The organism is Pseudocolwellia sp. G5-9 (assembly GCF_055808995.1).
On sequence record NZ_CM147893.1, the window covers coordinates 1095757 to 1153427 of the forward strand.

Annotated in this window: 48 protein-coding genes (2 of these 48 only partly in view); 5 read left to right on the top strand and 43 right to left on the bottom strand. The window is 35.3% G+C overall.

All coding sequences use genetic code 11. The annotated features are described in order from the left end of the window. The 13 genes from pepN to AC0L5Q_RS04790 form a co-directional block, all read right to left on the bottom strand. Window positions 1–2366, bottom strand: the 5' portion of a protein-coding gene (gene pepN, locus AC0L5Q_RS04730) for an aminopeptidase N (RefSeq protein WP_473614845.1). Its footprint begins 217 nt before the window's first position; 2366 of the gene's 2583 nt are visible here — the first part of the coding sequence; the start codon lies at window positions 2364–2366; its stop codon lies off the left edge, out of view. A gap of 169 nt (window positions 2367–2535) precedes the next feature. Further along, entirely contained in the window at window positions 2536–3975 is a 1440-nt protein-coding gene (nhaC, locus tag AC0L5Q_RS04735) for a Na+/H+ antiporter NhaC (protein ID WP_473618257.1), read from the bottom strand. Window positions 3976–4198: 223 nt separating this feature from the next. Next, on the bottom strand, window positions 4199–6235 hold the full coding sequence (prc, locus tag AC0L5Q_RS04740; protein ID WP_473614848.1) for a carboxy terminal-processing peptidase: 2037 nt from the start codon (window positions 6233–6235) through the stop codon (window positions 4199–4201). Window positions 6236–6248: 13 nt separating this feature from the next. Next, window positions 6249–6890, bottom strand: a complete 642-nt coding sequence (gene proQ / locus AC0L5Q_RS04745; protein ID WP_473614852.1) for an RNA chaperone ProQ — start codon at window positions 6888–6890, stop codon at window positions 6249–6251. A gap of 23 nt (window positions 6891–6913) precedes the next feature. Next, complete coding sequence (locus AC0L5Q_RS04750; protein ID WP_473614855.1) at window positions 6914–7195, bottom strand: hypothetical protein; 282 nt, start codon at window positions 7193–7195, stop codon at window positions 6914–6916. Next, window positions 7195–7671: a GAF domain-containing protein gene (locus tag AC0L5Q_RS04755; RefSeq protein WP_473618258.1), complete on the bottom strand. Its 477-nt coding sequence runs from the start codon at window positions 7669–7671 to the stop codon at window positions 7195–7197. The genes AC0L5Q_RS04750 and AC0L5Q_RS04755 overlap by 1 nt, the downstream gene beginning before the upstream one ends. A 624-nt stretch (window positions 7672–8295) precedes the next feature. After that, complete coding sequence (locus tag AC0L5Q_RS04760; RefSeq protein WP_473614859.1) at window positions 8296–9915, bottom strand: methyl-accepting chemotaxis protein; 1620 nt, start codon at window positions 9913–9915, stop codon at window positions 8296–8298. Between the two features lie 226 nt (window positions 9916–10141). Further along, window positions 10142–11320: a 2-methylaconitate cis-trans isomerase PrpF gene (gene prpF / locus AC0L5Q_RS04765; RefSeq protein ID WP_473614862.1), complete on the bottom strand. Its 1179-nt coding sequence runs from the start codon at window positions 11318–11320 to the stop codon at window positions 10142–10144. 351 nt (window positions 11321–11671) lie between these two features. Then, complete coding sequence (gene acnD, locus AC0L5Q_RS04770; RefSeq protein ID WP_473614867.1) at window positions 11672–14290, bottom strand: Fe/S-dependent 2-methylisocitrate dehydratase AcnD; 2619 nt, start codon at window positions 14288–14290, stop codon at window positions 11672–11674. A 196-nt stretch (window positions 14291–14486) separates the two neighbouring features. Then, the gene (gene prpC, locus AC0L5Q_RS04775; RefSeq protein WP_473614870.1) at window positions 14487–15611 is read right to left on the bottom strand and encodes a bifunctional 2-methylcitrate synthase/citrate synthase; all 1125 of its coding nucleotides are present in this window, start codon (window positions 15609–15611) and stop codon (window positions 14487–14489) included. An 80-nt stretch (window positions 15612–15691) separates the two neighbouring features. Further along, complete coding sequence (prpB, locus tag AC0L5Q_RS04780) at window positions 15692–16582, bottom strand: methylisocitrate lyase (protein WP_077342816.1); 891 nt, start codon at window positions 16580–16582, stop codon at window positions 15692–15694. Window positions 16583–16620: 38 nt separating this feature from the next. After that, the gene (locus tag AC0L5Q_RS04785; protein ID WP_473614875.1) at window positions 16621–17322 is read right to left on the bottom strand and encodes a GntR family transcriptional regulator; all 702 of its coding nucleotides are present in this window, start codon (window positions 17320–17322) and stop codon (window positions 16621–16623) included. A gap of 186 nt (window positions 17323–17508) precedes the next feature. Further along, window positions 17509–18738, bottom strand: a complete 1230-nt coding sequence (locus AC0L5Q_RS04790; RefSeq protein ID WP_473614878.1) for a nucleoside recognition domain-containing protein — start codon at window positions 18736–18738, stop codon at window positions 17509–17511. Between the two features lie 1006 nt (window positions 18739–19744). Here AC0L5Q_RS04790 and AC0L5Q_RS04795 point away from each other — a divergent pair. After that, a complete protein-coding gene (locus AC0L5Q_RS04795) occupies window positions 19745–21073 on the top strand; it encodes an RICIN domain-containing protein (RefSeq protein WP_473614882.1) in 1329 nt (442 codons plus the stop codon). A gap of 304 nt (window positions 21074–21377) precedes the next feature. On the opposite strand, the gene AC0L5Q_RS04800 is transcribed toward AC0L5Q_RS04795, so the two are convergent. The 14 genes from AC0L5Q_RS04800 to yceD all read right to left on the bottom strand — a co-directional run bounded on the left by AC0L5Q_RS04800 (window position 21378) and on the right by yceD (window position 33708). Further along, entirely contained in the window at window positions 21378–22829 is a 1452-nt protein-coding gene (locus tag AC0L5Q_RS04800; protein WP_473614886.1) for a hypothetical protein, read from the bottom strand. A gap of 201 nt (window positions 22830–23030) precedes the next feature. Beyond that, window positions 23031–23798, bottom strand: a complete 768-nt coding sequence (locus AC0L5Q_RS04805) for a TatD family hydrolase (protein ID WP_473614890.1) — start codon at window positions 23796–23798, stop codon at window positions 23031–23033. 77 nt (window positions 23799–23875) lie between these two features. Then, window positions 23876–24202: a PilZ domain-containing protein gene (locus tag AC0L5Q_RS04810; RefSeq protein WP_473614893.1), complete on the bottom strand. Its 327-nt coding sequence runs from the start codon at window positions 24200–24202 to the stop codon at window positions 23876–23878. Beyond that, window positions 24199–25146 (bottom strand): AAA family ATPase, encoded by a 948-nt coding sequence (locus AC0L5Q_RS04815; RefSeq protein ID WP_473614897.1) that lies wholly within the window; start codon window positions 25144–25146, stop codon window positions 24199–24201. Before AC0L5Q_RS04815 ends, AC0L5Q_RS04810 begins: the two co-directional genes overlap by 4 nt. A 50-nt stretch (window positions 25147–25196) precedes the next feature. After that, window positions 25197–25838 (bottom strand): dTMP kinase, encoded by a 642-nt coding sequence (tmk, locus tag AC0L5Q_RS04820; RefSeq protein WP_473614900.1) that lies wholly within the window; start codon window positions 25836–25838, stop codon window positions 25197–25199. A 464-nt stretch (window positions 25839–26302) separates the two neighbouring features. After that, window positions 26303–27307: an endolytic transglycosylase MltG gene (gene mltG / locus AC0L5Q_RS04825; protein WP_473614903.1), complete on the bottom strand. Its 1005-nt coding sequence runs from the start codon at window positions 27305–27307 to the stop codon at window positions 26303–26305. Continuing rightward, the gene (gene pabC, locus AC0L5Q_RS04830; protein WP_473614907.1) at window positions 27301–28107 is read right to left on the bottom strand and encodes an aminodeoxychorismate lyase; all 807 of its coding nucleotides are present in this window, start codon (window positions 28105–28107) and stop codon (window positions 27301–27303) included. Before pabC ends, mltG begins: the two co-directional genes overlap by 7 nt. A 212-nt stretch (window positions 28108–28319) precedes the next feature. Beyond that, window positions 28320–29552 (bottom strand): beta-ketoacyl-ACP synthase II, encoded by a 1233-nt coding sequence (gene fabF / locus AC0L5Q_RS04835; RefSeq protein ID WP_473614910.1) that lies wholly within the window; start codon window positions 29550–29552, stop codon window positions 28320–28322. Window positions 29553–29682: 130 nt separating this feature from the next. Further along, window positions 29683–29916 (bottom strand): acyl carrier protein, encoded by a 234-nt coding sequence (gene acpP, locus AC0L5Q_RS04840; RefSeq protein ID WP_076417854.1) that lies wholly within the window; start codon window positions 29914–29916, stop codon window positions 29683–29685. A 152-nt stretch (window positions 29917–30068) separates the two neighbouring features. After that, window positions 30069–30803 (bottom strand): 3-oxoacyl-ACP reductase FabG, encoded by a 735-nt coding sequence (fabG, locus tag AC0L5Q_RS04845; RefSeq protein ID WP_077342834.1) that lies wholly within the window; start codon window positions 30801–30803, stop codon window positions 30069–30071. Window positions 30804–30811: 8 nt separating this feature from the next. Beyond that, window positions 30812–31747 carry an ACP S-malonyltransferase gene (fabD, locus tag AC0L5Q_RS04850; protein WP_473614917.1) on the bottom strand — a complete coding sequence of 312 codons (936 nt, stop codon included), beginning with the start codon at window positions 31745–31747 and terminating at the stop codon, window positions 30812–30814. A gap of 72 nt (window positions 31748–31819) precedes the next feature. Further along, a complete protein-coding gene (gene plsX, locus AC0L5Q_RS04855; RefSeq protein WP_473614921.1) occupies window positions 31820–32851 on the bottom strand; it encodes a phosphate acyltransferase PlsX in 1032 nt (343 codons plus the stop codon). Between the two features lie 132 nt (window positions 32852–32983). Then, complete coding sequence (gene rpmF / locus AC0L5Q_RS04860; RefSeq protein ID WP_473614924.1) at window positions 32984–33154, bottom strand: 50S ribosomal protein L32; 171 nt, start codon at window positions 33152–33154, stop codon at window positions 32984–32986. A 41-nt stretch (window positions 33155–33195) separates the two neighbouring features. Further along, complete coding sequence (gene yceD / locus AC0L5Q_RS04865) at window positions 33196–33708, bottom strand: 23S rRNA accumulation protein YceD (protein ID WP_473614927.1); 513 nt, start codon at window positions 33706–33708, stop codon at window positions 33196–33198. 118 nt (window positions 33709–33826) lie between these two features. Between yceD and AC0L5Q_RS04870 the strand changes: the two genes are divergently transcribed. Further along, window positions 33827–34417, top strand: a complete 591-nt coding sequence (locus tag AC0L5Q_RS04870; RefSeq protein WP_473614931.1) for a Maf family protein — start codon at window positions 33827–33829, stop codon at window positions 34415–34417. Window positions 34418–34497: 80 nt separating this feature from the next. Here AC0L5Q_RS04870 and AC0L5Q_RS04875 read toward each other — a convergent pair whose 3' ends face one another. After that, window positions 34498–35163 carry an HAD-IA family hydrolase gene (locus AC0L5Q_RS04875; RefSeq protein ID WP_473614934.1) on the bottom strand — a complete coding sequence of 222 codons (666 nt, stop codon included), beginning with the start codon at window positions 35161–35163 and terminating at the stop codon, window positions 34498–34500. Window positions 35164–35171: 8 nt separating this feature from the next. Continuing rightward, complete coding sequence (rluC, locus tag AC0L5Q_RS04880; RefSeq protein WP_473614938.1) at window positions 35172–36164, bottom strand: 23S rRNA pseudouridine(955/2504/2580) synthase RluC; 993 nt, start codon at window positions 36162–36164, stop codon at window positions 35172–35174. Between the two features lie 628 nt (window positions 36165–36792). Here rluC and rne point away from each other — a divergent pair. Continuing rightward, entirely contained in the window at window positions 36793–39858 is a 3066-nt protein-coding gene (rne, locus tag AC0L5Q_RS04885) for a ribonuclease E (protein ID WP_473614943.1), read from the top strand. 687 nt (window positions 39859–40545) lie between these two features. Here rne and gnd read toward each other — a convergent pair. From gnd to AC0L5Q_RS04905, 4 genes are all read right to left on the bottom strand, one after another. Continuing rightward, window positions 40546–42012, bottom strand: coding sequence for a decarboxylating NADP(+)-dependent phosphogluconate dehydrogenase (gene gnd, locus AC0L5Q_RS04890; protein ID WP_473614945.1), 1467 nt, complete (start codon window positions 42010–42012; stop codon window positions 40546–40548). 221 nt (window positions 42013–42233) lie between these two features. Next, window positions 42234–43307 (bottom strand): GDSL-type esterase/lipase family protein, encoded by a 1074-nt coding sequence (locus tag AC0L5Q_RS04895; protein ID WP_473614948.1) that lies wholly within the window; start codon window positions 43305–43307, stop codon window positions 42234–42236. A 935-nt stretch (window positions 43308–44242) separates the two neighbouring features. Further along, window positions 44243–44950 (bottom strand): ZIP family metal transporter, encoded by a 708-nt coding sequence (locus AC0L5Q_RS04900; protein WP_473614952.1) that lies wholly within the window; start codon window positions 44948–44950, stop codon window positions 44243–44245. A 69-nt stretch (window positions 44951–45019) separates the two neighbouring features. Further along, a complete protein-coding gene (locus AC0L5Q_RS04905; protein WP_473614955.1) occupies window positions 45020–45553 on the bottom strand; it encodes a DUF1569 domain-containing protein in 534 nt (177 codons plus the stop codon). 273 nt (window positions 45554–45826) lie between these two features. Between AC0L5Q_RS04905 and AC0L5Q_RS04910 the strand changes: the two genes are divergently transcribed. Together AC0L5Q_RS04910 and AC0L5Q_RS04915 are read left to right on the top strand one after the other, a co-directional pair. Then, window positions 45827–46258, top strand: coding sequence for a hypothetical protein (locus AC0L5Q_RS04910; RefSeq protein ID WP_473614958.1), 432 nt, complete (start codon window positions 45827–45829; stop codon window positions 46256–46258). A 45-nt stretch (window positions 46259–46303) separates the two neighbouring features. Further along, complete coding sequence (locus tag AC0L5Q_RS04915; RefSeq protein ID WP_473614960.1) at window positions 46304–46807, top strand: YchJ family protein; 504 nt, start codon at window positions 46304–46306, stop codon at window positions 46805–46807. A gap of 80 nt (window positions 46808–46887) precedes the next feature. On the opposite strand, the gene AC0L5Q_RS04920 is transcribed toward AC0L5Q_RS04915, so the two are convergent. The 10 genes from AC0L5Q_RS04920 to AC0L5Q_RS04965 form a co-directional block, all read right to left on the bottom strand. After that, window positions 46888–48165 (bottom strand): diguanylate cyclase, encoded by a 1278-nt coding sequence (locus AC0L5Q_RS04920; RefSeq protein WP_473614963.1) that lies wholly within the window; start codon window positions 48163–48165, stop codon window positions 46888–46890. A 14-nt stretch (window positions 48166–48179) separates the two neighbouring features. Further along, entirely contained in the window at window positions 48180–49181 is a 1002-nt protein-coding gene (locus tag AC0L5Q_RS04925) for an ABC transporter substrate-binding protein (protein WP_473614965.1), read from the bottom strand. 180 nt (window positions 49182–49361) lie between these two features. Beyond that, window positions 49362–49688 (bottom strand): YbaB/EbfC family nucleoid-associated protein, encoded by a 327-nt coding sequence (locus tag AC0L5Q_RS04930; protein WP_473614969.1) that lies wholly within the window; start codon window positions 49686–49688, stop codon window positions 49362–49364. 87 nt (window positions 49689–49775) lie between these two features. Continuing rightward, window positions 49776–51935, bottom strand: a complete 2160-nt coding sequence (gene dnaX / locus AC0L5Q_RS04935; protein ID WP_473614971.1) for a DNA polymerase III subunit gamma/tau — start codon at window positions 51933–51935, stop codon at window positions 49776–49778. Window positions 51936–51942: 7 nt separating this feature from the next. Further along, the gene (gene apt, locus AC0L5Q_RS04940; protein ID WP_473614974.1) at window positions 51943–52488 is read right to left on the bottom strand and encodes an adenine phosphoribosyltransferase; all 546 of its coding nucleotides are present in this window, start codon (window positions 52486–52488) and stop codon (window positions 51943–51945) included. Between the two features lie 223 nt (window positions 52489–52711). Beyond that, window positions 52712–52834: a hypothetical protein gene (locus tag AC0L5Q_RS04945; protein WP_281252986.1), complete on the bottom strand. Its 123-nt coding sequence runs from the start codon at window positions 52832–52834 to the stop codon at window positions 52712–52714. Window positions 52835–53032: 198 nt separating this feature from the next. Next, window positions 53033–54856, bottom strand: a complete 1824-nt coding sequence (locus AC0L5Q_RS04950) for a protein kinase domain-containing protein (RefSeq protein WP_473614980.1) — start codon at window positions 54854–54856, stop codon at window positions 53033–53035. A 227-nt stretch (window positions 54857–55083) separates the two neighbouring features. Further along, window positions 55084–56646 (bottom strand): dihydrolipoyllysine-residue acetyltransferase, encoded by a 1563-nt coding sequence (locus AC0L5Q_RS04955; protein WP_473614982.1) that lies wholly within the window; start codon window positions 56644–56646, stop codon window positions 55084–55086. Between the two features lie 9 nt (window positions 56647–56655). Next, entirely contained in the window at window positions 56656–57633 is a 978-nt protein-coding gene (locus tag AC0L5Q_RS04960; RefSeq protein ID WP_473614986.1) for an alpha-ketoacid dehydrogenase subunit beta, read from the bottom strand. Continuing rightward, window positions 57633–57671 carry the final stretch of a thiamine pyrophosphate-dependent dehydrogenase E1 component subunit alpha gene (locus tag AC0L5Q_RS04965; RefSeq protein ID WP_473614988.1) on the bottom strand. The gene runs 1146 nt beyond the window's last position, so the window shows 39 of its 1185 coding nt (coding positions 1147–1185); its start codon lies off the right edge, out of view; it ends in the stop codon at window positions 57633–57635. The genes AC0L5Q_RS04960 and AC0L5Q_RS04965 overlap by 1 nt, the downstream gene beginning before the upstream one ends.

Sequence of the window (57671 nt, forward strand, 5' to 3'; positions counted from 1 at the left end):
CAATGAAAATATTTAGGGTTTTTAGCTGAAAATGCTCCTATTAAAGAACGTGCTCTATTTGGGTTAGTTAAGCTAAATAATGGATGTTTTAAAAGATCATTTAAACGTTCAAAAATATCATCACTTTTCAATGATGCTGCTAATACAAACCATTTATCCATAACTAATACAGTATCTTGCCATTTGTTTTCAAAAATCTTCATCTGTTCATCAAAGGCAATAGTATTATTGTCTGCGCCACATGAAAGTGCGGCAAGCGTATCTGTCATATTATCAGAAGCTAAAAATTGACTATTAACGATTTCTGATTCATCACCAATTAAAGCAATATAAGACAAACAAACGTTTTTCAATGAGCGATTAGCAACACCTACACTATCTATTGAAAATTCGTCACTATTTAATAAGTGGTATGTGGCTTTTAATGATTCAGCTAAACCATTTGCTAATTGTTTTCTTATGTTGTCAATCGCTTCCACTAAAGCGACAGGATCAACTCCTTCAATTGAGTCAGCTATTTCATCAAAAGTAGGCATGGTTAATTGCTCAGCTTTTAGCGCTGGATCAATTGAGCTGTTCAAAATATGCTTAAATGAGTTAAGTAAACTTACAGGTAAGGTTTCCGCTGGGTTGTTTAATAATTTATTTATATGGCCTTTCAATAATTGTTGTCCCGCATCCCAACGACAAAATTCATCTTGAGCATTTACCATGATATTTTCTAAATCAATATCAGCTTGTTCAAAATTAACTTTAACTGGGGCGCTAAAATTACCTAAAAAGGCGAGTACAGGTTTTTCATCAAAGCCATTAAAAGTGAAAGTTTGTTCAAGCTCAGTTAATGCTAGCAAATAACTCTGTGAATGATTATTGGTGTTTGATTGAAGCTTATTGGTGATGAGTTCAATATTCAAAGGAATATGCAAAGCATGCGTTGGATGATCTGCCCTGCTATTTTTTTGCTCAACATGAATGCTATATGTTTTATCTTGCTCATTAAAGCTTTCTGTAACCGTTAAAACAGGTGTTCCTACTTGTACATACCATAATTTAAACTGCTCTAAAGATATGCCTGATGCATCAGCCATAGCATTAACAAAATCATCACAAGTTACAGCCATACCATCAAAACGTTTAAAGTAAAGATCCATTCCCTTTCTAAAGTTTTCTTTACCTAGTATGGTATGAAGCATTCGAATAACCTCAGCCCCTTTCTCATATACAGTTAACGTATAAAAGTTATTCATCTCCATGACTTTTTCAGGACGAATAGGGTGTGCCATAGGACCAGCATCTTCAGCAAATTGAAGTGATCTTAAAACTCTTACGTTTTGAATACGGGTAACACTTGGCGAGGTCATATCAGCACTAAACTGTTGATCTCTAAAAACAGTTAAACCTTCTTTAAGGCTTAACTGAAACCAATCTCGACAAGTTACACGGTTTCCTGTCCAATTATGAAAATATTCATGAGCAATAACCGCTTCAATATTAAAATAATCAACGTCTGTCGCCGACTTTTCATCCGCTAAAACAAACTTACTATTAAAAACATTAAGCCCTTTGTTTTCCATAGCACCCATGTTGAAAAAGTCGACCGCAACTATCATGTAAATATCAAGATCGTATTCTAATCCAAACGTATCTTCATCCCATTTCATTGAATGCTTTAAAGAAGCCATCGCGTGATGTGCTTTAGATAAGTTACCTTGATCAACAAATATTTCTAAAGCAACCTCTCGACCAGAACATGTGATAAAAGTATCACTCAATAAATCAAAGTTACCAGCAACAAGGGCAAATAAATAACATGGCTTTGGAAATGGGTCTTGCCATTTAGCGAAGTGATAGCCATTCGCTAAATCACCAGCTTCTACTTTATTGCCATTTGATAATAAAAACGGGTATAAGCTTTTATCTGCGATAATTTTTGTAGAAAATACCGCCATTACATCAGGACGATCTAAATAGTAAGTCATACGTCTGAAGCCTTCTGCTTCACATTGCGTGCAAAACGCGCCGCCTGACTTAAACAAGCCTTCTAAAGAGGTATTTTTTACAGGGTTTATTTGAGTAACAATGGTTAATTCGAATTCATCATCAGGAACATTGATTTCTAATTGAGTGGCCGTTTCAATATAAGAGTCACTCGATAACAATTCCCCATTAATTGAAATAGAAATAAGCGCTAATTCTTCACCCTGTAATATAAGAGGCTCTTTAACATTACTATGCGCTTTGGCTACAGTCATCTTGTTAGTAACAAGCGTTTTTGTATCTTCCAATTCGAAAGTTAAATCGACTGTAGAGATAGTAAAGGCTGTTTGTTTATAATCGGATAAATAACGTGCGGTAAATTCTGTCATTGTTTTTCCTACAAGGTGATAAAAATGAAATACATTGATTTATTATTTTTCAAATAGCTATTTATTCAATAGTAAGCAGTAAATTAATATTCAATAAAGTTTAACAGATAATATTAAAAAAGCCTGTAAAAACAGGCTTTAATGTACATATTTTTTTGATAATTGTTGTTTAATTTGTAACTAATTTTTTAATTTTATATCCTGTAAAACCATAAATAATTGCAAGTACAGGATTAATAAAGTTAAAGAAACAGTAAAAAATGTATTCATAATTGGTTAATGCTAAAACACCAAACATGAATGCGCCACATGTGTTCCAAGGAATAAGCGGTGAAGACAAAGTACCTGAATCTTCAAGTGTTCGACTAAGTACAAGTGGGTCTAAGTTTCGTCTTTTATATTCTTCTTTATACATACGCCCTGGCATTACAATCGATATATACTGGTCTGCAGTAACTAAATTAGTACCTATACATGTTGCGACAGTACTTGCAATTAAACCACCTACTGACTTCACCGAACCTAAAATAGCTTGTACAAACTTTTTTAACATACCAAAGTATTCTAAAACAGCACCAAACATTAATGCACACATAATTAACCATACAATGTTTAGCATGCTCTTCATGCCACCACCACTAAGTAAACTATCTAAATCAGCATCTCCTGAATTGATAACAACACCGTCAAACAAAGCAGCCCAAACAACCGTTATGTTTGCTGTTATCGTATCTAACCCGTTTGCGGCTAAAGTACTTATAAGTTCTGGTTGAAACATAATAGCCCATATAGCACCAAATAAAGCTCCTATTGATACTGCAGGAAATGCGGGCACTTTTTTCATTGCCATAGCGAGTAGTAATGCAACAGGAACAAGATTGAGAGGTGTTATATTGAAGTTGGCTTCTAATTGCTGATTAATTCCCTCAACAGCCTCAAGGGTAACACTGGTTTCAACCGATAGACCCAAGAAGGTAAATATAAGTAAACTAATAACGATTGACGGTATTGTGGTCCACATCATATATCTAATATGCGCAAACAATTCTGAACCAGCAACAACCGGAGCTAAGTTTGTTGTTTCAGAAAGAGGAGAAATTTTATCACCACAATAAGCACCTGAAATAATGGCGCCTGCAGTAATTGAAGGATCAAGTCCTAATCCCGAAGAAATCCCCATAAGTGCAACACCTATGGTTGCAGCTGTTGTCCACGAGCTTCCGATACTTAACGCTACAATACAACAAATAATACAGGTAGCCGGATAAAACCAGCTAGGGTCTAATATTTTCAACCCATAATAAATCATACTTGGTACAGTACCCGATAGCATCCAAGTACCAATTAATGAACCTACAGCTAATAAAATAAAAATGGCCCCCATAGAAATAGAAATGCCATTAACCATAGCTTTTTCTATATCAGCCCACTTATAATTATTTTTGAGTCCAATAACTACCGCAATACCTGTTGCGATTAATAAAGCAATTTGATTAGGGCCGCCAGTGGAATTATCACCAAAATAGTAAACTGCGCCCGATAGCATAAAGATAAGTGCTATTAATGGTATTAATGCATCGAGCATACTAGGAGCTTTATGTTCTGACATATCTGTCATATAAAATTAGCCTTTATTGTCATTATATTTTTTTATTCGGGTAACATGCCCTCTATTAAAAAAGAGTGCAAGTTATTTTTCCAAACAATCTGCTTGTAACGCTTTAAAAACAAGACATTACGAAATAACTATTCACTTATTCTGATTAAATATTTATTTTTAAATAAGCATAAAAAAACCGCTGTATTAGCGGTTTTTTAAAGGTTACTAAAATTTATTTTTTCGCCATACGACCAAGCGATACTAAATCAAATGTAATTTTAGCAGCCTCATCTAAAAATGGATCTAACTCATCCAACTCATCAGGTAAATCATCATCTAAACTTTTAACTTTCTCTTTACCTAATTTCACCAATCTCTCATTAACTCTGATTAATTGTTTCGCTTTATTTTTTTCGCGTTTTTCTTTACGAATAGCAAGATTCAAAGAAACCGTTTTATCGTCTTTTTCAGCTTTATACGTTTTGATATCATCAAGTAAATAATTAAATTCTGTGTTTTCTTTAATCCGCTCGTCATGTAAAGATTGTAGATAAGCAAAATCACTCGTTAATTCATTTAATTTAGTATATTCAGCTTTTGGTATTTTATCCCACGGAAGTGCATTTTCTTCTTTGCTTTCACCCCATTCTTCTGGGTCAATTGCCGAAGGAAAAGAAATATCAGGTAAAACACCTCTATGCTGTGTGCTACCGCCGTTAATTCGGTAGAACTTAGCAATAGTAAACTGAATGCTACCAAAAGGTTTTTCGTATAAATCGTAAACTCGACCTAAACCTCTGTGTTGCTGAACAGTACCTTTACCAAAAGTATGTTCTCCAATAATGACACCACGACCATAATCCTGAATAGCTGCTGAAAATATTTCAGATGCTGAAGCACTATAACGATCAACCATAACCGTTAATGGGCCTTTATAATAACTAATACCGTCTCTATCACTATTCACTTCAATACGATTTGCGCCATTACGTACTTGAACTACAGGACCTTTATCAATAAATAGACCTGTTAATAGTGTTGCTTCTGTTAATGAACCACCGCCATTACCACGTAAATCAACTATAATACCTTCTACGTTTTCATCGTTAAGTTTTTTTAATTCAACTTTAACGTCGCGAGACAAATTATTATAAAAACTAGGAACATTGATAACACCTAATTTTTTACTGGTTTTATCACCCGGAATTTCATAATAAACTTCAGATTTAGCCGCTCTATCTTCAAGTTTAATCGTGTCTCGTATAATTGATACAGTTTTTATGTTGGCTTCATCATCAGATTCACCGCTTAAAATCTGTAAGCGAACTTGAGTCCCTTTTGGGCCTTTTATTAATTCAACTACGTCATCTAAACGCCAGCCAATTACATCTACAAATTCTTCTTTCGCTTGAGCAACACCAACAATTCTATCTTTTGGTTTAAGCTCTTTAGATTTATCAGCAGGCCCACCTGAAACAACACTTTGAATAACGGTATAGTCTTCTTCAGCACGCAAAACAGCACCAATGCCTTCTAAGGAAAGGTTCATTTCCATTTGAAAACGTTCTGCATTTCTTGGTGATAAGTAGGATGTATGAGGTTCAACAACACGAGCAAAGCTGTTCATCACTATTTGAAAAACATCTTCACTTTCACTTTGTTTTAAACGTTTTATCGCGTATCTATATCTTTTACCCAAGACCTCTGCAACTTTTGCCCACTCTTTACCTGCAAGTGTTAAATTAAGCGCGTCATATTTAACCTTTAAACGCCATAATTCATCTAACTCAGCCTTGTCTTTAGGCCAAGCAGCATCTTCACGATCAAAGTTATATGATTCATCTAAGGTAAAATCGAAAGGTTTTTCTAATAAACTTAGTGCATATTCATAGCGTTCTAAACGTCGATTAAGATTTACGTTATAAATTTCGTAGGCTTCATCTAGTTTCCCACGAGAAATTACAGTATCGAAATCTAATCTATATTTAGTAAATTTATCTATATCGGCTTGAGTAAAAATGTTTCGAGCATAATCTAATTGTTTGATATATCTATCAAAAATTTGCATTGATAGAGAATCATCCATTTTCACTTGCTTATAATGTGCACGCGTAAATTGCGCCGTTATTCGCTTACTTGATGTTGCATGTTGCTCTTCAGGAGCCAAAATAGGGATAGGAATATCTTCTACTTTTTTTTCGTTTGCGTTTACAAGAGTACTTGATAACGCAATGGATACGGCAATAGCGAGACGACAAAATTTTTGCATGAATAAACTCCGATTATTCAGTAAATATGTTTTTAACTTGAGTCTTAACAACCATTCCAGAATCTAATTGAACAGTAATATCTTTACCTGAAACTTCGGTAATTGTTGCGTTCATTGGAGAGTTACTGAGTTGTACTTTAACTTTCTTACCTACAATTATAGCATCAGCTGTAACAGGTTGAAGTTTAACTTCCGTCTTAACATTTGATCGTTTAGTAGACTTTACAGTCTTAAACTTAGCTTTTTGATCAGGTTTTTCACCTTGATCTTTAGCTGACTTATGATCTTTATACTGTTTTTTGGGTTTATTATCTTTCTGTTTATTGTTACCAAATTTTTCTTGGCTTTCTTTTAACGTTTTACTGGCGTAATCAGCTTGTACTTGATCGATTTCAGCAGCATCGTTACCGTCGATATCAACTCGAACGCTACCAACTTTTACCGACTTTAAGTAACGCCAACTGCTAGTGTAATGTCTAAGCGCTTGTCTTAAACGTGTTTTACTAACAGTTTCATCATCCGTTAATCTTTCGGCTAAATCTTGAAAAATGCCTATTTTTAAGGGTTTAGCTGGTCCTTCAAGAGAAAAACAAGCAGGAAATTTTTCAGCTAAATAAGCAATAATTTCTTTAGTACTAGTACGTTTAGTTTCCATAAATCAACTTTTCACAAATAATCTTAATTTTCGAGATACTGATCACGGTTTTCCAACAAATGTCGGCACCAATCATAAATATCTTCACTTTCTAATTCAGGCAAAGTATCTTGCCCTATCCAAGTATCCCACACCAGAGCTAAAAGTTTTTCTAGCTCTTCTGTCGCAATATCTTCTTCTGCTAAATCGTAAATCAAATGATAAATTTCATTGATACGTTCAGCCACTATTTCTTCATCACCGTCCCAGTCGCCTACAACAGCTTCTGAAACTAAATAATCATGAATAACAACAAATTCTTTCACTAGTTTATCACGCCATGCTTAATGATGATATTTTCAAATACATTTATTATGTTTTCTAACCCTGTTTGATCATCTTCATCAAAACGTTCGTATATAGGGCTATCAACATCTAATACAGCAACCACTTTACCATTAATAATTAAAGGAATAACTATTTCAGAGTTACTATTTGCATCGCACGCTATATGACCAGAAAAGTCATGAACATTAGCAACACATATTGTTTTAGCTTCACCGGCAGCTGTACCACAAACACCTTTATTTAAAGGAATTCGAATACAAGCAACTTTACCTTGAAAAGGACCTAAAACAAGTTCATCTGATACCACACGATAAAATCCGACCCAATTTACATCGCTTAAACTATCAAATAATAAAGCACTAATATTTGCCATGTTAGCAATAACATCAGACTCGTCACTGATAACAGCATCGACTTGTTTTAGAATAAGTTCATATTCTGCAAGTTTGTTCATCATAAACATTCAGTATGTAAAAAACGCATAACATACAGGTATAGCGCTTCAATTTAAAGGAATATCGACTCAATTAAGTTAATTTTATTGATATAATTAAAAAGCCGACATAACGCCGGCTTTGAAAGTAACAAATCGCCCCATGCCATCTCAAGATTCAACAGAAATCATAAACGTTTTCAGGCAAAGTTAAGATAATAAAAAATATTATCTATAAATAACAATAACTCTATTAATAAATAAATCTAGAGCAAGTTGACCTTTTAAGTATAAATTTTATTTAAACGAACCTGTACGTTTGTCATTTCTACAGCCTTATCGTTTTCTTAAGTGGAATAATGACATATCAAAAACGAAGCCTTGCATAATGACCACACTAGCTTTTACAGAAACATACCGCAAAGCTCTACGCTCTACTATAAATCACTAAAAATCCTTGACTAATTATTAGGGTCTGTTGAACTTTTGTGATTGTTTCTATAGCAGCTTATTGATATTCCATGGCTGATTTTTATTCCATTAAGGTGACAATGAGTCAATTCGTTCAAAAGGCCATACTAACTTTAAAGTAATCTTAAAAGTTAACAGAGCCTACTTTTAAACCTGAAAAACTATGATTTTTAACTAAACTTTAAATCCTTTGGTCAAAACTTGAAGATTATTAGCTAAATCAGCTAAGTTACTACTCACCTCTGCTAACTCTTCTGATGCTTGATGAGTCACTTTGGTTGTAACACTAATATTATCTACATGCGATACAATTTCGCTTGCTACTGTCGACTGGTCATTTGTCGCTTGCGCGATATCACTTGTCATAGCATTAATTTGTTCAACAGATGATGTTATTGCAGCGAGAGATTCTCCAGCTAAGCTTACTTCCGATACACCTTTTTCAGCTAAACTTCTTCCATTACTCATAGCTTCTACTGCTGAACGTGCTGCTATTTGAAGCTGTTCTATAGTTTTTTGAATTTCCGTCGTAGAATCTTGTGTTCTCGATGCTAAGGTTCTTACTTCATCAGCAACAACGGCAAAACCACGCCCTTGTTCACCAGCTCGTGCCGCTTCAATTGCTGCATTTAACGCTAATAAATTAGTTTGATCAGCAATCCCTTTAATTACATCCAAAACAGCACCGACTTGCTTACTATCATCATCTAACTTATCGATAACTGTTGATGAGTTTTCCACAGTTTTAGCTAATGAGTGAATTGTTTGTACTGTTTGTTCTACAACTATTGCCCCCTCTTTAGAAAGACTAGAAGCTTCAGTTGAAGCTGTTGAAGCTAGAGAAGCGCTATGAGCAACTGTTTTAACACTCATGTTCATATTCTCTACAGCATCTTTTGTTTGCACAGCACCTTTTTGCTGCTCTAAAGTAATTTGATTGGTTTCCGCTGCAGTAGTACTCACTGATATGGCCATTTCAGATAATGGCAAAGCAATTTCAACAACTTGCTTAATTGTTGTTTGTAACTTATCCATAAATAAATTGAAGCAATGAACAAGTTGACCAACTTCATCTTCGGTTTTGGCTGTTAAGCGTACCGTTAAATCACCTTCTCCTTCAGCAATATCCTTCAAAGATGTAACAACTTCAGCAATTGATGATTTAATACCTGAAATAATAGGAATTGCAGTACCAAATAGTAAGACTATGGTAACAATTCCCATAATAAATCCAATCGTAACCATGGACTGTGCTGATTCATTTGCGCGCAATATTGTTTCTTCAAATTCAATAACTTGGTTTGAGTTAAAGTCATTAACCGTCGCTAATATAAGTTCAAAGGCTTGATTCATTCTCTTACCTAGCTCTGGCAATTTTTCGAAATCAGCTGTTTCATTTACCATACTTAAAGAAAGTGATTTAGCTTTAGAATAGTAATCATCAAATTCTGCTTGCATTTTTTCTTGTGTACTCAAAAAACGCTTATCTATAGAACCTATTTTTTCAAATAAACCTTTAATTTCTACAGTTTTTTCATCAGCAGCACTGATACTATCTTCATCTCCGGTTGTAACCGCAGTATTTAAAAGCTCTGAAACTTTTACAATAGCTACTGACACTTCTTTAGAATAGTGAACAACAGGAAATTGAACATCTTTCGCGTCTGAAAGAATATCTACATTATTATTCGCATTAAATGTTGATAAAGTTAAGTAAATGACAAATGAAATAGTGCCTATTATGGGGATTAAATAAATTTTTGCCGATACTGATAACGTTTTGAATAGATTCATACTTATACTTCCAAATAAACAATTAATTTAAATGTAGTTGAATTTGCAAGATTAACAATAAAATTAAGAAATAAATATGAAAAAACATAAGAATTTTGAGGGGGAAATAATAATTCATTCTCTTTTTAAAATTTATCGCATATCCCCCTCAAGATACTGGATTTATTGAAAACAAAAACTGTAGTTTATTCTTAACTACAGTCTTTTTAGTTGAGTTAAATCAGTCTTAATAACTATCACCGGGTACTCTAACGTAACCTTCCATTAGAATACGAGCACTTCGACTCATTATAGCCTTGTTAACAATCCAACGTTCATTAACTAAACTCGCTTCGGCACCTACCTTTAAAGTACCCGATGGATGGCCGAAAGTTACTGATGAACAATGACCACCACCGGCGGCTATATTCACTAACGTTCCAGGAATAGCGGCAGCTGCACCAATAGCGACTGCGGCAGTCCCCATCATGGCATGATGCAGTTTACCCATTGATAATGCTCTTACATTTAAATCAATATCGGTTGTATTAATTTGTTTACCACTTGATGCTTGATAGCTTTTAGCGGGTGAAACAATAGCAACTTTAGGAGTATGCTGTCGGGCTTGAGCATCTGAAACATCAGTAATAAGCCTCATTTTTAAAGCGCCGTAAGCTCTAATTTTTTCAAAACGCGCTAATGTTTTTTCATCATTATTTATATCGTCTTGTAGCTCAGTGCCTGTAAAACCAAGATCTTCAGCATTTAAAAATATAGTTGGAATACCAGCGGTGATCATAGTTACTTTAAAAGTTCCTATATCAGGGACTTCAAGTTCATCAACAACATTTCCGGTAGGAAACATAGCTTCACTAGGATCAACAGGTTCAATAAACTCTACAGGCACTTCCGCTGCAGGAAACGTTACTCCATCTAATTCAAAATCACCGGTTTCTTGCACTTCACTATTTGTAATAGGTACTTGGGCGATAATGGTTTTCTTTATATTGGCTTGCCAAATACGCACAGTACAAATACCATTTTCAGGTATTCTATCGCCATCAATTAATCCGGAATAAATAGCAAAAGAACCTACTGCTGCAGTTAAATTACCGCAGTTACCGCTCCAGTCAACAAAGGCTTTGTCGATAGCAACTTGGCCAAATAAATAATCGACATCGTGATCAGTAACATTGCTTTTAGCTACAATAACGGTTTTACTCGTACTTGAAGTTGCACCGCCCATACCATCTGTTTGTTTACCGTAAGGATCTGGACTACCTATAACCCGTAGAAGCATATTATCTCGTGCTTCACCCGCGACCTGACAGCGTTCAGGTAAATCAGTTAAATTAAAAAACACACCCTTCGATGTACCGCCACGAATATAGGTAGCAGGAATTTTTACTTGAGGAACATTGGACATACTTATCTCCATACTTATTTTCCGCTTGCTAAAATGTGTTTTAACTTCGTTGAATAACGTCACATAGAAATCTATGCTCCTTTTATTCGCCTTGTTAACTACACATTTAACCTTCGCGGCTTTCTATGATCTAATAAATCATTGCTAAACTAAAAAGCAGCAATTAGTTTACCCATTTGCTGCTTTGTATTATCAAATGATCAGAAGTCGATTTTCATAAGAAAATTAACACTTTAAGAGTCAATTAAATATACGTAGAACGTAGGGATTTTATTAGAGAGCATAGAGGTGGCGCGGAGCTTGGTTTACCAAGTGAGCACCTCCAACGAAGCTATCTAATAAAATAACAAGTTATACGTTTGATTTAAGGAAGTCTGTAGCAAACTTTTGCAATACCCCACCGCCATTGTAAACGGAGACTTCTTCAGCTGTATCTAAACGACATTTAACTGGAATTTCAATGACTTCACCATTAGCTCTAGTCATGACAACAGTCATAGCTCCACTTGGTGCTGTCGTACCTTCAACATCATAAGTTTCAGTACCGTCAATGCTATAAGTATTACGTGTATCACCATTAATAAATTCAAGCGGTAAAACCCCCATACCAATTAAATTAGTACGGTGAATACGTTCAAAACCTTCTGATACAATCACTTCAACACCTGCTAAACGAACACCTTTAGCTGCCCAATCACGTGATGAGCCTTGTCCATAATCAGCGCCAGCAATAATAATTAAAGGCTGTTTACGTTCCATATAGGTTTCTATTGCTTCCCACATACGAGATTCAACACCTTCCGGCTCTATACGTGCTAATGAACCTTGTTTAACTTTGCCGCTTTCGTCCCGGCACATTTCGTTGAACAGTTTAGGGTTAGCAAACGTTGCGCGTTGCGTTGTTTCATGATCACCACGGTGTGTTGCGTACGAGTTAAAATCTTCTACCGGTAATCCCATTTTATGAAGATAAGCCCCTGAAGCACTATTTAACTGAATAGCATTTGACGGTGATAAATGGTCTGTTGTGATATTGTCACCTAGCACAGCTAAAGGACGCATACCTTTCATGGTACGTTCGCCCGCTAATGCACCTTCCCAATAAGGAGGTCGACGAATATAAGTACTTTTAAGATCCCAATCGTATAACGGACTTTCAGCGGGCTCAAAAGCACCTAAGTCAAACATTGGGGTATAAATTTTCTTGAATTGTTCAGGTTTTACAGCAGATTTAACAATGGCATCTATTTCTTCGTCAGATGGCCAAATGTCTTTTAAGGTAATGTCATTACCCTTTTGGTCTTGACCTAATACATCTTTTTCAATATCAAAACGTATCGTTCCAGCTAATGCATAAGCAACAACTAATGGTGGCGATGCTAAAAAAGCTTGTTTAGCGTGGGGATGAATACGCCCATCAAAATTACGATTACCTGATAATACCGCAGTTGAGTATAAGTCGCGGTCAATAATCTCTTGTTGAATTTTAGGATCTAATGCTCCCGACATACCGTTACACGTAGTACAAGCGTAACCTACAATACCAAAGCCTAGTTTTTCCATTTCTGATAATAAACCAGCTTCTTCTAAGTAAAGTTTTGCTACTTTTGAACCAGGTGCAAATGAAGACTTAACCCAAGGCTTACGAACCAAACCTAATTCGTTAGCACGCTTTGCAATTAAACCAGCAGCCACAACATTACGTGGATTAGAGGTATTTGTACAAGACGTTATAGCCGCAATAATTACCGCGCCGTCTGGCATTTCGCCATTGGCTTCTTGCGCTTTACAGGCATCTAAGTTTTTAGCAATATCTTTAGATACAAGATCTGCCGTTGCTAAACGACGATGTGGATTAGATGGACCAGCTAAATTACGACATACAGTAGATAAATCAAATTCAATAACACGTGGATATTGAGCTTCAACTAAATCGTCGGCCCATAGTCCTGTATGTTTTGCGTATGTTTCAACTAATTCGACTTGTTCAGGCTCACGACCTGTTAATTTTAAGTAATCAATAGTTTGTTGATCTATGTAGAACATACCTGCTGATGCACCGTATTCAGGTGTCATGTTTGAGATAGTTGCACGGTCACCAATGGTTAAATCTGTTGTCCCTTCTCCAAAAAACTCTAAGTAACTAGAAACCACTTTTTGATTACGTAAAAACTCAGTGATAGCAAGTACCATATCTGTTGCCGTAATGCCTGGCGCACGTTTACCTACTAGTTTTACACCAATAATATCAGGTAAGCGCATCATAGATGGACGACCCAACATAACGGTTTCAGCTTCTAAACCACCAACACCAATAGCAATAACACCTAAAGCATCAACATGTGGCGTATGTGAATCAGTTCCCACACAAGTATCAGGAAAAGCAACACCGTCACGTAATTGAATAACAGGCGACATTTTTTCTAAATTAATTTGATGCATAATGCCGTTACCCGCAGGAATAACATCAACATTTTTGAAAGCGGTTTTGCTCCACTCAATAAATTTAAAACGGTCTTTGTTACGGCGATCTTCAATATCACGGTTTTTTTGAAAGGCATCAGAGTCAAAACCCGGAGCTTCCACGGCGAGTGAATGATCTACAATGAGCTGAGTGGGTACAACAGGATTAACCTTAGACGGATCACCACCTTGTTCAGCAATCGCATCACGCAAACCAGCAAGATCAACCAATGCTGTTTGACCTAGAATGTCATGACAAACAACTCGTGCAGGATACCAAGGAAAATCAAGTTCTTGTTTGCTTTCAATAAGCTGCTTTAACGAATCAGTTAGTGTGGCAGGGTCACATCTACGTACTAACTGCTCAGCTAATACACGAGAGGTGTAAGGTAGCTTGGCGTAGCTACCTGGAGTAATTGCTTCAACCGCTTCACGCGTATCAAAAAAATCAATGTTAACGCCGTTTACTTTATAGCCAGGCAACGGCTTGCGATAATCATAATTCATAGTTTATTCCACTTTTATAAGGGAAAAGAAGTGAGGTAAACTATTCACTTAATACACTCCCCCTATTAATATATTCGAGTTATTTACACAGGATTTTTATTCGTTCAGGCAGAATGTTAGACGCATAGCTTTCCTATGCGAGCTTCACTTATTAAAATAAGCCTAACGAAAACGTTATGAAAAATAACCAGTCAAATTACCTTTCAGAGATAGCAACAACCTTACGTGGCTCTGCTCCTGTATAATCAGCACTCGGACGAATAATACGATTATTAACACGTTGCTCCATTACATGAGCTGCCCAGCCAGTTAAGCGTGAACATACAAAAATTGGCGTAAATAACTTAGTTGGAATGCCCATATAGTTATAAGTTGACGCATGGAAAAAATCAGCATTACAAAATAGCTTTTTGGTGTCCCACATAAACTCTTCACACGCTACTGAAATATCGTATAAAGAAGTATCACCATTTTCAGCGGCTAGCTTTTCAGACCATGCTTTGATCACAACATTACGAGGATCAGAAGTACGGTAGATAGCGTGACCAAAGCCCATTATTTTTTCTTTACGCTCTAACATGCCAGCCATTTGTTCTTTAGCATCGGCTGGAGATTTGAACTTAAGGATCATATCCATAGCAGCTTCGTTAGCCCCACCGTGAAGTGGGCCACGTAAAGTACCAATAGCACCTGTGATACATGAAAACATGTCTGATAATGTTGATGCACATACGCGTGCGGTAAAAGTAGAAGCGTTAAATTCGTGTTCTGCGTATAAAATTAATGAGACATCCATTACACGTTTATGCTGCTCTGAAGGTTCTTTTTGGTTTAATAAACGTAAGAAATGACCACCTAATGAATCTTCATCAGTCATACAATCAATTTCTACACCATCGTGGGAGTATTTATACCAGTAACACATAATCGCAGGGAAAGCCGCGAGTAAACGGTTTGCAGCACGACGTGCTTCAGAAAAGTCACTTTCTGGCTCAATATTACCTAAAATAGAACAACCCGTACGCATAACATCCATAGGATGAGTTTCTTTAGGGATAAGCTTTAATACTGATTTTACCGCTTCAGGTAAATCACGCATGGTTTTTAATTCAGTTTTATATGCATCTAACTGTGTTTGATTAGGTAATTCGCCATTAAAAAGTAAATAGGCTACCTCTTCAAACGTTGATTTTTCAGCAAGATCAGCAACATCATAGCCACAATAAGTTAAACCACTTCCTGATTTGCCCACTGTACATAATTTTGTTTCGCCAGCACTCTGACCACGTAAACCTGCACCACTTAATTTCTTATCTACCATAATATGTTCCTTAACTAACTTGTTGTATCAGTAATTTTTAATCGTTATTTTCAAATTGTAATTTGAATTATTTATTGTTTTTATTTGTTTTTGCCTTCAGCAAATAGGCTATCTAGCTTTTGTTCGTAATCGTGATAGCCAAGGTAATCGTATAAATCCATACGCGTTTGCATATTGTCGATTTCAGCTTTTTGGTCACCATCAGCTAACAATGTTTTATAAACCGATTCTGCAGCTTTATTCATTGCTCTAAAAGCTGATAAAGGATAAAGCACCATGGCACAGCCCCACTCACCTAGTTGTTCTTTATTCCAAAGCTCTGTTTGCCCAAACTCTGTAATATTAGCAAGAAGTGGAACATCTAATGCTTCTGAAAAGGCACGATAATGCTCTTCTGTTTTTATTGCTTCAGCAAAAATACCATCAGCACCTGCCGCTACATATGCTTTAGCTCTTTCTATTGCAGACTCTAAGCCTTCTTGTGCGAATGCATCTGTACGCGCCATGATAAAAAAGTCAGGGTCAGTTCGTGCATCAACAGCCGCTTTGATACGGTCTACCATTTCTTCAATTGAAACAATTTCTTTATTTGGACGATGGCCACAACGCTTTTGAGCCACTTGATCTTCAAGATGAACCGCCGCTGCTCCTGCTTTTTCCATATCACGTACAGTTTTAGCAATATTAAAAGCGCCACCCCAGCCTGTATCAATATCAACAAGTAAAGGTAAGCTTGATGCCGACGTTATACGTTGTACATCTGCAATAACATCATTTAACGATGTCATGCCTAAATCGGGTAATCCGTAAGAAGCATTAGCAACACCGCCACCAGAAAGGTAAATAGCTTGATGCCCTAATTTCTCTGCCATCATGGCGCAATAGGCATTAATTGTTCCCACCACTTGTAATGGTTTATTGTTTTGTAATGCTTGTCTAAATTTTTTACCTGGTGATTGTATTAAAGTCATGTGTATCCCCATTTAAATGAATATTTATTACTTGTTGATTAATTTTCTACTTGTTCGGCTATTTTTCTCTCGATATTTTTACGAGAAGCTGCAATGTGTCGACGCATTAAAAATTCGGCTAGTTCACCGTCTCTGTCTGCGATTGCTTGAATAATTTGAGAGTGTTCTTGAAAAGCACGTGTTGCTCTTGAGCTTTTCATACCAAATTGAATACGGTACATACGAACCAGATGGTATAGCTGGCCGCAAAGAAGATTAATAAGCTGTTGGTTATGACTACCTAGAATTATTTTGTAATGGAAATCCACATCTCCTTCTTCTTGGTAATAAGAAATACCATCTTTTAGATCTTGCTGCTTGCCGTGCTCTTCTAACATTTCTCGCATGCTAACAATTTCGTCATCAGTCATATTCATTGCAGCTTGTCTACACGCCATGCCTTCTAGCGCTTCACGTGTAATATAGAGCTCTAATAATCCTTCAATTGAACAATCTACAACACGTGAACCTACATTGGCTTTGCGTTCAATTAAGTGACATTTTTCTAATCGATTCAATGCTTCGCGCAAAGTAGATCGACTAATTTCAAATTTCTTAGCGAGTTCAGGCTCACTTATTTTACTGCCTGCTCGTATCTTCCCACTTACAATTTGATGAAGAAGCTGTTCGTAAACTTTATCAGCAGTAGTTACTGGAGCTAAGTGTGTTGGATTTTTTAAAGGTACAAAATCTAAAGACATAAAATTGTCGACATATTTTATTGGATGGTAGGATTATAGGCGATAAATAAAATAGATCAACCATAAGCGACAAATATTGTCGACAATTACACAAAGATAATAAAACTAAAGTTCTATAAGCCATATTGGCTACCAAAAGAAAGGATAATAAATAAGAAGATAAAACATTAAAATAAAGAAGATAAATTAGCCAAAAAACCAATAACAAACACTTATGGCGGCAATAATACCCGCTGCATCAGCAATTAAACCACAGCTTACGGCATGCCTACTGTACTTAATACCGACAGAGCCAAAATACACAGCAAGTACATAAAAAGTGGTTTCTGTTGAACCTTGAATGATAGAAGCTAATCTACCTGCGAAAGAATCTGCACCATGAGTATTCATGGTTTCAATCATCATAGCTCTTGCGCCTGAACCACTTAAAGGTTTCATCATAGCGGTAGGTAACGCATCAATAAAACGTGTATCCATGCCTAAAAACATTGCAAGACTTCTAAATATGTCGACAATTACATCTAAAGCACCACTAGCTCGAAATACACCAATAGCGCATAACATGGCCAGTAAATAAGGAATAAGCTTAATGCTTGTTTCAAATCCTTCCTTAGCGCCTTCAATAAAACTATTATATACATCAATTTTTTTACGAACCGCTGCGGCTATAAAAAGAATGAGCGTGCTAAATATTAATATATTACCAAATAAGGATGACTGTGTTGATAATGCTTGAGACGATAACGCAGCAAAATAGACCGTAATACCACCAATAAGGGCGATAGCAGCAGATAAGTAAAGCAACACCACTGGGTGATACAATTTTATTTTTTGAACAGTGGCTACAGCCAGTAATCCTGCAAATGTTGAAGCAAACGTAGCTAAAATAATAGGAATAAAAACATCGGTGGGATTTACAGCGCCCTGCTGTGCCCTATAAACAAAAACAGCAACAGGAAACAGAGTAACAGAAGAAGTATTTAATACTAAAAATAAAATTTGAGCATTGGTAGCTGTATCTTTTTTCGGATTTAACGTTTGTAAATCTTGCATCGCCTTTAACCCTAATGGCGTTGCTGCGTTATCTATGCCTAAAAAATTAGCTGACAAATTCATTGTTATTGAGCCAATAGCAGGATGCCCTTTGGGTACTTCAGGCATTAATTTAGAAAACAATGGCGAAATAGCAATGGCGAGCTTATTAATTAGACCTGCATTCTCTGCTATTTTCATCATACCTAGCCAAAAAGCTAATATACCAATTAATCCAATAGCAATGTCTACAGTAACTGAAGACATATCAAAAATAGACTTAATTATTTTTTCAAAGATAAGAGCATCACCCATGACTCCCCATTGATACAAGGCTGAAATAAAGGCAATAAAAAAGAAGCTGATCCAGAGACGATTTAACACAAAAGACTTTTATACAAAAAATATTGAAAAGATAATGACATATTTAACCATACAATAATAGTTCAGCCATATAGGCGTTACATTTAAGATATAGTTTTTAAAAGCACTAAAATCTGAATTTGGGTTAGGAGCTGTTAATTTTATATAAAAATAACGTAAGCTCACAAATTCAGGCGTCCAATTAATCATATTATCAATGCTAAATAAATACGTTAAGTACTAGCACAAAAAACAATCAACGGATAAAATTTAAATTTTATATATAAATATCAATGTGTAATAAATATTAAAAATAAATTAGCATTAATAAAATATTACACTACACTTAATAATTACTAAGTTAATTAACTTAACAAAAAATAATTGCTCGCTGCATTATTATTTTTTACAGATAGGCTTTTTAGCATGGGTTCTTTATTTGAACCTTCCCCCTCAACCCTAAACTAGCGATAGTTTGGGGTTATTTTTATACTCTCTTTTAAGGCCTGTTACTCTTTCTGCTTATTTTTCAGTAGTTCATTAGCCTTTTATACAAGGCAGCCATAGTTCGTCCTTATTCTACTCTAATAAGCGATAACGTAGTAGAAATAACTAATAAACGCTGTCCTAAGGATCCGTTTAAATGCTTCTTGCTCATTGTTGCAAGGAGTTTACATAGAACAACTAGGCTACACTCCTTACGCAGCGCTCAACAAGCATTTAATTCGAATAAAATGTAAACATGAAGATCCCCCTCCCTAATATATCAATATCATAATCGAAACTAATTTTTAAATATTATCCGTATTAATTATTGCATTTTTGTTAAAGGTAATTTGTTTACAATTAGCAATTAGCTGCTACATTTATTGTACATCTGAAAATATATTGATTAAAAATATAATTTAAATATTCTCGGATGTACGTACTAACACATTTCTGTAGCAAGAATAATTATACTAAATCTTGCTAGTTACAGAATGGTGTTTTTAAGTTATGCAACATTCAAAATACAAGGAAATTTACAATGATTAAAAAACTATCATTATGCACTGGAGCAATATTAGTGTGTAGTTCGATCCAAGCAGCTGACTGGGATGGTATTTCAATTCCAGCTCCTGCGGGCTCAGGTAACACATGGGAATTACAGTCTGTATCCGATGACTTTAATTACAATGCGACTCCAACAAGTAAACCAGCCGATTTTAATAATCGCTGGAATGCTAGTTATATCAATGCATGGACAGGACCTGGTGATACTGAGTTTAATTCAGGGCACTCTTACACGACTGGTGGTTCATTGGCTTTACAATCAAGCGCTAAAGCCGGCACAGATAAAATTTATACGGGTATCATTTCATCTAAAGCTACTTTTACTTACCCTCTATATTTAGAGGTACGAGCCAAACCGAGTAATAACACATTAGCTAACGCAGCCTGGATGTTAAGCCCTGATTCTACTCAAGAAATTGATGCTATGGAGTCTTACGGTAGTGATCGTTCTACTCAAACATGGTTCGATCAACGTATGCACGTTAGTCATCATGTTTTTATTCGTGAACCCTTCCAAGATTATCAACCAAAGGATGGTGGTGAGTGGATTTATAATGGTGGTGAATCGTATCGCTCAGGTATGAAAAGATACGGCGTACATTGGAAAGATCCATGGAACCTAGACTATTATATTGATGGAGTTTTAGTTCGTTCAACATCAGGTGTCAACATGATTGACCCTAATAATTTTACTAATGGTACTGGCTTAAATAAAGCTATGCATATTATTCTTGATGTAGAACATCAAGATTGGCGAGATGTTAAGCCTACAGCCGCAGAATTAGCCGATGCCAATAAGAGTATTTTCTTTATCGACTGGATCCGTGTTTATAAACCTGTAAATAACGGTGGTGGTACAAGTAGTGGTAGTACAACAACTCCCCCTGCAGGAACCACGTCTTTGAAAGCTCGTAATAGCAGCCGCTGTATTGATTTATCGGCTGGTAGTAATGCCAATGGAGCAAATATCCAACAATGGGGCTGTAATGCGAACAATGCCAACCAAGATATTACTTTTGTTTCTAAAGGTGATGGTTATTACCTAATGAAAACTAAACACAACAAGTGTGTCGATATCAGTGGCAAGCTAACCACTAACGGTGCAACTGCCGTACAGTGGGACTGTTATGACGGAGACAATCAACAATTTAAGTTGGTTGACAAAGGTAATGGTTGGTTTCAACTTGAGGCTAAACATAGCAATAAATGTTTAGAAGTCGCAAATAACTCAACCACTAACGGTGCTGATATTCGTCAGTGGGCATGTGGTAACGGTAACAACCAACAGTTTACATTTCAATAATTAGCTTACCTCCTCTTATTATCTTGATTAATAAGAGGAGGTATAATAAACGGCTTATTAGACTGTAAAAACTAGGTAATATTTAACCTATGTCGAGTTAATGAATTTAATAAAACTAATTCATAATGTTAACTTTGTGCTATGTTTGAATAACGACCTGAATACAATCTAAATATATTTTTAATGATGATATTTATGTCATTATCAGGTACTTTATAAACCAATAGCTCGCTATTGCGCATAAAAATGCAGATAAACGCTTAAGCATTATTGAGTAAAATTACTTAATCTGAACTGAGGTTGTTTACTGTATATTATCTAGCTCTTGGCTTAATTTTTCTCTTTCCTCTTCACTAATTCCTTCAAGTTGTTCTAATTCAAACCTTGCTAGTTGAGGATTTTGTGTAACTAGATAAGCAAATGATGATTTTAAAATCATTAAACGTTGTTCTGGGTTACTAATTGAAGTGGCAATACCAAATGCACGAGTAGGTTCTTTTTCCAGAATTTTTTGTACAATGACTTTCTTTGCATTAATCTCAACATCACCTTCTGGAACAATTTGCAACCAATCTATAACTTGTTCTTGATCTTTTTCTAGCCAAGATAAAATAATTGAATCAATGACCTTAGCTTGCGCTGATTCAGGTAAATTTGGTAGATAATCTATCATTTTTTCCAGATTTAACGCTGAAATCTGAACACTTACATTAGCTAATAATGCATCACGAAAAACGGGATCTGACTGTTCACTGGCAAGAGTTAACACTTCAAATTGGTAATCTTCTGAATGAGAGCCCACTTCAAGTACTGCTTGAATGGCTGCTTGGTAAACATGATATTCATCTAAATTTTTTGCCCAAGTCAGCGCATTATAAAAATCGATATTAGCGAGATAATCTGCATAATAACTAGATAATATAACCTTATCATCACCAAGTTCTTTATTCTGAATATATTCAGCTGCAGACATTGGATTTTGCTTCATAAACTGCCACTCGATACTTCTTTTTAACTGCCTATAAAATTCATTATTGCTAAATTCGTCGCTTTTAAAAATATCTGAATCGATTTGATTTTCTAACCAAGAAAGTGCCTCTCGGGCATTATTCTCCCCCCAAAACTCAATAATACTAGCGAGCACTGTATTCTTCAGTTGAAGGTCATAAAAAGAATCTAGCTCAAGAATAGCGATCTCAGGATCATCTTCAGCTAACTGTAAAAAAAGTGCGGTAAGATAATCTCTTTGCTGTACTGGTGATAGATTTTGCTCAAATACCCAAGCGATTCCTTGGGTAATATGATCTATAGCAATCAGTCTAATCGCCCACTCCATTACGTAATCACGATAATGATCTTTCATCGACAATATATAGTTAAGAGCAGACCTCCAATCAATCATCATCCATGGAGCTATAATTTTTTTTACTCTAACTATAACCTTTTCATCATCGGTATAAAGTATAATGCTATTAATGCAATCTAAAAATTCATGACTTACAGTAAATTCATTCACTCGTTCGATGCAGAGTAGTTCATCCTTTTCTATATGAGGAAATAATACGTTTGATGTTGTTTCATTGGTTACGTCATTAGCTTTAGTGGGTACAATGTTATTTACAAAGTCCCCTTTCTTTTCTATCCCTAATGTATCGTTTGATTGTTGAAAATAAATACTCTTAATATAATAAAATATTGCAAATACAAAAAAAACGAGTGTAATACTTAAAATTAATTTTATACGTTTTATTTTCATTTTTTTCCAAACAAAGATAACTACACATTAAAGTTTATGTTTACAAAGAGAATCGACTATTAATTATACATTGTATATACCTGTAACATATCAAATGAAAGTTTTAGGCAACCTACACGCAACATGATCAAGGCACATCTTTTGTTTTATATAGTTGTTTTTTCAAAACAAATGTAACGATATATAATAATATCTATGCTTCTAGAGATTAAATAGCGTATTAAAGTTCTGTGTTGAAATTTTTGCTATGTGCTCCACTGATTGACCACGAATACTCGCAAGATGTTTTGCAACCTCAACCACGTAAGCTGGCTGGTTTTGTTTACCACGATGAGGAACTGGCGCTAAATAGGGGGAGTCGGTTTCAATCAGTATTCTATCGTCTGGTATTTTTTGAGCCACTTCTCTTAGTTCTGTTGCATTTTTAAAAGTAACAATACCAGAAAAAGAAATATAAAAGCCTAAATCAATAGCTTGTTTAGCCATTTCCCAGCTTTCAGTAAAACAATGTAAAATACCACCTACGTTTTGTGCATTTTCGTCACGCAGTACTTTCAAAGTGTCTTCTTGTGCATCACGTGTATGAATAATTAGAGGTTTATTTACTTTATTGGCAACCCTTACATGCTTAATGAAAGAGTCTAACTGTACTTCTTTGGTTTCAGGTGCATAAAAATAATCAAGCCCTGTTTCACCCACAGCAATAACACGTTCGTTTTGTGACAATGTAAGTAGTTCATCTTCATCAACTTTATCTTCTTGATTTAAAGGATGCATGCCACATGATAGAGATACATTTTCATATTTCTCCGTAATGTCTGCCATAGCAGGGAAATCTTTTAAAGTAACACTTACACAAAGGATATGTTCAACATTTGCCTGTGCTGCGGACTCAATAACCTTATCTAAATTATTGTCAAATTCTTCAAGTTTTAAACGGTCTAAATGACAATGTGAATCTATAAACAAACTACACTCCAATAATAGTGAATTAACAAAGGGTAAAAGAAAGGTATTAGGTTATTAATTTAACAACCTAATAATAACTACATAGTTAAGGTAGGATCAGACGAATTTAAAAAACGCGCTATATATTTTTCAATTTGATTTCTTATATTTTCAGGATCATCAGTAAAACTAACGCCAACTCCTGCAGGTGTTCCGCTTTGTGAACTTATAGGTGTTAACCAGCAAACTTCACCTTTAACTTCTGAATGTTCTAAAGCATCAGGTAAACAAACTTCAAGTATCACTTCTGTGCCTAATTCAAACTTGGCGTTCGTTTTATAAAAAAGCCCACCGTTTTTTAAAAATGGCATGTAAGATTGATATAGCTCTCGCTCTGAAATAAATTCTAAATATATACTTTTCAATGCTTACTCCCAGTGTTTACATTAGATAAACTATTATCAATATCTATAATCAGTTTTTCAATCATAAATTGATCATTTACCTGACTTAGCTCTTTACTCTGACTTATTGTAGCGACTATTTGATTGTAAATATGCCATAAAATATTATTATTTAGTAAATTAGACTGATTTTCGACCTGTATACTACTTTCCCAACCACAAAGTCCCCTCATTGCATTTGTAATAACCTTTTCTAACCAACGTAAACCATGGGGTGAATTTGCAACCATTTTAATGACTGCTGTTACTCCCTCTTTATTTGTCAGAAAATTTAAAAAAGTCTGTTCAAAGAGTAAATATTCATTGGCTATTTCATCACTGCTTAATTCGGGTAAGTGACTTAAATTAATAAAAGCACTATGATTTTTGTTATTAACATTTATATGCTGAGCTAATAGTTCACCTGAAGGCGGTCTTATTTCAAATAAACGGCACCGGCTAATAATGGTTGGTAATAAAGTATCATGTTCGTCTGATAATAAAACGATAATACTATTATTTGTCGGCTCTTCTAAAGTTTTCAGTAATGCATTGGCGGCTGCGACAGTCATTTTATCAGCTTCAGGAATAAGTACCGTTTTGATCTTACCTATTTGCGCTGTTTTTTCAAAAAATGTGCTGACCTTTCTTACACTATCAATTCCTAGCAAGCTTTTTTCAGGTATTACTGTAGAGTGATCCGGATAGTTATTTTTGAGTAATAGATTACAATGTTTACATTGACGACAAGGTTGTAAAATAGCGCCTTGAATAACGTTTTTACATTGAATTACTTGAATTAACCAATTTGCTAAGTCTTCTTTACCACTCCCTTTCACTCCACTTATTAAGATGGCATGAGGTAAGTTTCCTGCTGTAATATGCTGTGAGAATAAAGTTTGTTCTTTAGCTAGCCAGCTTTTCATATATAACCTATATGCAATAATTTATGCGTGTAAAAACGTTGTATTCTACGTTATAAAAGTGCTTTTTTTTCAATAATCTTATCTACAACATCAATAACAAGCTTAGCCACTTCTTCTTGCTTTTTTGATGCGTCTATCACGGTAAATTTATCAGGGGCTTGTTTAGCTTGCGTTAAATAACCATTACGTGCTTTTTCTAAAAATTCCATTCTTTCATCTTCTAAACGGTCAAGCCCTTCCCCACGTTGTTTTACTCGTTCAAGACCTAATATAGGATCAAGATCTAAAATAATGTTCATATCTGGAGAAAAACCATTTAACGCCATGTTATTAATTTTACGAATAATATCTAAATCAATACCTCTGGCGTAATGTTGAAAACTAAAGGTTGCAGCATCAAAACGATCTGAAATAACCACTTTACCTGCTGTTAATGCAGGGATTATTTTTTCAGTTATATGTTGCGCTCTAGCTGCTCCAAATAACATTAACTCGGTCATATTACACATTTCAGGCGTTGAAGGATCAAGTATCACTTCCCTGATTTTTTCACCTATAGGAGTTCCACCTGGCTCTCGTGTTACAACAACATCTAATCCTTTATTTTTCAGATACTGTTCAATTGTTTTAATTACTGTTGTTTTACCTGCGCCATTACTACCGTCGCAAACAAGCATAAAGCCTTTATTCATTAAATTATCTCGCAGTACATTGTTTTATTTATCATTAGGGTCTGTTGATCTTTCGAGTATGATTTTTGTTCAATTTAAAAGCGTTTTAGTCACAGGTTTTACGTTCCAAACAAAACCTAAGTACCTGCATCCGTGCAGGCAAGGTAAACGTTTTGTCACATAGTCATCTATGTAAACAAGGTTTACAGATTTTATGTTCCTGCATAATCTAAGTACCTACAACCATGTAGGCAACGAAGAATAAATCGCTTTTAAATGACCCCTTGGGCAGCGCCTGTTTGATATTTCTAGATCGTTATAGTGATTTTATGTGGAACGACCACACATGAATCACTATATCTCGTATAAAAATCAAACAGACTGCTGCAAAAACATATCTTAAAGGTCAACAGCCCCTAGTATTTTACTATTAAAACCAAGTATATAATAACTAAGCCAGCTAGTGATCACTAGATATTACTTGGCTATTTACTTTTAGTCGCTAACAAATATTCAGCTACTGCTTTGTTATGTTCTTTCAATGTTTTTGAAAATACATGTTTTCCATAACCATCACTAACAAAATATAAATAATCGGTTGTATCTGGATGCATTGCTGCTTTTAGTGCTAGCTTTCCAGGCATAGCAATGGGTGTAGGTGGGAGACCGTGAATACGGTAGGTGTTATACGCTGTTTTTTCTCGAAGATGAACGCGTTTTATATCCCCTTTATACCGATCACCTAAGCCATAAATAACCGTGGGATCAGTTTGCAAACGCATCTTTTTATTTAACCGATTAATAAAAACAGAGCTAATAACAGGGTGCTCACTTTGTAAGGCGCTTTCTTTTTCAATAATGGAAGCCATAATTAACGCTTCGTACGCGTTTTCATAAGGTAAATCAGGATCCCTTTCATTCCATAGAGATTCTAATTCTTTAGTCATTCTTTTATTCGCCCTACGAAGTATTTCTAATGTTGAAGTCCCCGAAGTAAAAAAATAGGTATCAGGGAAAAATAAACCTTCTGCATTTTGATGCTCTACACCTAAATATTCAGCCACATTATTCACAGAAAGATCGCTTGTTTTCTGTGTTAAGTTTTTATCGTTTGCCAAAGCTATTAGCCAGTCTTTTAATGTACTGCCTTCGATAAAGGTTATAGCGAATTGATGTTCTTTGCCTTTAACGAGAAGTGTGATTAGATCAACGTAGTTAATGCCTGTTGGAATAAGAAATGAGCCTTGCTTTAAAGCACTTAATTCTGGGGTTAACTTAATATAAGCTTTAAGCCAAAAGTTAGTCTCTATCCAACCTTTCTTTACAAGTTCTCTAGAAAAAGAGCTAATCGTTGTGCCTTTATTAATCGTAATAAGTTCAGGCTCAAGCAGAGGTATTTTCTTATGTACTTCGTGGTTTATGTAACTATATAAAGCTACAGGAAGTAATATGAGAATTAAAATGGCAGAAAAAACTAACTTTTTTAGCATGAATTAATGTTCGCTATAAGTGCTTTAAATTGATGAACTTGGTCAATATTAAGTTTATTACCCGCATAATTTATTATCGGAACTATTCCCATAATAGAGTTAGTAATAAACATTGATTGCGCTCTTTGGATATCAGCAGCCTTTGCTTTAATCACTTGAGTAGCAGGGTATTTTCTCAAGACCTCAGACCGTTGAAGACCTGCTACGCCACTATTTTTAATTTCAGGTGTAAAAAGCTCTCCATTATCAAACCAAAAAACATTTGCGCAAGTTGTTTCTATAACTTCATCGAATATATTAAATACGAGTAAATCATCGTAATTCGTTTGATCTAACTCATCTCTGATCAAAACTTGCTCTAACCTATTTAAATGCTTAACCCCAGAAAATAAAGGATTAATACCTAACTTAATAGTGGCATCGGCTACTGTAATACCTGATTGTGACCAGTGAAGGTATTTAGTCGGAAACTCCGATACTTTAATGATAATATTTGGACGACTAACACCAACCCGAGAGTAACCTCTCCCACCTTCACCTGACGTTATAACGACTTTAAGCACAGCCAAATCATAAGTTTTACAACATTCAATGAGTTCATTCTCTAAAGCAATAAAATCAACATCTAAGATTTTAAATAAACAACAGCCCATTTTTAAACGATTTATATGCTGATGTATAAGTTCTATTTGACCATTGCTCACTTTAGCCGTAGTAAATATACCGTCACCATAAGCTAAACCTCTATCATTTACAGATATATGGTTAACTTGTTGTCCATTAACTGATTGGAAATACATAGTTATTTAAACACTTAGATTAATCGTACAAACATAGAAGATGTAGTTTATTATTTATTAGAAGTGAATAACACAAAAAATAGAATTTGTGAGGATATGTTCATCAATTAAATAGCATAAAATAAAAAACCTGAATAATTGTAAACAAGTATTCAGGTTTCATTACTTTGATTCAAGTGTTAAATAACACTCAATGCTGTACTGACATCTATTTACATTTTTTTGAAAATTAATGAACCGTTTGTACCACCAAAACCAAACGAGTTACACAATACGTAATCTAAAGAAACATCTCTAGCCGTATGCGCAATATAATCTAAATCACACCCTTCATCAGGGTTATCTAAATTAATCGTAGGTGGAACTGCATTATTTGTTAATGCTTGAATACTAAATATTGCTTCTACTGCTCCAGCTGCACCTAATAAATGCCCTGTCATAGATTTAGTAGAACCCATCATAACTTTAGAAGCATGTTGACCAAATATTGACTTAACGGCATTGGTTTCTGCAATATCACCAGCTGGGGTCGATGTACCATGAGCATTAATATATCCAATTTTTGCTACATCAACTTTTGCATCATTAATAGCGTTCGCCATTGCTAAAGCGGCACCAGCACCATCAGCAGGAGGTGATGTCATATGATAAGCATCGCCGCTCATACCAAAACCTACAAGTTCAGCATAAATCTTAGCGCCACGAGCTTTAGCTTGTTCATACTCTTCAAGCATAAGAACACCAGCACCATCACCTAAAACAAAGCCATCTCTGTCTTTGTCCCAAGGTCTTGAAGCGGCTTGAGGATCATCATTTCTTGTAGATAAAGCCCTTGCTGCACCGAATCCACCCATTCCCATTTTGGTTGAAGCTTTTTCAGCACCGCCAGCAAGCATTGCATCAGCATCACCATAAGCAATCATTCTGGCTGCATGTCCAATATTATGAACACCACTTGTACAAGCAGTAACAATTGATATATTAGGACCTTTAAGGCCGTGCATGATAGATAAGTGCCCTGCAATCATATTTATAATGGTTGAGGGAACGAAAAATGGTGAAAGCTTTCGAGGGCTTGTTTTAAGCATTTTCTCGAAATTTTCTTCAATTAATCCTAAACCACCAATACCAGCACCAACAGCAACACCAACGCGCATAGCATTTTCATCAGTTATTTCTAAACCTGAATCTTGAATTGCTTGCACACCAGCCGCTACACCATATTGGATAAATAGATCCATTTTTTTGGCTTCTTTACGAGCCATATAGTCTTCAGCATTAAAATCTTTGATTAAACCTGCAAATTTTGTAGGGTACTCAGTTGTATCAAAATGCTGAATATCACTAATACCACTTTTACCAAGTAGTAAGTTTTGCCAAGTTGTTTCAGGATTGTTGCCCAAAGGGCTTAACATACCTAGACCGGTAACTACAACACGCCGCATAGGATGAGTTGCCTCCGATAGAAAAGAATATTTGAAAGGATTTTATTCGTAAATAAATGTTCTATATAACTACGAATAGTAATTTTAAAATATTTAAGGCGGTGTAATAACCGCCTTAAATATATAACAATTATTGATTAGCGTTTACGTAATCAATAGCTGCTTGAACTGTAGTAATTTTTTCAGCTTCTTCGTCAGGAATTTCAGTATCAAATTCTTCTTCTAACGCCATAACTAATTCTACTGTATCTAATGAATCAGCACCTAAATCGTCAACAAATGAAGATTCAGTTTTAACTTCTGCTTCACTTACACCTAATTGCTCAATAGTAATTTTTTTTACGCGTTCTTCGATAGTACTCATTTTTTTTCCTTTACTAGAAAATGCTATTTTTCAAATTGCATGTAGTGTATTCGCCAAAAGCTTAGCTTGCAAGTAACTAATTTTATTTTTATCACTGGTCCAATCAGATGGCATTTAAAATATATAATAGATTTTATAAATGATAAAATCAACTATAACATGTACATACCGCCATTAACGTGCAATGTTTCGCCCGTAATATAAGCTGCTGTGTCTGAAGCTAAAAAAGCAACTGCGTTAGCAATTTCTTCTGGCTTACCTAAACGATTCGCTGGTACTTGCGAAAATATACCTTCTTTTTGCTCATCTGTTAATGTTTGAGTCATGTCTGTATCAATAAAACCTGGTGCAACTGTATTAACCGTAATACCACGAGAAGCTACTTCTCTTGCAAGAGATTTAGTAAAACCTAATAAGCCCGCTTTAGCCGTTGCATAGTTAACTTGACCTGCATTTCCCATACTACCTACAACAGAACCTATATTAATGATCCTACCGTTACGTTTTTTCATCATAGGTCTAATAGCTGCTTTACTTAACTTAAATACAGACGAAAGGTTTGTATCAATAATATCTTGCCATTCATCATCTTTCATTCTCATAAATAAATTATCTTTAGTAATTCCTGCATTATTGACAAGAATGTCTATAGCACCGTATTTATCTTTAATATTATCGAATAAAGCAGCAATAGAATCATTGTCTGTTACATTCAATACTAGGCCGTTACCTTCTCCTAAATACTCACTAATTTTATCAGCACCGCCTTCTGAAGTTGCCGTACCAATAACGGTTGCGCCTAAATTTTTTAATTGACTAGCAATAGCTTTACCAATACCACGACTGGCACCTGTAACTAAAGCGACTTTACCTTCTAATGAAAACATATTTAAACCTATTTAATTAATTCTAATGCTTTAGCTAATGATGCATTATCATTAACTGATTCACATGAAACTGATTTATCTATTCTTTTTAATAAACCTTGTAAAACTTTACCTGGCCCTATTTCTAAAACCTGTGTACAGCCATTTTTTGCTAATAATTCAATCGTTTCTGTCCAGCGTACTGGTGAATATAACTGCCTTACCAGTGCACTTTTAATTTTTTCTGCTGAACTCTCAACGGTAACATCAACATTATTAATAACGGGAATAATTGGAGTATTAAAAGTAATGTTATTTAATTCTTTCGCTAATTCATCTGCTGCGCTCTTCATTAAAGCACAATGAGAAGGAACACTCACAGGAAGAGGTAATACGCGTTTAGCTCCAGCTTCTTTGCATAATAAACCAGCGCGCTCTACTGCTGCTTTATGACCAGCAATAACCACTTGCCCTGGAGAATTGAAGTTAACCGCTGACACCACTTCTTGTTCTTGAGCTTGTTCACATGCGGCAATAATTTCTGCATCACCTAAACCGATAACAGCAGCCATAGCACCTACACCTTCAGGTACAGAAGCTTGCATTAATTCACCACGTTTTTGAACAAGTTTAACGGCTGCACCAAGGTCAATAACATCAGCGCAAACCAGTGCAGAGTATTCACCTAAACTATGGCCTGCTAATGTAGCAGGTTTAATATCAGATTTAGCAGACCATAAACGCCATAAAGCAACACTTGCTGTTAATAACGCTGGTTGCGTATAGTTTGTTTGATTGAGTTTTTCTGCAGGCCCTTCAGAAACAAGTTGCCAAACATCATAACCTAAAGCTTGTGAAGCTTCTTTGAAGGTATTTTGGATAACGGTTTCATCGGCAAAATCAGCAAGCATAGAAACAGCTTGAGATCCTTGTCCAGGGAAAACAAACGCCAAATTATTTTGCATTTTTAGTACCTAATTATATTCTAATTGAATGTTCTAATTGAATGTTATTGTTTTATATAACATGATAAAAAATTAATCAGCTAAGCTTTGTTCCAGTTTTTTTCTTATTTTATCTGGAACTTGTCGTTCCACCTCTTTAGCTGCTTCCATAATTGCAGCAAGAAATGCCAATGAACTTGCATTTCCGTGGCTCTTCACCACAATGCCACGCAATCCTATCAAACTTGCACCATTGTACTGGTCGGGGTTCAACGATTTAAAAAGCTTTTTAATTGTTGAAGCAAAAAACTTACCTAGTAAACGCGTAAACATATGTTGAGATAATACAGATTTAAATTTGCTATAAACCATTAATGCTACCCCTTCACAGGTTTTCAGGGCAACATTCCCCACAAAACCATCACATACGATGACATCAGCTTTATTAGATAGAATATCATTCCCTTCAACAAAACCAATATAATTAATATAAGGGTTTGCCTCTAACTGAGCGGCGGTAAACTTGATGTGATCACTGCCCTTAATGTTTTCAGTGCCCATATTCAATAAGGCAACCTTAGGGCTTTCTATGCCATCAACTTCTTCAGCTAAAACAGATCCCATAATAGCAAACTGATAAAGTACATTAGAGTCGCAGAAAACATTTGCCCCTAAATCTAGCATAAAAACATGTTTATTATCGTCATGCGTAGGTAAAGCTGAAATAAGAGCAGGACGTTCCACACCAGGTAACATCTTCAATACATAATGAGCTATAGAAAACAAAGCTCCTGTATTTCCTGCACTAACACAAGCTTGAGCTTTATTGTTTCGAACTAAATCAATAGATTTACGCATTGATGAATTTTTTTTGTTTCTTAGCGCACTAGCGGGTAGTTCATCCATTTCAACCGTTTCAGTTGAGTGACAAATAGAAAGTTGGGGGGAATTTGTAAGGTTGTTTTTAGCAAGTTCTTGTGAAATGAGAGATTCATCGCCACAAAGAATAAGATGCAAATTAGGCATTTTTTGAATAGCCATAATTGCAGCAGGAATAGTTATTAGGGGGCCTTTATCGCCCCCCATAATATCTAACGAAATTGTTAGATTACAATCACTACTCATAAAATTGTTATTTTGTTTAATATAAACATTAGAGCACTCATTACTTTTTATATGGAAAAGTTAGAAACACTAGAACATTCCAAAATATCAGCTAGAAAAAATAGTGATTTTTGATAACAATATAGTTTTAAACTATTTGTTAATTACTTTAACGCCTTTGTAAAAGCCATCAGCTGTTATATGGTGACGACGATGCGTTTCACCTGAAACTGGATCTACTGATAAGTTTTCAGTGGTTAAAGCATCATGTGAACGGCGCATGCCACGTCTTGAACGAGACTTCTTGCTCTTTTGAACTGCCATTACCTACTCCTAAATTCGGTTATTGAGTTAAATAAATTCAACTATTTAAGTTGTTTTAATACATCAAATGGATTTGGTTTCTCTAACTCTTCAGGTAGTTCACCCCAAACGCTGTCAGCCGGAGCTGAACAATCTTTAGGTTCATGCCTGGGAATTAATGGGATAGAAATTAAAAATTCTTCTTCCAGTAATTCAAGTAAATTAACTTCACCATTTTCATCTAATTCTATTGCGTCATAATATGACGGCAATTCAGCAATTGCATCTTGATTTTTAACAGGACTAAAAACGAAATCCGCTTTTAATTCATATTCAAACGCTTCAGTGCAACGCTGACAAGTAAGTTTAACTAATGCCGAACCAGCGCCTGAAAGTACATTCAGCCCGCGTTCATCCACATTAAAACTAAACTTAGCTTTAACTTGCTCACTGCTTGATTCACACACAGCAAGCAATCTATTCATTCCAGATAATTTAAACACACCTTCGCACTCCAACCTTCGCTGGGCACTTTTAAATGGATCTATCGTTATCGGGAGTTTAAGATTCTTCATAAGCCGCGCATATTAATGCCCTGAGCCTGATGTGTCAAAAGAAAATTACATTAATTGCTTTAAAAAGTTAATATTGTCTCTATATTAACACTAACATTATTTTTATTGAGACAAGTTAATGGCCTCTAGAACAATTGTATTGGGTTCTACCTCCCCTTTTCGTAAAACATTATTACAGAAGTTAAATATCCCCTTTGAATGTGCAAAACCTAATATAGATGAAACGGCTCATAAAGGTGAAAGCCCTATAGAACTTGTTGAACGACTTGCTATAGAGAAAGCCCAAGCAATTTCTAATTTTCCTAATGCCCTTATTATAGGTTCTGATCAAGTCGCTTTATGCGATGACGAAATATTAGGAAAGCCCCATAACTTTGATAACGCCGTAAAACAGCTGACTAAGTTTAGCGGTAAAGCAGTAACGTTTTATACTGGCCTTTGTGTTTTAGACAGCTCAACCAATAAAGTACATTCATTGGTTGAACCTTTTATTGTACACTTTAATGAACTATCTCAAACAGAAATTGAAAACTATATAAAAGCTGAAGAGCCATATAACTGTGCAGGAAGCTTTAAAAGTGAAGGGCTAGGTATCTGCCTATTTAAAAAGCTCGAGGGTGAAGACCCTAATACTCTAATAGGTTTACCTCTTATTAAGTTAGTCAGCTTATTTAAACAACATGGTTTTGATGTGTTAAGTGAGCAATAAATAACTATTCTATAAATTAAAAAAGCTATCCCTTTATTAATAAAGGAATAGCTTTAAAGTTTTGCTTATTTATAACGTGTTTAAATTGTGCTGTTTTTAGGTATTAAAAGCTTTTCTAACTCATCTAATGAGTGAACAATCGCTTTAGGTTCGAACTGATTAAGTACATCAATAGTATGAGCACCGAAACTAACACCAATGCGGTCAACATTCGCATGTTTTGCCATTTCCATATCAAAACTAGTATCACCTATCATTACTGCATCACATGCATCTATACTAAGCTCAGTTAATAATGATGTGATCATTTCAGGATCAGGTTTTGAACGGCAATCGCTCGCTGAGCGTGTTGCATTAAATAAATGTTCTGTTTCAGTCATATTTAACACGCGTTCTAATCCGGGTCTTGCTTTTCCAGTAGCGACGGCAAGTAAAATATTACTTTCTTTTAAGCTTGTTAGTAATTCTAATGCATTATCAAATAAAGGAGTTGGCGTATTATTTACTTCTAAATACTGATGTTTATACTCTTTTTCTATCTTGTTTTGTAACTCAATAGAAGCTTGAGGAAATAATTGCTCAATACCTTTACTTAAACTTAAACCGATAATACTTTTACCTTGTTCAAAAGTGGCGGGGGTTAAATTTAATACTCTAGCTGCGGCTTGCATCGATAAAACAATCTTCCCTACCGAATCCATTAAGGTGCCATCCCAATCAAAAATAACTAATTTGTAATTTGGCATTACTCTTTTTACCCTCGCGCTTTCACTAATTTATTTAAGGCTTTTTGTAAATCGGCATCTAATGGCGCTTCAACCTTCATTCGCTCATTACTTAAAGGATGAGTAAATTCAATACTTGCAGCATGTAAAAACAAGCGTTTAAGGCCGATTAATTTCATTTCAGCATCAAAGGCTTCATTACCATACTTTGCATCACATGCTATTGCATGCCCTTTAACTTGACAGTGAACACGAATTTGATGTGTTCTACCTGTTACAGGAAATGCTCTAACTAAAGTGGCATTTTGATATTGCTGTAAAATTTTAAAACGTGTTTCTGATTCTTTACCGTTAATGTTATCTACAATAACAACGCGTTCACCTGATTTTAAATCGTTCTTTCTCAAACCTTCAGTTACCTTAGTCACTTTTGCAGACCATTGGCCTTTAACTAAAGCATGATAAAACTTTTGAACCGTTTTATTGCGTAGTTGCTCATGAAGGTTTCTTAACGCCGAACGTTTTTTAGCAATAACTAAACAGCCGGAAGTATCTCTGTCTAAACGATGCACAAGCTCTAACATTCGGGCATCAGGTCTAAGGGCTCTCATTGCTTCAATTAAACCAAAACTTAAACCACTACCACCATGAACAGCCATACCTGAAGGTTTATTAATAACAATTAAACGCTCATCTTCAAACAATATTTGTTTTTCTAAATTAGCAACTATGTTGAGCTGTGTTGAAACTGTATCAGTTTTTTCAGCTAATCTGATGGGAGCTATTCGTAAAATATCTTCATCAACTAATTTATATTCAGGTTTAATACGTTTTTTATTCGCACGAATTTCGCCCTTACGTAATAATCTATAGATATGACTTTTAGGAACACCTTTAAGTGTTTTAACTAAAAAATTATCAACTCGTTGACCAGCATCTTCACTGTCAATTGTAATAAACCTAACTTTAGGTCTATCATTTTCATCCGTATTAGTTTCTTTCAATCGATTAATTACTATCATTTTCTTTCAATAAGGTAAGTTTATCACAGTTCATTTGATAATTAAGCGAATTAAATTAGGTATTTCATTGCTAAATATAACAATATAATGGGATAATAAAGAGGTTAGTATTTTGAATAAGTACTATCCTAATAAATGGAAGTTCTGAGCGAAACGTAAGAGATATGATGCGGCTACTTTACTATGCGTTATTCGAGATGAATAAAACGACATTTTAATTGAATGGCCTATTGTAACATTTAGCACATCTAACAAATGTAAACAGTTAAAGAGACTACATAAACATTATATCCAGCGCATAAGAACCATTGTAACAATATTTAGTAAATGAATAATTTCAGATGTAGAGAAAGACAAAAACGATAAAACTATCGTGTCAACTACCCATCGCTAAAAACCTTTACTAAAATTTACACAGCACTCATGCTGAAGAACATAAAGAAATATATTCACTATGATCTATTATCATAGTTAGATTAATACAATCAGATTTTATAACAGCTTACTACGTAATATGGCGTATTAAGATTGACAACCGAGAGGTTGACGAATTGCTGTTTTACTTTACCAAGATTGCTTTGTGTACCAAGCAAATTGATTGCTGTGACTAAAAAAGAGTCACACAACTATGAAACGTATGTTAATCAATGCTACCCAATCAGAAGAATTGCGTGTAGCCCTCGTTGACGGACAGCAACTATATGATTTAGATATAGAAAGCCCTGGCCATGAACAAAAAAAAGCAAATATTTACAAAGCTAAAATTACTCGTATCGAACCATCTTTAGAAGCTGCCTTCGTTGACTATGGTGCTGATCGTCACGGCTTCCTACCAATGAAAGAGATTGCTAGAGAATACTTCCCTAAAGGATATTCTTTTCAAGGCAGACCAAGCATTAAAGAAGTACTCCACGAAGGACAAGAAGTTATTGTTCAAATTGATAAAGAAGAGCGTGGCCAAAAAGGCGCTGCACTAACTACCTTTATCAGTTTAGCGGGAAGTTATTTGGTATTAATGCCTAACAACCCTCGAGCAGGTGGTATATCTCGTAGAATTGAAGGCGACGAAAGAACTGATCTTAAAAATTCGTTAAGTAAACTTAATTTACCTAAAGGCATGGGACTTATTGTTCGTACTGCAGGTGTAGGTAAAGCATATGATGAATTAGAATGGGATTTAAGTGTTCTTTTACATCATTGGAAAGCTATTGAAAATGCCTCAGAAAATCGCCCTGCTCCATTTTTAATTCATCAAGAAACTGATGTTATAAAAAGAGCAATTCGTGACTATTTAAGACGTGATATCGGCGAAATTTTAATTGATCGCCCTAAAACATTTGAAGAAGTTAAAAAGCATATTGAAGTTGTTCGTCCAGACTTTATTAGTAAAGTTAAGCTCTACACAAATGACGTTCCTTTATTTACTCATTACCAAATTGAATCTCAAATTGAATCAGCTTTCCAACGTGAAGTTCGTTTACCTTCTGGCGGTTCAATTGTAATTGATCCTACTGAAGCAATGACTTCTATCGATATCAACTCAGCTAGAGCAACAAAAGGCGGAGATATTGAAGAAACAGCATTTAATACAAACTTAGAAGCAGCTGAAGAAATTGCTCGTCAATTAAGACTTCGTGATTTAGGTGGACTTGTAGTAATCGATTTTATCGATATGACACCAGTACGTCATCAACGTGAAGTTGAAAACAGAATGCGCGATGCAGTTAGACCAGACAGAGCACGTATCCAACTAGGTCGTATTTCTCGTTTCGGTTTACTTGAAATGTCTCGCCAACGTTTACGTCCATCAATTGGTGAAACTAGCCAAGGTGTATGTCCTCGCTGTAATGGTACAGGTCATGTACGTGGTGTTGAATCTTTAGCCCTATCTATACTTCGTTTAATGGAAGAGGAAGCGATTAAAGAGAACACCTTGCATGTTCAAGCACATGTTCCAGTTCCTGTTGCTACTTACCTGTTAAATGAAAAACGTCGTTCTGTAATGCATGTTGAAAAACATCACGGTGTTCATGTGTTAATTATTCCTAACCCTCATATGGATACACCTCAGTATGAAGTAGTAAGGATAAAAGAAGATGAAACCATTACTGAAGCAAGCTACAACTTACCTATCAAACAAGCGGTAGTTGAAGAAGCTATAATGCCTAAATTTGCTGAAGCAGTTAAGAAAGACGAACCCGCTCTACAGGGTATGTCTTCTCCTAAACAAAATGCACCTGCACAACAACCAGTACAAGCAGCTGCAGTTAAAACAGAAGTCAATACTAAATCAAGTGGCGGCCTTTTAAATTGGTTAAAGAGCTTATTTGTTACTGAAAAAGTTGAAGAACCAGTAAAAGCACCGGCCCCTAAAACAGAGAACAATCGTAGACCTCAACAAGGCCGACAAAATAATAAACGCAACCCTCGAAACGACAAACGTAACGAGAAGCGTACTTCTCATCCAAAAGCTGAAGTTGAAGCTAAAGATGTTAAACCTAACAAACCAGCGCGTAAGCCTGTTCATAATAAAGACAGTAAACCTAAAGAAGAGAAAGTTGCTGAACGTAGACAACGTCGTAATAATCGTAAAAAAGTAAGAGTAAATGATCAACGCTCAGCTCCTAAAGCGACAGCAACAAACAAAGCAAACGATGTGGTGCCAGCTAAAGTAGCACCTACAGCAGAAAAAGTAACTTTAGATACTGTTGCAACAGCTACAACAACTATTGATGAAAATCCAGTTGCAGTAACTGAAAAGACTAATACAGATGAACGTACTAGAAATAGACGTACTCCAAGGCATTTACGCACTAACGGCCAGCGAAGACGTCGTCAAAATAATGATACAGATACAAGTAACACTGAAGTAACATCAGAAAATAAATCTGATCCTGTAGAGTCTCGTTATCCTGAATCAACAGAAGTTCAAGTAACAACGGCAGTCGAAGCAACTACAGGTGAAGTACAACAAAGTTTACCTCTTGATGATACTAATGTGGAAAGCACTTCAGTAGCTAACACTCCTGAAGTTCAAGAAGCTAAACCAGCTTCAGCTAAAGAAAAAGTATCACAAGAAGTAGTAACTAAACAGCCTGCTCCAACAACCGATAAAGAAACTAAAGTTGAAGAAGTAAATGCTATAGTTACTGAAGTAGCAACAACTTCTGAATTGTCTACTGAAGTTCCTGTTATCGAAAACACAGTTCCTGAAAAACCGGCTGTAGAAAAAGTTACTCAAGAAACGGATAAAGTAGAAGCAACGCCTGTTGAGCCTACTGCTACAGAAACAGTTGAAGTTTTAGAACAAACTAATACTACAGTTGATGTAGCTGTTGAAAATGAAGTTACTAATAAAACTGAAGAGGTTTCTGCAGAAGAAGTTAGTATGATAGAGAGTACCTCTACGGTCACAGATACTAAAGTTGAAATATCAGCACAAGAACCTGCTCCAGTTAAACCTAAAGCAGTTAGGAAGGCTAAAATGCCAAAAGGAACAAAGGCAGCTGCAAATGTTAAGCAAGGTAAAGCATCTTCACCAATGACTAAACCTATTGCAACAACAATTGTAGGAGACATACCAACAGCTTCATTAAGTCTTGAAGAAAGACCTAAACATGCGATATCAGGCCGCGCGGCTATGGTGTCTAGTGTTATAAGCAAAAGCTCAGCAGGTCCAACAAAACCTCAGTAAGATAACTATGTAAGCACGTCTTACTGTTAAATAAAAAACAGCTTAATCGCTAATGCCGTTCACTTAAGGTGAGCGGCATTTTTATTTCTAGCATATCGTTGGGGTCTAGGTTTGACTTTTCAATGAAATGTGCGTTCTCACCCAGTATTTTCGCCAATTTTTAAACTGTTTAGGTACTGCGTCAGGTGTTGAATAAGGCAACCCCAGAAGTAAACACATTCTTATAGCTAAAGCGCTATTGAAACTTAGCTGACAAGGCAAATACTTGCCTTTTAATGTGCAGCATATCTCATACCAATCACCATAACCAATTGCTCATTTAACCCGTTTAAATGGCCAATTACATCGTTATTTAATCATTAGAGCACTACCTACATGACGTAGCTGCTTAGGTTAAGTCTGGAACGATGCTCCTGTATATTTGACCATTTATTCTTTATATAAAATAGATCATGCGCTTAGTATGAAGCGTTTGTTCTTTCGCGAATGGATAAATGTGGTCAAATAATTTTTGCAATTGGTATTAATAATGTCTAACGCTTGAGAAACTTACATAAAAAAATCCGATGAAAAGTATTCATCGGATTTTGATTTTTTACCAACTTTCAGACTATTTATAGCTTAGCTGATCGGCATTAGAAATAAACTCAGCTTTTTATTCAGCATAAATTTACTTGGTAAAACACATTATACGTCGTAAGTTGTAGAAGATGTATTACCACCTCGACCCGTCCAATTCGTATGGAAGAACTCACCGCGTGGCTTGTCTTTACGTTCATACGTATGAGCACCAAAGTAATCACGTTGCGCTTGTAGTAAGTTCGCTGGAGAGTTAGCCGTACGGTAGCCATCAAAGTAGCTTAATGCTGATGATAAACACGGTACTGAAATACCTTGCATGGCTGCTGTGCCGACTACTTCACGCCATCCTTGTTGTGCACTCATGACTACGTCTTTAAAGTAGTCATCAAGTAATAGGTTTGATAGGTTTTCGTCTTTATCAAACGCTGTTTTAATGTTGCCTAGGAAGGCTGAACGAATGATACAACCACCACGCCACATCAGTGCGATAGCACCACAATCAAGTTCCCATTTGTATTCTTTCGCCGCTTCACGCATTACAGCGTAACCTTGGGCGTAAGATACGATTTTAGACGCTAACAGTGCTTGCCTTAAGCTTTCTACAAATGCGGCTTTGTCACCGTTAAATACTGGCGTTGGGCCAGAAATAACAGAAGATGCTAAAACACGCTCTTCTTTAATTGCTGATAAACAACGAGCAAATACGGCTTCACCGATAAGTGTTAATGGCACACCTAAATGTAACGCTGTTACACCTGTCCATTTACCTGTACCTTTTTGGCCTGCGGTATCAAGAATGCTTTCTACTAGCGCTTTACCGTCTTCTTTATACGCGAGAATGTCCGCTGTAATTTCTACTAAGTAGCTGCTCAGTTCTGTTTTGTTCCAATCTGCAAACACGGCTTGCATTTCGTCTGCTGTCATACCGAGTAGGTCACGCATTAAAATGTAAGCTTCACAAATAAGTTGCATGTCGCCGTATTCAATACCGTTATGTACCATTTTAACGAAGTGACCTGCGCCGTCATCGCCTACCCAGTCACAACAAGGTACTGTTAGTTCGCCATTCGCATCAGCAACTTTAGCTGAAATGCCTTGGAAAATAGGTTTTACATGTTCCCATGCTTCTTTAGCGCCACCTGGCATAATTGATGGGCCTAATAGCGCACCTTCTTCTCCACCTGAAACGCCTGTTCCGATGTAAAGCAAACCTTTTTCACGTAGGTAATGTGTACGACGGTTTGAATCTTCAAATTGGCTGTTACCGCCATCTATGATGATGTCGCCTTGATCTAAATGAGGAATTAACAATTCAATAAAATCATCTACTGGCTGACCAGATTTAACCATAAGCATAATTTTACGTGGCGATTCTAAAGAAGCGACTAAGCTTTCTATTGAATCAGCACCGCGAATGCTTTTGTCTTTGGCTCTGCCGTTAATAAAGTTTTCTACTTTATTATACGAGCGGTTAAATGCTGTTACTGTAAATCCTTTACTTGCCATATTAAGGATCAAGTTTTCGCCCATAACTGCTAGGCCAACAACACCTATATCTGATTTTGCTTTCATGTTCTCTCCAAAGAAATAATTTTTATTACATTTGTTATATGCAATACATATAACGAATAAATATTATTTTTATACGAATTCAAAATTTCGCACAAATTACCTACATTTATTTATGGTTAAGATACCAGATATTAATATAACGTACAGTTACATTAATATCTGGTTTATAACTTTTCGCAATATAGAAAATCAATAATACTTATAACGTTAGTTTTAAACGCCTACCAATTCATTAGCGCTTTTATATGGCGTGTGAGTTTACCAGCATTTGCCACATGTTGCTGCACTCTTGGATGCTTTTTATAACCATTAAAGTCAAATAAAGTCATCTCAATCTTTATTTTGTTGTTTTTTTGTTCAACCTGTTTAATTGCACGTTTTACGTAATCTACCCACTTACTATTTTTTGAGGCATCCATACTTCCTAATATTGATATAAATTGTGCATTAGGGTATTTAACACTCAATTTAGTTATAAAGCTTTCGTAGGCATCAATTATATTCTGGTCTGTTGGTTCTGGCTTTAATCTTTTTTCATTATCAATTAACCAACTATCATTTTGACCTAAATTAACCACAACTACATCAGGCTGCCAGGTACTAAAATCCCATTGTGAATCATTTTTATCTACACCTGTTAGTTGGTCATAGTAATCCGGCATAATAAAATCAAACCAGCTCACCATAAAACCTATACCACTACGTGATATTGTATGAAATTCTGCATTTAATTTACGTGCTGTAATCGCAGCATATGAAAGATAATGATTTTTTTCAGATGCCCTTTTATCAATATCGTTATCTGCAGCTTCATTACCCACGGCACTGGTTACTGAGTCGCCAAAAAATGCAATTTTTCTGCTAGGCCGCTTAGGTGTTTTTGCTAATGAATAACCATTTTGCACTTCTACACCATGAAAGAAAGTACCGCCTTCGTAGCCTTCTGTTCTTTTAAATAATTCAAATTCAGTTGTTTTACTCGTAATTAAGTGGCTTAAATCATACTTTTTTAAACCTTTGTTTAATTTAAGTACGTACGGATATAAAGTGTTGCCATTAATAATTACGTTAAAGTAATTTTCCCCTTTTTCATCTTCAATCAGTAATACAAGTTTATTGCCAGTTATATTCGCCTTAATACTTGTACCCGGCCATGTTAGATAAGGTTTGTTTTTATCAGAAAAATCAATTCTCCCTGTGTACAAAAACCCCTTATCTGAGGCCAGTATCACATCAGCAACTACATTAAAAGCAGTTAACAATGTAATAAATAAAATAATAGATAAACGATTCAAAAGCTTAACCTCTATAAATTTAATTATTTAAAACTTACACCGTAAACAAGCGCTAGTCGTTATACCCATAAATTATTTACACGATAGAATTTTTTGCAATAGTTTATTTTGTTTACAATAAACAATCTAGTAGTTTTAACGATTAAAAATCTGCGACTAAATTGTGTTTAATTCTTACAGGATTCTTCATCTTGAAATGGCATAGATATAAATAAAGTTATATCTATTACTCAGACATAGGAACATACTGATATTGTTATACATCTACGTTTAAATTAAACGCTGCGTAACCAAAGTCCTTAGGTTGGTTCAAACCAATTTCAGGTTCAAAATATTCACCTTAAGAGGAAGTATCATGAGTAAAGGACAAGACAATAAGAAGAGTGCTAAAAAGAAACCACTTTTAACAGCAAAAGAAAAGAAAGCAGCCAAAACCGCTAAAAAATCAACAACCAATGTTTTAGGTAAGTAAATTCAAAAGGCCATCAATTTTTGATGGCCTTTACCGTTAATAAACAGATCATTTATCGTTTCTTCAAAATAATATATAGGTAACCTGAACTCCTACCTTGAGTTAAGATGGTTTTGCATATGTTTTCATATTTTATGGAATGGGAAACCAACTAACTTTTTTACTCATCCATACATGTGCTGTTGGCTCAAATATAGTTTCATCTACTAAATTAATAGGTCGTAATTTTAATCGAACCACTGGTCAATCGTCTAGGTTATAGCGATAAACTCTATTACCAGAGTTAAGGAAAAATTTAACATGATTTTTATTTCGGCTATCCGCAATACAACCCCATTCTTTAAATGTACCGGTAAACTCAATGTCTTTAGCATCAATAACAATACTTGTACTGAAAGCGCAGGTAGATAGTTATTACCACTCTTCTCTTTTATATACCAACGTTTAATCTATGCATTTATTTTTATGACGTTGTGATCATTAAACCGTACATACCTACCACAAAACCTAAGACTGCGCCCATAGGTGGAGCCCAATGATTTTCTAATTTAACTTTTGGTGCTAAGTCTTGAAAAACTGAATACAAAATCCCGCCTGAAGCAAATAGCATAATAGCTGCAATAATTACAGGATATCCCGATAACCAAAGGTAACCTGAAACACCAGCAACAGGACCAAGAAAAGCCATTAACGTAAACATAACTAAAATTTTACGCGTATTAAATGAAGGTGATTCGTTTAATTCACGGTAAGCACTAAAGCCCTCTGGTAAGTTTTGTAAGGCAATAATAGCGGCAAGTAAAAAGGCGTTATTATTACCCGTTGCAAATGCAGCGCCTAGTGCAATCGATTCGGGAATAAAATCAGAGATCATGGCGGCAAGTTGACTCGCAGGTGTATTCATTTTTTTCAAATAAATATCAAGGCACATAAAACAGAGTCCACCCGCAATAAAGCAAACACAAGCCCAAAGAGGTTCGGTATTTGTTATACCTTCTGGCACTAATACTAAAGCAACAGCAGACAATAACGCCCCGCCACCAAAAGCAATAACACCATGCTGAACTTCATCATTAATCCAATCTCTTTTAATGCTAGCAATTGCAGCACCTAAAGTCATGGCTAAACCAGCAAGTAAGGTGGAGATAATAACGGTAATTAACAAATACATGAGGATTTTCCAATAAAATCAAAAATGAATGAGCTGTAAAGAACAAAACAGTTTGCTATAAAAATAGAGTTAACCATTAATTTCCTGTAAATGATTATTTAAATGAATAACATGGGCGATTTCATATTCGTTTTTAGATAGCTCTCCATAAGCAAAATGTGGCGCTAAAGCTCCCTTATATTGTTTAAACTCAGTAAATGCATGAGTTAACCGTTGTAACGCGAGTTGTATATTTTGTTCAGGCGATATAAATGGTGCGCCAGGAATAGCTTCACTTAGGTTATGTATCATTTTTCCTTTTGTTGAAAATATAGCAAACGCAAGCTGACCTACTGTATTTTTAAAAGTATCAGATTTATGTTCGGGAAAACCTTGCATTGAATACTCAATACTTTGCGCGCAATGCATAAATATTTGGTAAGCGTTCCATGCACCTGTACTCAATATTTGTTGACCTGACAATGTGGCTAATTTTTTTAGTGCAAAATCTATGGTTAGCTCTTTTGGATTAACACCCAAGTTAAGCCAAATGGCTCCGCCACTTATAACGCCAATGGAAGTACCACCTATAATTGAAGCTTTTAAAAACGCTCTACGTTCCATGATCTAACCTAAACAGTGACATAACAGAACGTAGGATAAGTTATATTCATCAAAAATAAAAACCCCAAAAATATAAACATTGTATTTTTAGATAAATATCCATGTTGCCAATCAATATACCCATGCCACCTTAAGGTGTAATCAACATAAGTAATAAATTGAAGGCTATTCAACAATACCGTAAGTAATAAAAATAATTATTTTAAAATACCGCTTGATTAATGTTCATAATCGATATACTGTATATAAACACAGTATACCGAGGATTTAAAAATGTTTGCAATTAAAGACAATAATATCAGCAAGTTAAATGTTATAAAATTAGAAGCAGTAAACGATTCAATACAATGGTTAAATATTAAAGATATAAATGGAGAAGAAGCACTAACCCAACAATACTCAGAAATTTATCAACAGTACCATGTTAAAAACAAATGGATTTTAATGGTAAATCCTGAAAGTAATTCATTAGACGGCATAGAAAACATATCTAAAAATACCTTTTCAAAAATACTTAAAGTTAACTCAAATAAAGCAACCGTAAAGGTAGAAAATTTAGAAACTGCATTACGTAAAGGTAACTGTTCTGCTGTTATATTGAATAACGCTTCTTTTAATGAAGAAGAATTATCACAATTATATTTATCTGCAAAAGAAGGCAATACTCAATGTATTATTTTAAATAATAAAAAATTAATGCATTAACCTTTATCATTCCATTTAAATAGATTGAGTTAAGCGTTAAGATCTGTGGCAAAGAAATGTATACGAAAATTAAATATGCTGTGTCCATGTGGAAGTAATGCCCAATATAAAGAATGCTGCGAGCCTTTAATATTAAAAAAGCTCAATGCGGAATCTCCTGAACAACTTATGCGTTCTAGATATAGCGCTTATGCTTTGAAACACAGTGAATATATATATGAAACATACTCAAATACATCAAAAAATCAACAATCAATAAACGACATAGCCATATGGGCAAAGGAAACCGACTGGTTAAATTTACGTATTTTAAACACGAGTGAATTTAAAAATAATTCTACACCAACGGTTGAATTTGAAGCCATATATAAGAACAATGGGAAATTGTATAAAATGAATGAGAAATCTACATTCATTAAAGAGAATAACCTCTGGAGATATGTAGACGGAAGTCAGGTAAACTTTAACGAAATACCCACCCCTAAAAGAAACGATGAATGTATTTGCTTAAGTGGAAAAAAATATAAAAAGTGTTGTGGAGGTTATTAACGATAAAAATGTGAGTGTCCCATTCAATAGTCAAGAGCTCCCTTTCGGGTAAAGATTCATTCGCTTTTAGAAAAATACAATCAAGCAGCATCACCACTAACTTCAACCCTATTACGTCCATTTTCTTTGGCTAAATACATAGCTTTATCCGCATCATTTATTAATTGTTCAAAGCTTGAATGTTTATCACTAAGCATTGCAAGGCCAATACTCAAAGTAACCTTTAATTCCTTGTTTTCTACAATAAGGCTACGTTCAACTAAAGAATGTTGAATTCGTTTAGCAATTTCAACACCTCCTTCTAAATCACAGTCAGGTAAAATAATAATAAACTCTTCGCCGCCATAACGTCCTAAAAAATCAATATCTCGTATTTCTTCATTACAAATATCACAAATATGTATCAATAATTCATCACCCACTTGATGCCCAAATTGATCATTAATTTTTTTAAAGTAATCACAATCTAATAACATTAAACTTAACTTATTGTGTGTTCTCTGTTTGCGAGATAATTCCATATTTCCCCTTTCAAACAGTGCTCGACGATTTGCAACTTTTGTAAGATGATCCGTATTAGAGAGTTGCTCTAAAACACGAGTCCTGTCTCCAACAATATTTTTCATCACAGCCAAAGAGACTGTTGTTTCACTTAATTTAAGGTTCATTGTATTAAAAGCTTTAACAATACTTTCAAATTCATCTGAATGATTTGACAGCTTTATTTTTTGAAAATCCCCGCTATGGTTATTTTCAAAAGCACTTTTAACTTCATTAAGCGATATTCTAAACACAGTAGTTAACCGAGAAGAACCGTATAATAAAATTAAAATACTTACCGCGATAATGAATAAAATAAATAAAACCTGTTGTTTGATAACATCCTGAATATCATTTTGAACTATATTGGAGAGCTGAACTGAATCAGCCCTAATAATTTCTAATTGTGTCATTAACCTTGTTTTTAAATGATTTTTTATTGCCTGGCTGGCATTTTTTAATTTATTTTCATTAATTTTACTAAATAGTCGTTTAACATTTTGACTTTGACTATTAATACTATTTTGAATGATTTGTTGTTGCGGCGTTAGGCTAGGTGCTGACTTAAGTAAGTTTATTAATTTACTTTGTAACGTTAACCAATTATCAGCGTTGTAGTTACTACTGTAGAGATTATCGCTAATAGTAAGTTGCTTTAAAGTGTTAGCATGGTTTGAAACTTTTTGTGTGTAATGCTCTCGACTGAAAGCAAGTGCAATCTTTTGTGATGACCATAATATACTGCCAACAAGTAAAACAAATAACACGCAGCAACTGATGGTGAAAAAATAGATCCGTTGCGACAGACTTACTTTCATATTATTAACCCTTTTTATAGCGGTATATTTACGGCACCAGGATCAACCTGCAACATGGCTCTGCTATCGATAAAATCATTGATATTGGGCATTTCATTATATTCACTCATTTGCATTTCTATTGCCCAAGCAGCTTGAGATTTAATATTTAATAATAATGATTGATTTAAACCTAGCTTAAAAATATAGTCAGCCCAAACCCAGTCAATAAACGCAGGGGGCAAATTAAGTTCGTCGCTCATTATTTTTTTTGATAGTTCCGGGTGGGAAACAATATATGCAATCGCAACATTTAACCCTTCAATCACACATTTTGTTTTCTCAACTAGTAAACTATCGGCTTTTTTTGAAATCAAATTAAAACTTAATGTATTTACATTTTTAGTATCATGTACTGTTATTGCCCCGTTTAGTCGCTTTACCGCACTAAAAGCAAAGGGTTCCCACGGAACAATAGCGTCAACTTCATTATTGATAAAACCACCAACAAGATGCTCTGGTTTATAGTTGTAAAGTTCAACATCTTCAATTGTCTTTCCTTCTATAGCGAGCAAAGTACTTAAAAAGTATTCACTTGCAGAACCTTTAGTCACACCAATTTTTTTACCTGTAAGATCTGCTATTGATATTATCTCATCAACCTGACGAGTCAGTAGTTTTACATCGTTATCAGATTGCACAAACATAGCATGAGTAACAAATGCCTTTTTTTCTAAACTTTTAAAAGCAATGACAGAATCAGAACTAGTACCAAAATCAACTTCACCATTCATCACTTTAGTAAATGCCATTTGACCACCAATAACCTCATAATATTCCACACTAACACAAGTGTTTTCAAAAGCATTAATAGACTTAGCTATATAAAATGGAGTTGATAAAGGAGATTTTGATACCGCTATTGATACAGAGTGTTTTTCTAATCCACCAAAAGAGTAAGATTTTGAATACAGTAAGGCCACACCAATAATGATAAATACGGGAGGAAAGAATAATAAAGAAGATGCTCTAGTCAAAAAAACAACTTAAAAATGGATTATTGTATCAGTATAGACACAAATTATTTATTCTTCTATCTTCAAACCATTAAATATTAAGGGCTAGAAGAATAAATGAGTGAGCCTTCCTCCTTATTGTTTAAATGAAAAAACCGACTTATTTGTCGGTTTTTAAATTATACGTCTACTACGGGCATGCTAGAAAGGCATTTTCATCCCTGGAGGTAATTGCATACCACCAGTAAGTGCGCCCATTTTTTCTTTGTTTTGCTCTTCTACACGACGTACTGCGTCGTTAAATGAAGCAGCAATTAAATCTTCAAGCATTTCTTTGTCGTCAGCCATTAAGCTGCCATCTATCTCCACACGACGTATGTTATGGCTACCTGTCATGGTTACTTTAACCATGCCTGCGCCAGATTCACCGGTAACTTCCATTTGAGCTAATTCTTCTTGAGCTTTAGCCATTTTTGCTTGCATTTGTTGGGCTTGTTTCATCAAGTTGCCCATTCCGCCTTTCATCATTTATAGTCTCCAAAAGTATTTGTGGCCAACAATAATTGTTAACCACATAAAATTCAAGTATTACGCTATCTACATTACAGTTTTTTGTTATAACGCCTGTATTGTGTTTTCATCTAATTGTGCTTGAAAATCTTCTTGTAAAGCTTTAACAACATCATCTTCTTTAAGTAAATTAACGGCGTATTGATATCGCTTGTCGTTAATATCTACTTGTATTTTATAGGGGTCAGCTTTAGTTTCTTCAACCACCTTAATTTCTACATTTATCGATTTTGATAAAAAGTTTGAAATACTTTGCTGGAGCTGTTGCACCGCAGTATCTGTTTTAAGGTGTTTAGTTGATTGGTCAAGCAATAAAATTAAGTGGTCATCGGTAGATGATTCAGAAATTGTTGCGTGTATCGCAATTTGTCGAATACGTGCACTCAACGCCATAGAATCAATCATGTTTGCCCATTTATCCACCTGATTAGCAGACTTGATTATTGAAGGATCAATTAACTCTTCGCGATAAGGTTCGTCAATCACCATTTCAATAGGTGCTGGAGCTTCAGGCGTTATAGCATCATTTGTTGCTGTTTCGTCAGCGTTTGGTGTTTGACGCCCTACAGCGTCATTCGACTTTTTTGCCCTTTGTTCCATTTCCTTTTTTCGACTACGTAAAATATTACGTGTTGCTAACGCAGATTCTATAGGGCTTGAGTAAGTTACGGTTTCAACAGTCTGCTCTTGTTGAAAGTCTGCTGGGTTAGCAATAGGCTCAACATTAGCCTCCACAAGAGGAGTTTGCTCAACCGTTTGAGGCTCTGAGTAAGCGGGCATTTCTGGTTGTGACTGCACATGTTCTGCAGCAAGTTGTTCAATGCTTTCCATTTCGGCTGACAATTGTGATTGAATATGCTGTTCTTCTGTCGAACTTTCCAAAACATGAATATTATCTATCGCATTTTGCTCTATTGGCGCTACAACATTCTCTGGCTGAGCTTCAACCTGCTGCTCATTTACTTGCGCTGTATTTGATTGATAATCACTCGATGGAGATTCGTTATTTTTTTGTTCAACAACAGGATCTCTTTCCATTGAATCCGCTGAAAGTACATTTTCAAAATCTACAGGTGCATTAGCTGAAGAATGAACAGAAGTTGGAATTTCATTAGCATTATTTACAGGCTTAAACGCTAACAATCGTAATAGCACCATATCGAATGCTGCTTGTTCATCTGAAGCATAAGGCAAGTCTTTACGGCCATTTAATACAATTTGGTAATATAATTGTACATCTTCAGGCGACATAGCTTGAGCAAATTTTTTCAGTAATACTTCGTGCTCGGGTGGTAAATCGAAATGGCGATCAACGATTTGCACCATAGCCACTTGATGTAACAGTTGAATAAGCTCAGCAAGCAATCGGCTATAGCTTGGAGAATAACTGGCGATATTTAACGACAGCTCCATCAATTGTTTTGAGTCTTGCTTAATTAAGGCGATAAGTATTTTATACACCCAATTTTGATCTACTCCCCCCAGCATTTTTTGTACGTTTGAAAGGGTTATTTCGCCAGCACCTTGAGCAATAGATTGATCCGTTAAACTCAATGAATCACGCATACTACCGCGAGCAGCTTTAGCTAATAAAGTAATTGAACCTTTATCTGCTTGTACCTTTTCAGCCTGTAAAATAATATTAAGCTGCTGCTCAATTTGGCTAACGGTTAGTGCTTTTAAATGAAACTGTAAACAGCGTGATAATACCGTTACCGGTAATTTTTGCGGATCTGTTGTAGCAAGAATAAACTTTACGTGTTCAGGTGGTTCTTCAAGGGTTTTAAGTAACGCATTAAAGCTACTGCGCGATAACATGTGTACTTCATCAATCAAGTAAACTTTATAGCGGCCACTTGTTGGCGCATACTGAACGTTATCAAGTATTTCACGTGTGTCGTCAACTTTAGTTTTGGATGCTGCGTCAATTTCAATAAGATCAACAAATCGACCTAAATCAATATCTAAACAAGTATCACACTTACCACAAGGCTCTGAAGTTATACCTATTTGACAGTTTAAACTTTTAGCAAAAATTCGAGCTATAGTAGTTTTACCCACACCGCGCGTACCCGTAAATAAATAGGCATGATGTAAACGTTGTTGCTCGAGCGCATTCACAAGAACCGTTACTACGTGTTCTTGTCCCATTAATTCTTTAAAGTTTTTTGGACGCCATTTTCTTGCTAAAACTTGATAACTCATTAAAAGCCTATTTACCTTCGTATTGGATCAATGAATAAACATTGAGATTTAAAGCAGCAAGTTTTTCTTCTCCGCCGAGTTCAGGTAAAGAAATAACAAATCCTGCGTGCGAAGCCTCCGCTCCTATTTTTCGAATAAGCTTGGTGGTCGCTTCAATAGTGCCGCCAGTGGCTAATAAGTCATCGATAATAAGTACTTTATCTTCTGGCTTAAGTGCATCTTGGTGTATTTCTAGCGTGTCTTGCCCATATTCTAGTTGATAGCTTTGAGCAAAAGTTGCACGCGGTAACTTACCTGGTTTACGTACGGGTACAAAACCTACACCAAGCGCTAATGCTAAAGGTGCACCAAATAAAAACCCTCTGGCTTCGGTACCAACAACCTTAGTGAATCCTTGGCCTTGATATTTTTCAACTAATAACTCAATAGTTAAAGCAAATGCCTTAGCGTCGTCTAATACGCCTGTGACATCTCTAAATAAAATACCTTCAATTGGGTAGTCCGGAACAGTATGAATGGCTTGCTTAATTGTTTCTATTTGTTGTTGGGTCATCTGATAAAAATAGCTAATAAAATTATCCCTAAAGAATAAATCAATTTGACTTGTTTTTATAGTGATATGGGGACGGTAATGTGAATAAAAAAGAAAACAGGTAAGTTAAAGCAGAGCAATAATTATAAAAGATAAAATATGGGTATTTATTAAGCTAACTAAAGCTAATAAATTCAGCCGACAAAATTAAGCCTATTAAGTATATATAATAGGCTTAAAATCATTAAGATAGCATTGCATACCAGCCCATTAACATAGGTAATAATGGCATCGCTAACGCAACAAGTGTTGCTATCAGTAAATGACCAAAATGAGATGATTCTTTAAAATTAGTATCTTCAGACATACTAGCACTCTCTTAAATAAATTAGGGCGCATATGTTAACCTAACTCGTTATTTTAATGTAGTATAAATTGATCTAGATCAATAACTTTTTAATATAAAAATCGCGTATTAAAACTCACGTTACCAAAAGCGTCAACTGAACAATACTCAAGATAAACAGATAAAGAATAGCTTCTTTTTTCAGTTCATCTTTTAGTTTTAACTTACTTTAGGATTTTTAGGATAAAAACGATCGGGTACACAATTAATATGTTCAAAAAAACGCGTGTCTTTGTAAGGTAATTTCATAAAACCTGAAATACCTAAACCTGTTATGGTAGGTAATAATTCAATAATGTCTTTGAAACATTGTTCAAATTCTTCTTTTTTCTCGTGATTAAGTAGCATTAAATAACTGTGTATTTTTAAGTGTTTAGGTAACACCTCAAAAATAAGACAACCTGTATGATGGATCAAATTAAGACGATTGATCACTGTCATTATTTCATCAGGCAAATAAAGATATTCGTCAGGATCTTTACCGTCTTCAAAGTATGAGTGGACTTTAGTTGCATCATCTATTTCAGGTATATCACTCACATCAAAGGGAATAACTTGGTTATTCTGTGCAATAAAAGGTTGTGATTCGTCATCACGTTCTACGTGTATTGTATTTCTAGCATTAAACAGACAACTTTTAAAAACACCAATTCGGAATATTCCTTGAGCTAAACTCACCATATTATTTACGGCGCTTTCAAAAGAGAATCGTAAGCTTTCATCAAACATAGTTAAATTAGAGTCAATATATACGCCCTTCTTTTCCCAACGAATAGCTAAACCGCCTACTACAGGAAAGTTACCTAAACGGCTGACTGCCGCAATAAAGGCTTTTTCGGTATCTCCCATCCCCATTAAATAGTTTTTATAATATTTTTCTAATTGAACATCATCAATTTCATCTAAACTGTCTTTATAGCTAGACTCTCGAAGGAAAGATTTTCTTGAACCGTATACCACCGTATCAATATCTATATTAGCGTTTTTAATCCATACGGGGATATGCGGTTTAGCATGATAAATGGTAGGCGTATTTGATAACACTATGCTTTTTAGATACTTAAATTGACTAAATAAATGGTCACCTGCTTTTTGCCTAATTACAGGATCATCACTCAACATGCCTTCAATAATTTTAGCCAGTAAAACAGGTAAACCTAAAGATGTAGGCGTAATAACGTGATTACCATAACGACATGATTGACCTGAAGCTAATGCGTATAAGGTAGCGGCTAAACCTTGCTCATCAAAGCGAGGCGATGATAACCCACCATTTATTTGTTCAGGGCCAATAAAATAAACATCTCCTAGTCTTGAGTTAGTTTGTTGAAGATCGCTACTCATTAAATCCATAACATTATTCGACGTGCTATTGCCATTTTCATCCACTTGAGCGATTACAGAAGACCCCCAATCAATTAAATAGACCTTGTTAGTTTCTTCATCATAAACAATGTTAGAAGGTTTAATATCGCCATGTACATAAGGCTTACCTGTTTTGTGTAAGGCGCCAGTACGTAAGTGAATTAAAATTTCAGTTAACTGAATCGCTATATTTACAATAAGCTCGGGAGGTAGAGGTCCTCTTTTAAACGATACTTTTTCAAGATCTATACCGGGAGCTCTTTGCATATGCAAAATGGATTGTCGCTTGATTTTATAATATTCGATAACTTGTGGGATTTGTGGATGAGACAATTGAGCTTGAATTTCAGCTTCTTCTTCTAATCTATCTTGTACATTTTGAGGAAGGTTTAATCGAGAAAACTTAAAAACAAATTGCTCTTTCTTTTCATTTTCAGCATTGAATACAAAACCGTAAGCGCCCTTACCTAGCAAGTAAGTATTGGTGTATCCAAGAGAATTTAATTGTTGCTGACAAAGCTTAAACCATTCTTTAAGTTTGGTGGCGTCTTTGTGGCTCATTAAATAAATAGACTGTTCTTCTGCAATATAAAAATGCTGAAGCTTTTTTTCAGACAAGGGTTAACACCTTTTTTGAGTCTTTGTCATTAAACGAACTTTTTAACACTATTTTTGTTTTATAACAGTTTCTGTCATTAATTTGCAATAAAACTACCTTATTATTGCAACCACTTAATTAAGCGTTGTTCGCTGTATTAGGTACATCCCCCAATTTAGGACTAGTTTGTTGCAAACTATCTAGCCCCACACTGAAGTTTTAGTGTGGGGCATTTTTTTAAACGCTATTACGCCATATTCATCATCATTAACGTTGGGTTTTCTAGATACGATTTCCATAAATTACAGAATCTCGCAATAGTTCCACCGTCAATAGTACGATGATCGCCCGACCAACTTACCTGCATAATTGAACGAGCTACAACATTACCTTTATCATCAAATCGAGGCAGTTTTTGTAACTTACCTAATGCAACAATGGCTGATTCAGGCTTGTTAATAATTGGAGTAGCAATCGTTCCTCCAATTGCACCTATATTAGAGATTGAAATAGTACCGCCTTTTAAATCGTTGGCAGCAACACGACCTGAACGTGCGTCGTTTGTTAAACGTGTAATTTCTTGTGCTAAATCAATAATAGATTGAGTTTGAACTGACTTAACATTAGGTACTAACAAACCTATTTTAGAATCTACTGCCATACCAATGTTGTGATCATCAAAATAAGTAATTTCGGTGCAATCTGCATTTACTTTGGTATTAATAATAGGAAATTCAGTTAACGCTAACGACATAGCTTTCATAAAGAAGGGCATTAAAGTTAATTTAATGTCTTGCTTAGCATAATGCTCTTTTAGTTCTGTTCTTATTGCAATTAAATCCGTTAAATCTATTTCATCACAATAGGTAAAATGAGGAATGCTAGAAACAGAATCCACCATGGCTTTCGCCATTACCGCTTTAATACCTTTGATCGCTTCTGTACGTGTACCGCCTGATTTAACAAGCGTTGTAGTACTCATATCACTTGCTTTTGGTGCTTCAACAAAAGCGTGAATATCTTCTTTGTATACTCGGCCTTTTTTACCAGACCCCGCAACTTCATTAATATTTACATTAAGTTCTTTGGCGACCCTACGTACCGCAGGGCTCGCTATCGCTTTTTTATTAATAATGTTAGTCGTACAAGTATCAGTTTTAGCTGCTATTGGTTTATTTACTGCCTGACTAGCTACTTTTTCTGGCTCTGCTATAGTTGCAGCTGAAACCACTGAATTAGATAAATATTCAACTGCAAATAAAGGTGTATGAACTTTAGCGATATCACCTTTTTGATAATATAACTTAGTCACTTTACCTTTGTGCATTGCAGGAATTTGTACTAATGCTTTATCTGTCATTACATCAGCAATAGGCTGATCTTCTTCAATTAAATCACCTTCTTTCACCAACCACTCAACAAGTTCACATTCAACAATACCTTCACCAATATCGGGTAAAATAAAGTCTTCGATGATCATTGCGTTAGAAGTTGTTGTTTGTTCTACAACATTCACAGCGGTACTTTCTTGCTGAGTTGGCACTTCAACAACTTCTTCACTTTCATTATCACCTTCAACCGTCATCGAAAATAACGGCGAATGAACCTTCGCAATTTCACCTTGCTGATAATAGAGTTTTTCAACAACACCATTATGCATAGCAGGAATTTGTACTAATGCTTTGTCTGTCATTACATCAGCAATAGGCTGATCTTCTACAATATGTTCGCCTTCTGATACAAGCCATTCTACAAGCTCGCATTCAACAATACCTTCACCAATATCTGGTAATATAAAATCGATGGTCATTTCAATCCCCTAAAAATTAACACTACGTTTGATGGCTTCAAACACCTTAAGGTGATCTGCTACGTATTCTTTTTCTAACGCCAATGGATACGGCGTATCCATACCACACACACGTTCAATAGGAGACTCTAAATGCAAGAAGCATTCATCTTGTATTGTTGCGGCTATCTCACTGGCAAAACCACTAGTTAAAGGAGCTTCTTGGTTTATTAATAAACGCCCTGTTTTGATTACAGAAGCAGAAATAGTATCAACATCCCATGGTAAAATAGAGCGTAAATCAATAACTTCACATGAAATTCCAGACTTTTCCGCTAAATCAGCAGCCTTTTCTATAATTTCCATTTGAGCACCCCATGCAAGCAAAGTAATGTCTTTACCTTCTTTCACGACCTCAGCTTTGCCAAGTGGTAATTGGTAATCTTCCTCTGGTACTTCTCCTACCGATGCACGATAGAGTTTTTTAGGTTCAAAAAATATAACCGGGTTTTTATCTCGAATAGCAGCTAATAATAAACCTTTGGCTTGATACGGATTACGCGGAACAACAACTTTTAATCCAGGAGTGTGTGCAAAGTATGCTTCTGGCGATTGGCTATGATACAAACCACCGGCAATACCTCCACCGTAAGGAGTACGAATAGTTAAATTACCTACATTAAATTGGTTACCACTACGGTATCGAAATTTTGCAGTTTCATTCACAATTTGATCAAAAGCAGGAAAAATATAATCGGCAAATTGTATTTCAGCAATGGGAACACTGCCTTGTGCTGCTAAACCGTTGGCAAAGCCAATTATGCCTTGCTCTACAAGCGGCGTATTGAAACAACGCGCTTTACCATGTTTTTCCTGTAAGCCACTTGTTGCTCTAAAAACCCCACCAAAATGACCAACATCTTCACCAAAGCATAGAGCTCTATCGTTTTCAGACATGGCAATATCTAATGCGTTATTAATCGCTTGTAATAAATTCATTTGTGCCATTATTTAATTCTCCCTGCAGTAAACGGATAAGCGTCAGG

Bases quoted from the DNA above. Each gene is read 5' to 3' on its own strand.
- AC0L5Q_RS04920 (WP_473614963.1), bottom strand. From the start codon at position 48,165: ATGAAAGTAAGTCTGTCGCAACGGATCTATTTTTTCACCATCAGTTGC.
- AC0L5Q_RS04945 (WP_281252986.1), bottom strand. From the start codon at position 52,834: ATGTCTGAAGATACTAATTTTAAAGAATCATCTCATTTTGGTCATTTA.
- AC0L5Q_RS04905 (WP_473614955.1), bottom strand. From the start codon at position 45,553: ATGGAACGTAGAGCGTTTTTAAAAGCTTCAATTATAGGTGGTACTTCC.
- yceD (WP_473614927.1), bottom strand. From the start codon at position 33,708: ATGAAGAATCTTAAACTCCCGATAACGATAGATCCATTTAAAAGTGCC.
- rluC (WP_473614938.1), bottom strand. From the start codon at position 36,164: ATGATAGTAATTAATCGATTGAAAGAAACTAATACGGATGAAAATGAT.
- dnaX (WP_473614971.1), bottom strand. From the start codon at position 51,935: ATGAGTTATCAAGTTTTAGCAAGAAAATGGCGTCCAAAAAACTTTAAA.
- acpP (WP_076417854.1), bottom strand. From the start codon at position 29,916: ATGAGTACTATCGAAGAACGCGTAAAAAAAATTACTATTGAGCAATTA.
- AC0L5Q_RS04900 (WP_473614952.1), bottom strand. From the start codon at position 44,950: ATGTATTTGTTAATTACCGTTATTATCTCCACCTTACTTGCTGGTTTA.
- fabD (WP_473614917.1), bottom strand. From the start codon at position 31,747: ATGCAAAATAATTTGGCGTTTGTTTTCCCTGGACAAGGATCTCAAGCT.
- AC0L5Q_RS04930 (WP_473614969.1), bottom strand. From the start codon at position 49,688: ATGATGAAAGGCGGAATGGGCAACTTGATGAAACAAGCCCAACAAATG.
- mltG (WP_473614903.1), bottom strand. From the start codon at position 27,307: ATGCTAAAAAAGTTAGTTTTTTCTGCCATTTTAATTCTCATATTACTT.
- AC0L5Q_RS04785 (WP_473614875.1), bottom strand. From the start codon at position 17,322: ATGTCTTTAGATTTTGTACCTTTAAAAAATCCAACACACTTAGCTCCA.
- AC0L5Q_RS04815 (WP_473614897.1), bottom strand. From the start codon at position 25,146: ATGAAAAGCTGGCTAGCTAAAGAACAAACTTTATTCTCACAGCATATT.
- gnd (WP_473614945.1), bottom strand. From the start codon at position 42,012: ATGAAAGCAAAATCAGATATAGGTGTTGTTGGCCTAGCAGTTATGGGC.
- rpmF (WP_473614924.1), bottom strand. From the start codon at position 33,154: ATGGCAGTTCAAAAGAGCAAGAAGTCTCGTTCAAGACGTGGCATGCGC.
- fabF (WP_473614910.1), bottom strand. From the start codon at position 29,552: ATGCGGCGTGTTGTAGTTACCGGTCTAGGTATGTTAAGCCCTTTGGGC.
- AC0L5Q_RS04955 (WP_473614982.1), bottom strand. From the start codon at position 56,646: ATGACCATCGATTTTATATTACCAGATATTGGTGAAGGTATTGTTGAA.
- AC0L5Q_RS04795 (WP_473614882.1), top strand. From the start codon at position 19,745: ATGATTAAAAAACTATCATTATGCACTGGAGCAATATTAGTGTGTAGT.
- AC0L5Q_RS04960 (WP_473614986.1), bottom strand. From the start codon at position 57,633: ATGGCACAAATGAATTTATTACAAGCGATTAATAACGCATTAGATATT.
- apt (WP_473614974.1), bottom strand. From the start codon at position 52,488: ATGACCCAACAACAAATAGAAACAATTAAGCAAGCCATTCATACTGTT.
- rne (WP_473614943.1), top strand. From the start codon at position 36,793: ATGAAACGTATGTTAATCAATGCTACCCAATCAGAAGAATTGCGTGTA.
- prpF (WP_473614862.1), bottom strand. From the start codon at position 11,320: ATGTCCAATGTTCCTCAAGTAAAAATTCCTGCTACCTATATTCGTGGC.
- AC0L5Q_RS04875 (WP_473614934.1), bottom strand. From the start codon at position 35,163: ATGCCAAATTACAAATTAGTTATTTTTGATTGGGATGGCACCTTAATG.
- acnD (WP_473614867.1), bottom strand. From the start codon at position 14,290: ATGAATTATGATTATCGCAAGCCGTTGCCTGGCTATAAAGTAAACGGC.
- plsX (WP_473614921.1), bottom strand. From the start codon at position 32,851: ATGAGTAGTGATTGTAATCTAACAATTTCGTTAGATATTATGGGGGGC.
- AC0L5Q_RS04870 (WP_473614931.1), top strand. From the start codon at position 33,827: ATGGCCTCTAGAACAATTGTATTGGGTTCTACCTCCCCTTTTCGTAAA.
- tmk (WP_473614900.1), bottom strand. From the start codon at position 25,838: ATGAATAAAGGCTTTATGCTTGTTTGCGACGGTAGTAATGGCGCAGGT.
- AC0L5Q_RS04755 (WP_473618258.1), bottom strand. From the start codon at position 7,671: ATGAACAAACTTGCAGAATATGAACTTATTCTAAAACAAGTCGATGCT.
- prpB (WP_077342816.1), bottom strand. From the start codon at position 16,582: ATGACTTTAATACAATCACCAGGTAAAAAATTTAGACAAGCATTACAA.
- prpC (WP_473614870.1), bottom strand. From the start codon at position 15,611: ATGGTAGATAAGAAATTAAGTGGTGCAGGTTTACGTGGTCAGAGTGCT.
- AC0L5Q_RS04760 (WP_473614859.1), bottom strand. From the start codon at position 9,915: ATGAATCTATTCAAAACGTTATCAGTATCGGCAAAAATTTATTTAATC.
- pabC (WP_473614907.1), bottom strand. From the start codon at position 28,107: ATGTATTTCCAATCAGTTAATGGACAACAAGTTAACCATATATCTGTA.
- AC0L5Q_RS04910 (WP_473614958.1), top strand. From the start codon at position 45,827: ATGTTTGCAATTAAAGACAATAATATCAGCAAGTTAAATGTTATAAAA.
- prc (WP_473614848.1), bottom strand. From the start codon at position 6,235: ATGCAAAAATTTTGTCGTCTCGCTATTGCCGTATCCATTGCGTTATCA.
- proQ (WP_473614852.1), bottom strand. From the start codon at position 6,890: ATGGAAACTAAACGTACTAGTACTAAAGAAATTATTGCTTATTTAGCT.
- nhaC (WP_473618257.1), bottom strand. From the start codon at position 3,975: ATGTCAGAACATAAAGCTCCTAGTATGCTCGATGCATTAATACCATTA.
- fabG (WP_077342834.1), bottom strand. From the start codon at position 30,803: ATGTTTTCATTAGAAGGTAAAGTCGCTTTAGTTACAGGTGCCAGTCGT.
- AC0L5Q_RS04800 (WP_473614886.1), bottom strand. From the start codon at position 22,829: ATGAAAATAAAACGTATAAAATTAATTTTAAGTATTACACTCGTTTTT.